This window comes from Alloprevotella rava, from assembly GCF_014195585.1.
Taxonomy (GTDB): domain Bacteria; phylum Bacteroidota; class Bacteroidia; order Bacteroidales; family Bacteroidaceae; genus Alloprevotella; species Alloprevotella rava.
In genome coordinates, this window is record NZ_JACICA010000011.1 from 1 (window position 1) to 57,142 (window position 57,142).

The 57,142-nt window shown below is 44.6% G+C and carries 61 protein-coding genes and 6 tRNA genes (1 of these 67 cut by a window edge); 4 read left to right on the top strand and 63 right to left on the bottom strand.

The window, feature by feature from the left end; genetic code table 11:
- Window positions 1–256: 256 nt before the first annotated feature.
- From FHS60_RS08410 to rsmI, 4 genes are all read right to left on the bottom strand, one after another.
- Entirely contained in the window at window positions 257–1,579 is a 1,323-nt protein-coding gene (locus tag FHS60_RS08410; RefSeq protein WP_183697619.1) for an MATE family efflux transporter, read from the bottom strand.
- A 134-nt stretch (window positions 1,580–1,713) separates the two neighbouring features.
- Window positions 1,714–2,304, bottom strand: a complete 591-nt coding sequence (locus FHS60_RS08415) for a hypothetical protein (RefSeq protein ID WP_183697622.1) — start codon at window positions 2,302–2,304, stop codon at window positions 1,714–1,716.
- Window positions 2,305–2,311: 7 nt separating this feature from the next.
- Window positions 2,312–3,190 (bottom strand): Cbp1 family collagen-binding glycoprotein adhesin, encoded by an 879-nt coding sequence (locus FHS60_RS08420; protein ID WP_183697626.1) that lies wholly within the window; start codon window positions 3,188–3,190, stop codon window positions 2,312–2,314.
- A gap of 70 nt (window positions 3,191–3,260) precedes the next feature.
- A complete protein-coding gene (rsmI, locus tag FHS60_RS08425; protein WP_221189661.1) occupies window positions 3,261–3,968 on the bottom strand; it encodes a 16S rRNA (cytidine(1402)-2'-O)-methyltransferase in 708 nt (235 codons plus the stop codon).
- Between the two features lie 209 nt (window positions 3,969–4,177).
- Here rsmI and FHS60_RS08430 point away from each other — a divergent pair, with 209 nt between their 5' ends.
- Together FHS60_RS08430 and FHS60_RS08435 are read left to right on the top strand one after the other, a co-directional pair.
- Window positions 4,178–5,320: an AI-2E family transporter gene (locus FHS60_RS08430; protein ID WP_183697629.1), complete on the top strand. Its 1,143-nt coding sequence runs from the start codon at window positions 4,178–4,180 to the stop codon at window positions 5,318–5,320.
- A gap of 98 nt (window positions 5,321–5,418) precedes the next feature.
- Window positions 5,419–5,491: transfer RNA gene (locus tag FHS60_RS08435), tRNA-Lys, on the top strand.
- Between the two features lie 259 nt (window positions 5,492–5,750).
- On the opposite strand, the gene FHS60_RS08440 is transcribed toward FHS60_RS08435, so the two are convergent.
- From FHS60_RS08440 to rpsL, 39 genes are all read right to left on the bottom strand, one after another.
- Window positions 5,751–7,142, bottom strand: coding sequence for a DUF5723 family protein (locus tag FHS60_RS08440; RefSeq protein ID WP_183697632.1), 1,392 nt, complete (start codon window positions 7,140–7,142; stop codon window positions 5,751–5,753).
- A 50-nt stretch (window positions 7,143–7,192) separates the two neighbouring features.
- Complete coding sequence (locus FHS60_RS08445) at window positions 7,193–9,007, bottom strand: hypothetical protein (protein WP_183697635.1); 1,815 nt, start codon at window positions 9,005–9,007, stop codon at window positions 7,193–7,195.
- A gap of 588 nt (window positions 9,008–9,595) precedes the next feature.
- Window positions 9,596–12,295: a calcium-translocating P-type ATPase, PMCA-type gene (locus tag FHS60_RS08450; RefSeq protein ID WP_183697638.1), complete on the bottom strand. Its 2,700-nt coding sequence runs from the start codon at window positions 12,293–12,295 to the stop codon at window positions 9,596–9,598.
- A 435-nt stretch (window positions 12,296–12,730) separates the two neighbouring features.
- On the bottom strand, window positions 12,731–13,216 hold the full coding sequence (rplQ, locus tag FHS60_RS08455; RefSeq protein ID WP_183697641.1) for a 50S ribosomal protein L17: 486 nt from the start codon (window positions 13,214–13,216) through the stop codon (window positions 12,731–12,733).
- A 108-nt stretch (window positions 13,217–13,324) separates the two neighbouring features.
- A complete protein-coding gene (locus tag FHS60_RS08460; RefSeq protein WP_183697644.1) occupies window positions 13,325–14,311 on the bottom strand; it encodes a DNA-directed RNA polymerase subunit alpha in 987 nt (328 codons plus the stop codon).
- 124 nt (window positions 14,312–14,435) lie between these two features.
- Entirely contained in the window at window positions 14,436–15,044 is a 609-nt protein-coding gene (rpsD, locus tag FHS60_RS08465; protein ID WP_183697647.1) for a 30S ribosomal protein S4, read from the bottom strand.
- A 48-nt stretch (window positions 15,045–15,092) separates the two neighbouring features.
- Window positions 15,093–15,482, bottom strand: a complete 390-nt coding sequence (rpsK, locus tag FHS60_RS08470) for a 30S ribosomal protein S11 (protein ID WP_009348431.1) — start codon at window positions 15,480–15,482, stop codon at window positions 15,093–15,095.
- A 9-nt stretch (window positions 15,483–15,491) separates the two neighbouring features.
- Complete coding sequence (gene rpsM / locus FHS60_RS08475) at window positions 15,492–15,872, bottom strand: 30S ribosomal protein S13 (RefSeq protein WP_009348430.1); 381 nt, start codon at window positions 15,870–15,872, stop codon at window positions 15,492–15,494.
- A 30-nt stretch (window positions 15,873–15,902) separates the two neighbouring features.
- On the bottom strand, window positions 15,903–16,019 hold the full coding sequence (rpmJ, locus tag FHS60_RS08480) for a 50S ribosomal protein L36 (protein WP_083823602.1): 117 nt from the start codon (window positions 16,017–16,019) through the stop codon (window positions 15,903–15,905).
- Between the two features lie 15 nt (window positions 16,020–16,034).
- The gene (gene infA, locus FHS60_RS08485) at window positions 16,035–16,253 is read right to left on the bottom strand and encodes a translation initiation factor IF-1 (protein WP_009348429.1); all 219 of its coding nucleotides are present in this window, start codon (window positions 16,251–16,253) and stop codon (window positions 16,035–16,037) included.
- 1 nt (window position 16,254) lies between these two features.
- A complete protein-coding gene (map, locus tag FHS60_RS08490; RefSeq protein ID WP_183697650.1) occupies window positions 16,255–17,049 on the bottom strand; it encodes a type I methionyl aminopeptidase in 795 nt (264 codons plus the stop codon).
- A 26-nt stretch (window positions 17,050–17,075) separates the two neighbouring features.
- Window positions 17,076–18,422, bottom strand: coding sequence for a preprotein translocase subunit SecY (secY, locus tag FHS60_RS08495; protein WP_183697653.1), 1,347 nt, complete (start codon window positions 18,420–18,422; stop codon window positions 17,076–17,078).
- A 2-nt stretch (window positions 18,423–18,424) separates the two neighbouring features.
- Window positions 18,425–18,871, bottom strand: a complete 447-nt coding sequence (gene rplO, locus FHS60_RS08500) for a 50S ribosomal protein L15 (protein ID WP_183697656.1) — start codon at window positions 18,869–18,871, stop codon at window positions 18,425–18,427.
- A 16-nt stretch (window positions 18,872–18,887) separates the two neighbouring features.
- Window positions 18,888–19,067: a 50S ribosomal protein L30 gene (gene rpmD / locus FHS60_RS08505; protein WP_009348425.1), complete on the bottom strand. Its 180-nt coding sequence runs from the start codon at window positions 19,065–19,067 to the stop codon at window positions 18,888–18,890.
- Window positions 19,068–19,074: 7 nt separating this feature from the next.
- Complete coding sequence (gene rpsE / locus FHS60_RS08510; protein ID WP_009348424.1) at window positions 19,075–19,581, bottom strand: 30S ribosomal protein S5; 507 nt, start codon at window positions 19,579–19,581, stop codon at window positions 19,075–19,077.
- 5 nt (window positions 19,582–19,586) lie between these two features.
- Entirely contained in the window at window positions 19,587–19,931 is a 345-nt protein-coding gene (gene rplR / locus FHS60_RS08515; protein ID WP_009348423.1) for a 50S ribosomal protein L18, read from the bottom strand.
- An 18-nt stretch (window positions 19,932–19,949) separates the two neighbouring features.
- Window positions 19,950–20,516, bottom strand: coding sequence for a 50S ribosomal protein L6 (gene rplF / locus FHS60_RS08520; protein WP_183697659.1), 567 nt, complete (start codon window positions 20,514–20,516; stop codon window positions 19,950–19,952).
- Window positions 20,517–20,529: 13 nt separating this feature from the next.
- Window positions 20,530–20,925, bottom strand: coding sequence for a 30S ribosomal protein S8 (gene rpsH, locus FHS60_RS08525; RefSeq protein ID WP_009348421.1), 396 nt, complete (start codon window positions 20,923–20,925; stop codon window positions 20,530–20,532).
- A gap of 59 nt (window positions 20,926–20,984) precedes the next feature.
- A complete protein-coding gene (rpsN, locus tag FHS60_RS08530) occupies window positions 20,985–21,287 on the bottom strand; it encodes a 30S ribosomal protein S14 (protein WP_009348420.1) in 303 nt (100 codons plus the stop codon).
- Between the two features lie 8 nt (window positions 21,288–21,295).
- A complete protein-coding gene (rplE, locus tag FHS60_RS08535) occupies window positions 21,296–21,853 on the bottom strand; it encodes a 50S ribosomal protein L5 (protein ID WP_009348419.1) in 558 nt (185 codons plus the stop codon).
- The gene (gene rplX, locus FHS60_RS08540; protein ID WP_009348418.1) at window positions 21,853–22,176 is read right to left on the bottom strand and encodes a 50S ribosomal protein L24; all 324 of its coding nucleotides are present in this window, start codon (window positions 22,174–22,176) and stop codon (window positions 21,853–21,855) included. The genes rplE and rplX overlap by 1 nt, the downstream gene beginning before the upstream one ends.
- 22 nt (window positions 22,177–22,198) lie before the next feature.
- A complete protein-coding gene (gene rplN, locus FHS60_RS08545; RefSeq protein ID WP_009348417.1) occupies window positions 22,199–22,564 on the bottom strand; it encodes a 50S ribosomal protein L14 in 366 nt (121 codons plus the stop codon).
- A 2-nt stretch (window positions 22,565–22,566) separates the two neighbouring features.
- Entirely contained in the window at window positions 22,567–22,824 is a 258-nt protein-coding gene (rpsQ, locus tag FHS60_RS08550) for a 30S ribosomal protein S17 (RefSeq protein ID WP_009348416.1), read from the bottom strand.
- A 9-nt stretch (window positions 22,825–22,833) separates the two neighbouring features.
- On the bottom strand, window positions 22,834–23,031 hold the full coding sequence (rpmC, locus tag FHS60_RS08555) for a 50S ribosomal protein L29 (protein WP_009348415.1): 198 nt from the start codon (window positions 23,029–23,031) through the stop codon (window positions 22,834–22,836).
- A 2-nt stretch (window positions 23,032–23,033) separates the two neighbouring features.
- Entirely contained in the window at window positions 23,034–23,459 is a 426-nt protein-coding gene (gene rplP / locus FHS60_RS08560; protein WP_009348414.1) for a 50S ribosomal protein L16, read from the bottom strand.
- Between the two features lie 15 nt (window positions 23,460–23,474).
- The gene (rpsC, locus tag FHS60_RS08565) at window positions 23,475–24,209 is read right to left on the bottom strand and encodes a 30S ribosomal protein S3 (protein WP_009348413.1); all 735 of its coding nucleotides are present in this window, start codon (window positions 24,207–24,209) and stop codon (window positions 23,475–23,477) included.
- A 12-nt stretch (window positions 24,210–24,221) separates the two neighbouring features.
- Window positions 24,222–24,620 carry a 50S ribosomal protein L22 gene (gene rplV / locus FHS60_RS08570; protein ID WP_183697662.1) on the bottom strand — a complete coding sequence of 133 codons (399 nt, stop codon included), beginning with the start codon at window positions 24,618–24,620 and terminating at the stop codon, window positions 24,222–24,224.
- A 34-nt stretch (window positions 24,621–24,654) separates the two neighbouring features.
- Window positions 24,655–24,921 (bottom strand): 30S ribosomal protein S19, encoded by a 267-nt coding sequence (gene rpsS, locus FHS60_RS08575; protein ID WP_009348411.1) that lies wholly within the window; start codon window positions 24,919–24,921, stop codon window positions 24,655–24,657.
- Between the two features lie 15 nt (window positions 24,922–24,936).
- Window positions 24,937–25,761, bottom strand: a complete 825-nt coding sequence (gene rplB, locus FHS60_RS08580) for a 50S ribosomal protein L2 (RefSeq protein WP_009348410.1) — start codon at window positions 25,759–25,761, stop codon at window positions 24,937–24,939.
- Window positions 25,762–25,768: 7 nt separating this feature from the next.
- A complete protein-coding gene (rplW, locus tag FHS60_RS08585; RefSeq protein WP_183697665.1) occupies window positions 25,769–26,059 on the bottom strand; it encodes a 50S ribosomal protein L23 in 291 nt (96 codons plus the stop codon).
- Window positions 26,060–26,074: 15 nt separating this feature from the next.
- On the bottom strand, window positions 26,075–26,704 hold the full coding sequence (rplD, locus tag FHS60_RS08590; RefSeq protein WP_183697668.1) for a 50S ribosomal protein L4: 630 nt from the start codon (window positions 26,702–26,704) through the stop codon (window positions 26,075–26,077).
- Complete coding sequence (gene rplC, locus FHS60_RS08595) at window positions 26,704–27,324, bottom strand: 50S ribosomal protein L3 (protein ID WP_183697670.1); 621 nt, start codon at window positions 27,322–27,324, stop codon at window positions 26,704–26,706. The genes rplD and rplC overlap by 1 nt, the downstream gene beginning before the upstream one ends.
- Before the next feature lie 1,093 nt (window positions 27,325–28,417).
- Window positions 28,418–28,615: a hypothetical protein gene (locus FHS60_RS08600; protein ID WP_183697673.1), complete on the bottom strand. Its 198-nt coding sequence runs from the start codon at window positions 28,613–28,615 to the stop codon at window positions 28,418–28,420.
- Window positions 28,616–28,636: 21 nt separating this feature from the next.
- Window positions 28,637–28,834 carry a hypothetical protein gene (locus FHS60_RS10480; RefSeq protein ID WP_338081928.1) on the bottom strand — a complete coding sequence of 66 codons (198 nt, stop codon included), beginning with the start codon at window positions 28,832–28,834 and terminating at the stop codon, window positions 28,637–28,639.
- Window positions 28,835–28,877: 43 nt separating this feature from the next.
- A complete protein-coding gene (locus FHS60_RS08605; RefSeq protein WP_338081929.1) occupies window positions 28,878–32,048 on the bottom strand; it encodes a leucine-rich repeat domain-containing protein in 3,171 nt (1,056 codons plus the stop codon).
- A 381-nt stretch (window positions 32,049–32,429) separates the two neighbouring features.
- Window positions 32,430–32,735 (bottom strand): 30S ribosomal protein S10, encoded by a 306-nt coding sequence (gene rpsJ, locus FHS60_RS08610; protein ID WP_009348403.1) that lies wholly within the window; start codon window positions 32,733–32,735, stop codon window positions 32,430–32,432.
- 84 nt (window positions 32,736–32,819) lie between these two features.
- Entirely contained in the window at window positions 32,820–34,940 is a 2,121-nt protein-coding gene (gene fusA, locus FHS60_RS08615) for an elongation factor G (protein ID WP_183697676.1), read from the bottom strand.
- 23 nt (window positions 34,941–34,963) lie between these two features.
- Window positions 34,964–35,440, bottom strand: a complete 477-nt coding sequence (rpsG, locus tag FHS60_RS08620; protein WP_183697680.1) for a 30S ribosomal protein S7 — start codon at window positions 35,438–35,440, stop codon at window positions 34,964–34,966.
- 94 nt (window positions 35,441–35,534) lie between these two features.
- Complete coding sequence (rpsL, locus tag FHS60_RS08625; protein ID WP_009348400.1) at window positions 35,535–35,918, bottom strand: 30S ribosomal protein S12; 384 nt, start codon at window positions 35,916–35,918, stop codon at window positions 35,535–35,537.
- Window positions 35,919–36,933: 1,015 nt separating this feature from the next.
- Between rpsL and FHS60_RS08630 the strand changes: the two genes are divergently transcribed.
- A complete protein-coding gene (locus FHS60_RS08630; protein WP_338081930.1) occupies window positions 36,934–38,502 on the top strand; it encodes a sulfatase in 1,569 nt (522 codons plus the stop codon).
- 59 nt (window positions 38,503–38,561) lie between these two features.
- Here FHS60_RS08630 and FHS60_RS08635 read toward each other — a convergent pair whose 3' ends face one another.
- Window positions 38,562–39,461, bottom strand: coding sequence for a diaminopimelate dehydrogenase (locus tag FHS60_RS08635; RefSeq protein WP_183697683.1), 900 nt, complete (start codon window positions 39,459–39,461; stop codon window positions 38,562–38,564).
- Window positions 39,462–39,682: 221 nt separating this feature from the next.
- Complete coding sequence (locus FHS60_RS08640; RefSeq protein ID WP_244957477.1) at window positions 39,683–40,912, bottom strand: OmpA family protein; 1,230 nt, start codon at window positions 40,910–40,912, stop codon at window positions 39,683–39,685.
- 276 nt (window positions 40,913–41,188) lie between these two features.
- Between FHS60_RS08640 and FHS60_RS08645 the strand changes: the two genes are divergently transcribed.
- Window positions 41,189–41,518 (top strand): DUF3467 domain-containing protein, encoded by a 330-nt coding sequence (locus FHS60_RS08645; protein WP_183697686.1) that lies wholly within the window; start codon window positions 41,189–41,191, stop codon window positions 41,516–41,518.
- Window positions 41,519–41,712: 194 nt separating this feature from the next.
- Here FHS60_RS08645 and rpoC read toward each other — a convergent pair whose 3' ends face one another.
- The 18 genes from rpoC to FHS60_RS08735 all read right to left on the bottom strand — a co-directional run.
- Window positions 41,713–45,981, bottom strand: coding sequence for a DNA-directed RNA polymerase subunit beta' (gene rpoC, locus FHS60_RS08650; protein WP_183697689.1), 4,269 nt, complete (start codon window positions 45,979–45,981; stop codon window positions 41,713–41,715).
- A gap of 39 nt (window positions 45,982–46,020) precedes the next feature.
- On the bottom strand, window positions 46,021–49,830 hold the full coding sequence (rpoB, locus tag FHS60_RS08655) for a DNA-directed RNA polymerase subunit beta (protein WP_009348393.1): 3,810 nt from the start codon (window positions 49,828–49,830) through the stop codon (window positions 46,021–46,023).
- 120 nt (window positions 49,831–49,950) lie between these two features.
- Window positions 49,951–50,328, bottom strand: a complete 378-nt coding sequence (gene rplL, locus FHS60_RS08660; protein WP_183697692.1) for a 50S ribosomal protein L7/L12 — start codon at window positions 50,326–50,328, stop codon at window positions 49,951–49,953.
- Between the two features lie 58 nt (window positions 50,329–50,386).
- Entirely contained in the window at window positions 50,387–50,908 is a 522-nt protein-coding gene (gene rplJ, locus FHS60_RS08665) for a 50S ribosomal protein L10 (RefSeq protein WP_009348391.1), read from the bottom strand.
- Window positions 50,909–50,922: 14 nt separating this feature from the next.
- Window positions 50,923–51,621 carry a 50S ribosomal protein L1 gene (gene rplA, locus FHS60_RS08670; RefSeq protein WP_009348389.1) on the bottom strand — a complete coding sequence of 233 codons (699 nt, stop codon included), beginning with the start codon at window positions 51,619–51,621 and terminating at the stop codon, window positions 50,923–50,925.
- A 20-nt stretch (window positions 51,622–51,641) separates the two neighbouring features.
- Complete coding sequence (gene rplK / locus FHS60_RS08675) at window positions 51,642–52,085, bottom strand: 50S ribosomal protein L11 (protein WP_009348388.1); 444 nt, start codon at window positions 52,083–52,085, stop codon at window positions 51,642–51,644.
- Between the two features lie 48 nt (window positions 52,086–52,133).
- Complete coding sequence (gene nusG, locus FHS60_RS08680; protein WP_183697695.1) at window positions 52,134–52,688, bottom strand: transcription termination/antitermination protein NusG; 555 nt, start codon at window positions 52,686–52,688, stop codon at window positions 52,134–52,136.
- Window positions 52,689–52,709: 21 nt separating this feature from the next.
- A complete protein-coding gene (secE, locus tag FHS60_RS08685) occupies window positions 52,710–52,901 on the bottom strand; it encodes a preprotein translocase subunit SecE (RefSeq protein ID WP_183697698.1) in 192 nt (63 codons plus the stop codon).
- A gap of 16 nt (window positions 52,902–52,917) precedes the next feature.
- Window positions 52,918–52,990 (bottom strand) — tRNA-Trp (locus tag FHS60_RS08690).
- A gap of 49 nt (window positions 52,991–53,039) precedes the next feature.
- On the bottom strand, window positions 53,040–54,230 hold the full coding sequence (gene tuf / locus FHS60_RS08695; protein ID WP_183697701.1) for an elongation factor Tu: 1,191 nt from the start codon (window positions 54,228–54,230) through the stop codon (window positions 53,040–53,042).
- Between the two features lie 63 nt (window positions 54,231–54,293).
- Window positions 54,294–54,365 (bottom strand) — tRNA-Thr (locus FHS60_RS08700).
- Window positions 54,366–54,372: 7 nt separating this feature from the next.
- A tRNA-Gly gene (locus FHS60_RS08705) sits at window positions 54,373–54,445 on the bottom strand.
- 6 nt (window positions 54,446–54,451) lie between these two features.
- A tRNA-Gly gene (locus FHS60_RS08710) sits at window positions 54,452–54,524 on the bottom strand.
- A 21-nt stretch (window positions 54,525–54,545) separates the two neighbouring features.
- Window positions 54,546–54,628 (bottom strand) — tRNA-Tyr (locus FHS60_RS08715).
- Window positions 54,629–54,766: 138 nt separating this feature from the next.
- On the bottom strand, window positions 54,767–55,066 hold the full coding sequence (hpf, locus tag FHS60_RS08720) for a ribosome hibernation-promoting factor, HPF/YfiA family (protein WP_183697703.1): 300 nt from the start codon (window positions 55,064–55,066) through the stop codon (window positions 54,767–54,769).
- A gap of 22 nt (window positions 55,067–55,088) precedes the next feature.
- Window positions 55,089–55,973, bottom strand: coding sequence for a site-specific tyrosine recombinase/integron integrase (xerA, locus tag FHS60_RS08725; protein ID WP_183697705.1), 885 nt, complete (start codon window positions 55,971–55,973; stop codon window positions 55,089–55,091).
- Window positions 55,974–56,074: 101 nt separating this feature from the next.
- Complete coding sequence (locus FHS60_RS08730; protein ID WP_183697707.1) at window positions 56,075–56,953, bottom strand: DNA-methyltransferase; 879 nt, start codon at window positions 56,951–56,953, stop codon at window positions 56,075–56,077.
- Window positions 56,950–57,142: the 3' end of a type II restriction endonuclease gene (locus FHS60_RS08735; RefSeq protein WP_183697709.1), read on the bottom strand. Its footprint extends 632 nt past the window's final position; 193 of the gene's 825 nt are visible here — the last part of the coding sequence; its start codon lies off the right edge, out of view; the stop codon is at window positions 56,950–56,952. The genes FHS60_RS08730 and FHS60_RS08735 overlap by 4 nt, the downstream gene beginning before the upstream one ends.

Consider the following 57,142-nt stretch of genomic DNA (forward strand, 5'->3'; position numbering starts at 1 on the left):
CCCACAGCTCTATATATGTATCTTTAGCGGATAAAGAAAGATGATGCAAATTCTTATAATTCTCTAATACGTTCATTCAATGGTAGTTATAGCCAACCGCAAAAATACAGAAAGTTTTTCGGAAAGGCCAAATAAAAACACAAAAATATAAAACGAGAGTATATACGAATACAGATTCATCCCCGAATTGCACTGGTATTTATGAGTAAAGAAAAATACCAACGCAGTTCGGAGATTATCACATGAGGTTAGCTTGCTATGCTTGCTTCTTTAGAATCTTTGCAAACAGATAGACGAAAAAGAAAGAGGCGGTGAAGAGACCTACGGGGAGACCAAGGAAGACGCCTTGAATGCCCCAATCAAGCCAGAAACCCATAGCATAGCCTGCGGGAAGACCTATGAGCAGATAGCTCACACCTGCCACTCCCATCATGGCCATTACGTTTCCCGTACCGCGAAGGGCGTTGGCGTAGCAAATCTGCACGGCATCGCCCAACTGATAAACCATGAGCGGAATGAGTAGGCTCATAGCAGCCACAGTCACCTTGGCGTCGGGCGTAAAGAAATGGACGAGCGGCTCGGTGAAAAAGAAAAACACAAAGTTCGCTACTACGACAAGTCCCAACAAAATGTTGCGCCCTGCTCGAGCTGCCATGCGCAACTGTACCCAGTCGCCAGTGCCATGGAAAGTAGCAATGCGGATGGACATACCTGCTGCAAAACTGTAGTAGAAAAGGAAGCCGAGCGTACTAATAGTCATGATGACCTGATAAGCTGCGAGAGGGATTTCGCCGAGCCAGCCAGCCATGAAAGCACTACCTGTGAAAGCAAATGTCTCCATTCCCATCTGCAACGAAACGGGGAGCGAAATGGCGTTGATACTCTTGAGCTCCTTGAAGAGTATTCGCTGCGCGCGGTAGCCCGTCCGATAAATGGCATAGCGCTTGGTGTACATAATTACACCTGCTAAAGCCACGGCCATATATATACGAGAAATCAGTGTTGATGCACCCGCACCAATAAGTCCCCATTCGGGGAATGGGCCAACGCCAAAGATGAGCAACCAGTTGCCGAGAATGTTTAGGAGGTTACCACTCACCAGAATCCACATCCCTGCTTTCGTGTCCGTTGTGCCGTCGGTGAATTGGCGCAACGTGTTGAAAACAATCACAAAGAGCATCGAAAAGAGGATGATAAGGTAGTAAGGACGAATGAGGGGTAACAAATCAGCCGGTTGCCCCATGCAATTGAGGAAGAAATATAGAAATCCCATGATGCCCACCAGCAAACCACCATAGATGCCGTTTGCTACAAGGGCGTTCTTCAGCGTAGCACCCGCTTCTTGCAGTTTCTGCTGTCCGTAGAGAGAACTGATGAGCGGCGTGAGGCCGTAAGAATAGCCCATGATAAGGAAAGTGATGAGATTGAAAAAGTTGTTGACAAATGAAGCAGCAGCCAATGACGGGGTATTGTATTGCCCCACCATCATCGTATCTGCAAAACTAAGAATGATAACGCCAATTTGTCCGATGGCTATAGGAAAGCCAAGTTTGAGAGTTTGAAGGTAATGAGATTTCAAAAGAATAAAATTAAATTAGTGCTTCGGATAAGTTTTTATAATCGTTTCAAGCAGCGAGAGCTTTATTTCTCTTTTTTGCCGCAAGAAGCCCAAGACATCCGCCTTGGGCTTTCTCTATGTATAGAATTCGGTCGTTACCGAGAGGTGGCAACACTGAATTTCCGTACAGTTATTCCTTTGAAGCCGATGCTGAAGATGGCTTCTTGATATTTCAACTTGCGAGGGGCTGTGATAACAGCGCGATAACGCACACCACATCCCGGCTCTAAATTCATGATAGTGGCTGGAGCAGAGATGCGCACACGCTTGTTGTTACAAGCTATTTGCGGCGTGATGTTATAGAGCATCTTGTCAGTCTCATTATAGATCTCCATCACCAGAGTGGCCGTTTCACCAGCATCTAAGGTTTGGTTGTTGTTGGCATCATAGAACTGAATATTTCTCACCTCCACGCCATAGCTTTCGTCATCGCGATTGGAACAAGAACCTTTATCGCTACGATGAGAATCCTTGGGCGCTGTCGCAGCAGCTCCAACAGCTCCGCCACCAATAACACCTACCACAGTGCCTATATCTGCACCGCGAGGACCTCCCAGAATACCACCAATAGCAGAACCCAGCACACCGCCCAAATTGGCGCCGGTCATTGCGCCTCCAATTCGACTAGAAGCACAGCTGCTTAGCAGCAAAACAGATGCTAAGATAAGAACACCGGACTTCTTCATGCTGATGTTATTTTACGATAATAACCAGATACTTACTTACGCTCCAGAAGCGGTCGGAATCTGTGATGCGCAGCGTGTACTGCTTGTTGGCATCACGATCAAGACGATAAGTTCCGGCGGGGTGATTGGTTAAGATTTTCGCACTCTTAGAGTAGAGCGGAATCACTTTCTTCACACGATAGTCTACTTTGGCGAAGTAGTCGCGGTTGAAATCGTTAGACTTCAGCACATCGCCGTCCTGCAGAATCTTCTGAGCTTTGAGTTCTTTCTTCGTACCGAAGACATAGTAGACTGTGTGAGCTGCCTTATCTTGTTCAGCAATCTGGTTGGCTTGCGCCTCATTGTCTTGCGAAAGGTTGCTAACGTTCTGATTCAGCGTGCTGATTTGCTTATCTTGCTCTTGGATCTTGATGTTCTTTGCATTGAGTTCTTCGCGAAGCTCATCGATCTGTGCCTGCTTCTCTTGGAGTTGTTTCTGGAAATCGGCCACCATTTGCTCCAAGGTACTCTTCATCTTCGCATTGCTAGATTTGCTAGTCCGTAATTGGTCTTGCAAGTTCTTGATGAGTTCGCGGTTGAGATTCATTTTCTTCTGAATCAGAGCCATATTACTGAGAATGACCTGACGGTTGGAACTCTCGCCTTTTGCACTCTGCGTGGTGATGATATTCTCAGCTTGATTGATGGCCGTGAATCCATCGCGAATTTGCTCAACAGTACCCATCAAATCATTGGTCTCGTTCTGAGCTTGCGCCAAAGCATTCTCCAGCGAGTCGATACGCTGTGCCGTGATGTCCACTTGAGCGTCTTCTTTCTGTTTCTTCGTATCACAGCTCCACAACATAACGGTGAGAGCTGCAAAAAGGCATATAGCAATCTTTTTCATATTTTCCGTTTTCTTTATGGGAGCAAAACTCCCGCGTTTATAATTATGAGACGAATCCCGCGCGTTTTTGTTACGCTTCGTCGTCTTTCTCTTTTCTCTTTGAACGTTTCGGAGCATTGTAGCCTTCAACGATGATGACAAACTCTCCGCGCGGCTCTGTCTCCTCGAAATGCGCCAATACCTCCGCCAAAGTGCCTCGCACGCTTTCTTCGTGGATTTTTGAAATCTCTCTGCAAGCGGAACAACGGCGTTCGGCACCGAATGTCTCAACGAACTGCCCCAATGTCTTTACCACGCGGTAGGGCGATTCGTAGAATATCATGGTGCGTGGCTCTTCTGCCAATTCTTTCAAGCGGGTTTGCCGTCCTTTTTTCTGCGGCAAAAATCCCTCAAAGGTGAATCGCTCACAAGGAAGTCCGGAAGCAACGAGGGCTGGAACAAATGCCGTTGGGCCAGGAAGGCATTGCACTGTTGCGCCTTTCTCCACACAGGCTCTAACAAGCATGAACCCAGGATCTGAAATACCTGGTGTACCTGCGTCCGTCACCAATGCCATATTTTCGCCCGCAGCGATGCGCGCAGCAAAAGCCTCAGCGGTTTGGTGTTCGTTGAACTTGTGGTGGGCACAGAGTCGGGTGTGTATGTCAAAATGTTTGAGTAACATTCCGCTGGTGCGAGTGTCTTCTGCCAACACAAGATCCACTTCTTTGAGCAGCCGCAAAGCGCGCAGCGTTATGTCTTCTAAATTTCCAACCGGAGTCGGGATGAGATACAGCATTCTTATTGTGCTTAGCTTCTGTAGTATTCTGTTTGCCAGAACACTCAGTACATTTTACTACGCAAATGTATGGAAAATGCCTTAATTCGGCAAACAAAACAAATGGACTTTGCGCTTTTTGAGATAAATTCTCTAATTTTGGCACAAACAACCCTAACTTTTCAGAATAGTTGACAAGAGTTGTTGACAAACGTATTTCATTTCAGACTATGTATAAAGAGATAAATTTCGATCGTTTCGTGCGCGGATTGCTTGCTGTGGTAGGCATCGTTGCTGTCTATTTTATTCTCAGTTATCTGAGTGCTGTGCTCATTCCGTTCTTTGTGGCGTGGATGTTTGCTTATATGCTCTACCCCATTGTCATTTTTTTAGAAAAAAAATGCCACCTCAAAAGTCGCATTCTCTGCATCTTTCTTACGCTTCTTCTTATAGGCGGCGTAATTACAACCATCGGCCTCATCATTGTGCCGCCTTTTGTGGACGAAGTGAGCAACTTCAAAGATATTGCAATGCGATATATCACAAACGAAAGCCGCCATGCTGATTCTTTACCCAACACTATACAGAATTTTGTGCGACAGCACGCAGAGGAACTGCAACTAGAGAATCTCCTCAAGCAGCAAGACATTCAATCGGCCATAAAAAACGTACTGCCCAAGGCGTGGGACGTTCTATGGTCTACCGCAAGCGTAGTGGTTAGCATATTGTCGTCGCTCATCGGTATTCTCTATTTCTTCTTCCTCCTACTCGATTATGAGAAATACGCTGATGGGTGGATCAATCTCATCCCCAAAGGGAAGCGTACGATTGCTGCGCAAATCGTGGGCGATATCGAACACGGCATGAATGGCTACTTCCGCGGTCAGGCTCTTGTGGCATTGTCAAATTGCGTTATGTTTTCTGTGGGCTTCTTGATCATCGGTTTCCCCATGCCCATTGCCTTGGGCTGCTTCATCGGGCTGATTAGTTTTGTGCCCTATCTGCAGGTGGTGGGCATTGTCCCTGCCTTGATTTTGGCACTCCTGCGCTGTGCCGACACAGGACAAAACTTCTGGTTGCTTATCGGCGGTGTCGCTTTGGTTTACATTGTGGTTCAAGTGCTGCAAGACACCATCGTCACGCCCCATGTCATGGGAAAAATCATGGGATTGTCCCCCGCCATCATTCTCCTCTCGCTCACCGTCTGGGGATATATGCTCGGCATCATAGGCCTCATCATCGCTTTACCCATCACAACTTTGGGCATCTCCTACTACCATCGCTACATCATAGGCAACGTGGAAAATTCCTCCGAAGAAACGGGAGAAAGCATAACTGAAAATTCACTTTCCACGGAATCTAAAAGCGAATAAAAGCCTATTTTCGCTTCAAAAGCTAAAAAAAATGCGCAAAGGCTTGGTCGTGTCAAAAACATGCCTTACTTTTGCACTCGCTTAACGGCACTTAGGTCGATCCGCTAGCTCAGTTGGTAGAGCACAACACTTTTAATGTTGGGGTCTTGGGTTCGAGCCCCAAGCGGATCACTTAGAGGACTTCTCAAAAGGAAGTCCTCTTTTTTGTATTTCTTTGTTGGTGAAAACAATGTATCACGCAGACTCCTATTCTCACGCTATTTTCTCTCGAACAGCATCCACCTGTTTAACACTTTGACTTTTGTGCGCGACAATGCAATGGTGCGAAGAAACAAGAAGAGGACTTTAACAGCAAATCGAGCAGAAAGAAAAGCAATTACTTTTCCTCCTACTCGATTCTTTTTTTGATGAATCAATCAGCAGAACCTGCTTAGAATGGAATGGTCATACCAAACGTGATGTTTGAATTGAAATTCGAGAGCGGGATATACTGTTTTGAAAGTTTTCCAAGGAATCGGTCAGCACCCACATAGAAATTGAAGTGGGGAGCTTTGAAGCTAACGGCAGCACCTGCCATCCAGCCCGAAGAACTTACGGTTGTATTGAGCGAAGCCTCAATGGCTTTCACGGGGCGGATATTCACAGAGAACATTCCCTGATGGTAGGAATAAGCTCCATGAATCCTACTGGTGAAGAGGAAACCAAAACGAAGGGGGCGATAGGACGGAAGCGTGTATTCAGCCCCCAGATTGAGCGTTGCAGCAAGGGCCTGCGTTTTGCCCTTTTCTCCATCGTCGTAGAGAGCAAACATATCGCCGAGATCATCGCCCAAATCCTCAAACTGATCCCCGAGTTTCTTGCTGCCTGCTTCAGAACCTTCCACCTTTATCTTGTTGAAACCAGCAAAGGTATAGTCGCCCGCAGAGGTTGCACGTTTTGTTTTGCTCCAACTAATAAAACCCAAATCGGTAAGACCAGCACTTACCGTCCAGTCTTCATTGATTTTATAGACAGCACCTAAATCGAACGCCATACCAAAGCCTGGCAGACTAAAAGAAACATCGTCCAAGCCCTCTACACGCTTGCGCCCTGTTTTGGGATCGTTCTTTCCTTCTTTGTATGAAAACTGGCTCTTCAGCACAGCAGTATTCAGTTCGGCCTGTCCCTGTATGCGCCACATGTCGCCATTCATTGTCACATCGAGCTGCTCAACATTGAGATCGGCATAAGCAGCTCCGAGGAGGAATTTCATCTTTCCGCCCACGGTCAGTTGCTTGTTCACTTTGCGCGTATGCCCCAAAGCAAACTCTAGGTAGGTCTGGCTACGCAGGCCGATATCTTTCAGCTGATAGTGCTCCTTTGCACCTGTTGTTTTCATGAATTCAAACAATTCATAAGGTAGGCGCACATTAGTATTGGAGCGCGCGTTCAACTCCACGAGATTGAGACCTTGGAAAGCCTTAAAGCCTACTGAGAAGAGGTTATAATTGACATAAACATCAGCTCTATTCTTACTCTTGAGCTTTCCAAGAAATTCGGAGCTACTCACCGTTGGGCTCATAAAAGTCGTTTGGTCGTATTTGGGATTTCCTGAAAGTTTGTAAACAAACTTTTCGAGGCCCATATTACCCGTAGTCCCCACATTGAATTGTCCGAAGAAAGGCAGCGACATATAGGCTGAATCCAACAAGGCTGGGTTCATCTGGTGGCGAAAGTTACTGGTCTGCATAAAATAAGAAGAGCGAAACTCCTGCGCCAGTACGGGGCTTGTGGCCAGAGCCATTGTTAGAACGACCACGGTATTTTGAATGATTTTTTTCATAATGCAATAGTTTTGAAAATAAATGGAATGATTGTACAGGATAAGCAATATCAGTTGAAGTTGCCTTCAATCTGGCCTTTCAACTTGAAGCGAATATCTTTCACCACAAGATATTCCGTAGACATCAGATTGCCTGTTTTTGTAGCATCCCCCACAAAGCGGAAGCGCAGTTTGTCCAAACGCGCCAAATCGTTGCGATTGTCCAAACGAATAAGGAGTTCCACCTCTGTCGCCTTTTCTTGTCCTGCTGCCTCTGCTGCCTTCACTACGGCATTATTGATATGAATAGATTTGATAACTTTTCCGTATTTATCAACAGGAGTAACAACCAACTGGAGTTCAAGCGGAATAGTATTAACAATGGTTGCCGAAATAGCAGCACTATCCGCGCGATACTTTTGCAGTTCCTTTCCCATACCATCTATGGAGTCGTTGTAAACTATTCGTAATCCTTTATCGAAACTGAACGGTATGATGAAATTATAGTCCATAGCCGCCGAATAGGTTTGTCCCATCTTCAGCGTGCAGTCTTCGTCCTTCAGTGTCAGACGACCGTCCTTCATGTTGACAGAAATATAATCGGGCAATTTCTTTACTAAACTTAAAAGATTGCTCACTTGATACTGCTTGCTTTCTTTTACCACTCCTGCAGGATCATAAGGACCTGCCTCTGCATTTTGATAGAAATAGAGCGTGTTTTGCTGTGCTTTAACAAGTTCAGCTTTCCCACTGGCAGGAAGGTCTACTGTATTTTCTGCCACTCCTGCTGTCATGCTCTGAAGACGCGCGGTAAGATTGAGAGAAGCAGGAATTTTTGTGAAATTCGTAGTAAACTTCAACGTAGGGTTCTTTACCTCTATATTGACCTCCTTATCCTGGAGGAAATTAGGCAGATTACCCGCAATTTGGATATTATTAACGTTGGGATTGATCATAGGGGCGAAGCGTCCCATCACACTGCTCACATGAACAGAATTATCCCCTTTATCACCCATCACAAGATCCAGCACCACATCGGCCTTATCTTCTGGTGTCATTTTAAACATCTTTGTAGCTTGGAGTATCACATCACCATTCATGGATACATCGCCAGACAGCAACAGTTGGTTTTGCTTGTTCACCTTTCCTTTGTCGCCCTTCAGCGTCACGCTGCGCACGGTGGCCTCACCAATGTAGAGCGAAGTTTTCCCGATGTTGTCGCGATTAGTTAAAGTAAATACATTTCCACTTATGGTACCGCCCTGAGGATTCGTTAGTTCGAGAAAATCTGGCAAAACCACTTTGAAATTCTTCAGGCTCTTAAAAACAAGCGCCATAGATGTTGCCTGCGTTAGGCGCAAAGAGAGTGACACTTTCGTACCATCCACGGGATAAATTTTCTTGACCTGTACGATGTCGCTCGAAAGATTCTTCACCGTATATTTGAGGGAGGCTTTGCCCTTTGTAGACAAAGTTGGCAGTACGGAAGTAGCAGGAATGGTCACACTACCACCTATGGGCGAAAAGAAATTAGTTGCTGTGGCATAGTCCAGCAATGTTTTCTCAGGAAGCAAATGCAGAGCGTTGAAAGAAGAACTAACATTCTTTATTTGAAAGTTTGTCTGCGTCGTTCCACCTTGTACATAGTAATACATACGGGTAGCATCCGTCTTTAGGTGGCTATCCACCTCGAGAATGTCATTCAACATAATTTTCTCTGTTGAGCCCAATTTAAGTTGCAACCCGTTAGTTCCCAAAGCCATCGTCATATCTACGTTCTTAGAAAGATCGTAGCTATCATCTACACAGGCTGTTAGTGCAGCACATAATAACAAACAAGGGAAAAGTCCTCTCGGACTCTTACACCTTAAAGAGTTTTGTTTCATAAAGTTTATTCTGTTTGGTTTATACTCTTAGATAAAAGTTAATTAGATGAGTTGTTTTGGCAAAGATATACTCTTTAATTCAATGTTGCAACTTTTCACAGTTTTTTTGGTTTAATCTTTTTAACTTTCTTCAGTATTGCTTTTTTAGTGGTAAGATATGCTGCAAAAATTAGTGCGATACCGCTCAGAATAAAATATAGGGAACAGAAAAAGCGGTCTTTTGTTGACAATACAGATTGGAGAAATAGAACGGAAGAAAAGAGGGAACGATGCGATTCATAAGAACTCAGAAGGATGGAATAAGGAAAAAGATGCGTTCCCGGGAGAAAATGAGGAGAACAAGGAGTTTTTTGAGGCGATTTGTGCAGTTTTATCGATTTTCACGCCCTGCTTTGGTCGTCAATATCCTTATTGCGTCAGCCAGCATCCTTATTGCGTCGGCGGATACAATAAGGATGTCCGCCGATAGCCTTATTGTATCGACGGACACCCTTAGGAAAGGCACTTTTCCAGAGTGCTACAAAAACGAGCGGTGGGAGAAGCGATGACTTTCGCGCGATTCTCGCACCGTTATATTTACGGAATTATTTACGACTTCCGAACGGCGCGCAGAGCGACTCCCACCCAGAGAACGACAGAAGTGGCAGCGAGAAGCAACAACCAATCGGAGAGCGAAAGCCGTGCAACAGAGAACAGTGAGCCGCCAAAGCTCACGATGAGCACCTGCCCCAGCAGAATGAAACTGGCAATGAGGAAGAAACCGCGGCAACCACGGAGGCGCGGCCACACTTGAGAGGTGGCGAAGCTGCGGGCGTTGAACAAATTCCAGAATTGGAGCAGAACAAAGAAGGTGAAGAAGAGGCTCAACTCATAGTCAGATAGCAGATTGCCGCCCGTAGCTCTCACTAAAGAGAAAGATTCGGGCAAGGAGCACAAACTGTAGACATAAAAATGTTTCAGCACATAGAGGGCTACGAGTAGGATACCTGTGAAGGCAAATCCCGTGAGCAGAATATTCCACCGCATGGCGGGCGTGATGATAAAGGTTTCGCGAGCGCGCGGACGTTCTTTCATGACATCAGCAGAAGGCGGAAGAGAAGCCAAAGCCACAGCGGCAAAGGAATCCATAATGAGATTAACCCACAGCATCTGCGTGACGGTGAGCGGACTTTGTGTGCCCATAAACGAGCCTATGAGAACAATGAGGCAGGCGGCCACATTGACGGTGAGCTGGAAGAGAATGAAACGCTGGATATTTTTATAGAGCGAGCGTCCCCACATGACGGCGTTAACAATGGAGCTAAACGAATTGTCGATAATCGTGATGTCGCTCGCTTCCTTAGCCACACTCGTACCGTCGCCCATGGAGAGACCCACATGAGCCGCTTTCAGAGCAGGAGCATCATTGGTACCATCGCCCGTAACGGCCACTACCTCGCCGCGCTTTTGCAGCGCTTCAACCAATCGCTTCTTATCCATCGGGCGAGCGCGAGCAATGACTTTCAGATGGGCTACGCGTTCTATCAACTCTTCATCACTGAGAGCGGCAAACTCTGGACCGGTGATGAAAGCCTGCGCAGAATCGGCATTGGAGCAGATACCCACTTGTCGGCCTATCTCGCGTGCGGTGCCGAGGGTGTCGCCCGTGACTATCTTCACGCCAATGCCGGCGTCGAGGCAGCAACGAATGGCGGCGGGCACTTCGGCGCGAACGGGATCGGAGATGGCCACATAGCCCTGAAAGGTGCTGGTGAGCACGGCTGTATCGGCCGTTATGAGCGTGCCGCTGTGGCGAAGAGCAGAGAGTTCGGTTTCAGCAGTCTCTTGGGAGGAGAAAGCAATATCTACAAAGCCGAGCGTGCGGAAAGCACGCTGCTGATAAGAAAGGAGAGTCTGGAGGATGGATTGTTGGCGGAAACTATCGAGCAGGGGGCAGAAGCGGAAGAGAATTTCCGTTGCTCCTTTCAGATAGATATGCCACTGATGGTCAACTGAGGACTGGACGAGCGTGGCCATATATTTGCGCTCAGTGGAGAAAGGTATCTGATCGACGACAGCTGCCGCAGAACGCAGGGCTTCATAGTTGTGATGCTGCTCGGAAAGCCAGAGTAGAAGCGCGCCTTCGGTGGGGTTGCCGAGCACTTGGATATGGTCGGCATCGGTATCATCGAGCGTGGCGGTGGAATTGACAGCGAGGGCTTCGGCAAAGCAAGCTTCTGCTAGCACCTCGGCATGAGCCACGCGCATACGGTTCTCGGTGAGCGTTCCGGTTTTGTCGGTACAAATCACAGTGGTGGCGCCCATCGTTTCGCAGGCGTGGAGACGGCGCACGAGGTTGTTGGCCTTGAGCAGGCGGCGCATACTATAGGCCAGACTCAGCGTGACGGCCATGGGGAGGCCTTCGGGAACAGCCACTACGATGATGGTGACGGCTATCATGATGCTGGAAAGGAGATACCCTGCAAAGAAAATCCAATTGAACGTGGGAGGAGCGGAGAGGAAGTACTCCACCGTGCGTCCCACCAGGATGAGGGCGGCCAAGACATAACTGGCGCGGGAAACGAAGATGCTGAGTTTGTCGAGCTGCCTACTGAGGGGTGTTTGCTCCCCATTGTCGATTTGGGCAGCACGGAAAACGCGGCCGTTCTCCGTATGGTCGCCAACGGCTTCTACGAGAAAACTACCGTTGCCCTCCATCACCTTCGTACCGCGCAGCACGCGATTGGAGGGAAACGTTGCCTCGGCATCGAAAAGTTCGGTGTGAGTGGTTTTGGAACAGATGGGTTCGCCCGTCAGCGTACTTTCGTCGACTTTCAAACTATTGGCTGACAGCAGAGTTCCATCGGCGGGGATGTCATCGCCCGTATCGAGCAGTACAAAGTCGCCCACGACGATATCGCGACGGGGCACGGAATGGTTATGTCCGTTGCGCACTACGCGCACAGGGATGTTGTCGTTGACCTGCGTGAGTACGGCAAACTCACGTTCTGCGCGCACCTCAAAATAAAAGGCCAAGCCTGTGGCCAAAAGAATGGCTATGACAATGCCTAACGGCTCGAAAAAAATGGAAACGCCAAAGTCGAATACAAAAAACTCATAGCACGCAACAAGTATGGACAAGGAGGCTGCTACGAGCAAGATAATGATGAGTTGGTCCTGAAACTTATGAAGAAACTTACGGAAGAGTGATTCCCTGGCTGCTGGCGTTAAGACATTATCGCCATGTACGCGCCTGCTTTCCAGCACTTGCTCATCGGTAAGTCCCGCAGAAAATGATTTTGTAGTCATTATAAAATCGTATAGAAAAAGGCAAAGTTACGGAACTTTCATCCGAAAAGTGAAGAGCCCTCAAAAAAGTTACAACAGTGAAATGTTATTTATGATTTTAAGCCTCAGAATGTGCGACAGGTAGCAAGTTTTTTTTAAGAGGAGCAGGAAGAGCAAAAGACTTGTTTTGGAGAAAAATTGTACACATCCGTTGAAGGCGCGTAAACTATCCTACTTCTTCGGTGTCGCACAGCTTTTAAGGAAAAGAGGATAATAAAAGGTAATGTCCGAAAAAGTGTGTAAACTTTTACCGGACAGCAATAATTCTAAATAAAATCCGCAAACCTTTACAAAAGAAAAATGGAGAATTTGAGAATTACTCAAAAAGTTTATAGAAATAAAAAGCCCCGCACATCACTGTGCAGGGCTAAAATATGCAATAGAGAATTGTGTCGATTATTTAGCGGCTGCTTCTTCAGCAGGAGCTTCAGTTGCAGGTGCTTCAGCTGCGGGAGCTTCAGCGGCTGCAGCCTTACGGCTACGACGTGTGCGCTTTGCCTTCTTCTCTTCCTTAGCCATGTTCTCATCGTAGTCAACAAGTTCGATGAAAGCCATGTCTGCACCATCACTCTGGCGGAAGCCAAGTTTGATGATACGAGTGTAGCCACCAGGACGGTTAGCCACTTTCTCAGAGATATTCTTGAACAATTCTGTAACTGCGAATTTGTCCTTCAAATAGCTGAAGACAACGCGGCGAGAGTTCGTTGTGTCGTTCTTGCTCTTGGTGATGAGCGGCTCAACGTACTTCTTCAGAGCCTTAGCCTTGGCAAGAGTCGTAGTGATTCTTTTGTGCTGGATCAGAGAAACTGCCATATTGGCAAGCATAGCGCTTCTGTGGGATGCAGTACGACTCAGATGGTTGAATTTTTTATTATGTCTCATTTTTTTGAATGTTGGTTGTTGCTTCGAGTCGAGGGCTTCGGCCTTAGCTAATGCCACTCAGCAGGCTGCGAACAACTGTGGAGTTTACGGACAACTTTTGTCGTTCAATTAGTCGTTGTCCAATTTGTAAAGGGTTGTATCCATCCCGAACGACAGATTCTTGCTCTCGAGCAAATCATCAAGCTCGGTGAGTGATTTCTTACCGAAGTTGCGGAACTTGAGGAGGTCAGACTTGTTGAACTGAACGAGATCGCCCAATGTTTCAACATCGGCAGCCTTGAGACAGTTGAGCGCACGAACTGAAAGATTCAGATCGGCGAGCTTCTGCTTGAGGAGCTGACGCATCTTGAGGGTATTCTCATCAATCGGTGGATTGTCTATACTTGTTGAGTTGCCCGCGGTGATACTCTCATCGGAGAACAGAGCGAAGTGATAGATCAAAATTTTAGCTGCTTCCTTCAGCGCGTCTTTCGGCTGGATGGAACCATCCGTAGTGATTTCAAGCACGAGCTTGTCGTAGTCGGTCTTTTGCTCAACACGATACGGCTCAACGCTGTACTTAACATTGCGGATGGGAGTGTAGATGGAGTCGATGGCTATCTGATGGATGTCAGAGCAATAGTCGCGATTTTCATCTGCGGGGATATAACCACGGCCTTTGTTAACAGTCAGTTCGATGGTCATCGAGGCTTTCGAATCTAAATGACAAATCACTAAATCAGGATTTAACACTTCAAATCCGTTGAGATGGATATCACCAGCCTTGAACTCCGTATAGTTGGAGATGGTTAGCTGGGTCTTCTCAGTGTCGTACTCTTCTACCAGTTTCTTGAAACGTACTTGCTTCAAGTTAAGGATGATGTTGGTTACATCCTCGCTGACTCCAGGTACGGTAGCAAACTCATGCTCAACACCTTCAATCTTGATGGTATTGATGGCATAGCCTTCGAGAGAGGAGAGCAGGATGCGACGGAGGGCATTTCCGACAGTGGTACCGAAGCCCGTTTCCAAAGGACGAAGTTCGAATTTTCCGTACTTATCGTCGCTTTCCAACATGATCACTTTGTCAGGTTTTTGAAATGCTAATATCGCCATTAATTCTTTTTATTTAGGATTTTTGGGTAAAGCCTTTTCAGGCTATGAGACAAGTCGGGAAAGACTTGCCAAAAGTTTCCTCCTCTCCTCCCCTCCAAAAAAGAGGGGAAGGGAGAAAGGCTTTTTAGTTCTTAGAGTACAACTCGACAATCAGCTGCTCCTTGATGTTCTCAGGGATGTCAGCACGTTCGGGCATATGCAGAAGCTTGCCACCCTTAACGCTTTCGTCCCATTCGATCCAAGGATACTTGCTGTGGTTGAAGCCTGCCAAAGAGTCAGCAACTACTTCGAGACTCTTAGACTTCTCACGTACAGCAACGATCTGACCAGGTTTTACACTGTAAGAAGCAATGTTCACTACTTGACCATCAACAGTAATATGCTTGTGGTTTACAAGCTGACGAGCTGCTGCGCGAGTAGGAGCGATACCCAGGCGATATACAACATTGTCAAGACGGCATTCGAGATACTGAAGGAGAATCTCACCGGTAATGCCGCTGGTTGCTGCTGCCTTATCAAACATGTTACGGAACTGACGTTCAAGAACACCATAAGTGTACTTAGCTTTCTGCTTCTCAGCAAGCATGACACCGTACTCAGAGCTCTTACGACGGCGACCATTGCCGTGCTGGCCAGGAGGGAAATTACGCTTTGCGAGAACTTTATCAGCACCGAAGATAGCCTCGCCGAAACGACGTGCGATGCGAGACTTAGGACCTGTATATTTTGCCATTGTTTTTAATTTTAGCTTTTAATATAACAATTCAACTTGCTACTGAAATTATACCTTTCTTCTCTTCGGAGGACGGCAGCCATTGTGGGGCAGCGGAGTAACATCGATGATCTCGGTAACTTCAATACCTGCACCATGGATGGCACGGATAGCGGACTCACGACCATTGCCGGGACCCTTAACGTAAGCTTTCACCTTACGAAGACCGAGGTCGAAAGCTACCTTGGCGCAATCCTGTGCTGCCATTTGAGCAGCGTACGGAGTGTTCTTCTTGGAACCACGGAAGCCCATCTTACCAGAACTTGACCAGCTGATAATCTGACCCTCACTGTTCGACAAGGAAACGATAATATTATTGAAAGAGCTGTGAACGTGAAGCTGACCCATTGCGTCAACCTTAACGTTACGCTTCTTAGCTGCAACTGTTTTCTTTGCCATAATCAATTATTATTTAGTAGCCTTTTTCTTGTTTGCAACGGTCTTTTTGCGACCTTTACGAGTACGAGCGTTGTTCTTCGTGCTCTGGCCGCGTACAGGAAGACCTGCACGGTGACGGATACCACGGTAGCAACCGATGTCCATGAGACGCTTAATATTCATCTGAATCTCGCTGCGGAGGTCACCCTCTACTTTGTATTCAGCACCAATAACCTCACGAATCTTTGCTGCTTGGTCATCAGTCCAATCCTTTACTTTAATGTCTCTGTCAATACCGGCTTTATCCAAGATTTTAGCCGCGCTACTACGACCTAATCCGTAGATATAGGTCAGGGCGATTTCGCCTCGCTTGTTCTGAGGCAGATCGACACCAACAATTCTTATTGCCATATACTTGTTTTATTACTTTGCGAAAACTGATTAACCCTGACGTAATTTCATCTTAGGGTTCTTCTTGTTAATCACATACAGACGACCCTTACGACGTACAATCTTGCAATCGGCGGATCGTTTCTTCAAGGATGCTCTTGTTTTCATTATTATTTTGCTTTTTTATTTATATCGGAAAACGATTCTACCTTTTGAAAGGTCGTAGGGACTCATCTCCACTTTTACCTTATCTCCGGGAAGGATCTTGATGTAATGCATACGCATCTTTCCTGAGATGTGGGCAGTTATCTCATGCCCATTCTCCAACTCTACGCGGAACATTGCATTGCTCAATGCTTCAACAATTGTTCCATCTTGTTCTATCGCTAACTGCTTAGACATATTAATGTTTTGTTCTTTCTATTTGTTCAACGTCTTCGAATGATGAGAGGATTTCAGCTTTACCATGGTGAACAGCTATAGTGTGCTCAAAATGTGCAGCATATTTACCATCGCGCGTTTTTACTCCCCAACGGTCGGGCAATAGATATAATGAAGGACCACCTTCTGTTATCATTGGCTCTATGGCGATGCAAAGCCCATTGGAGATTGCTATGCCTGTGCCTGCCGTCCCGTAATTAGGAACCATGGGGGCTTCATGCATTTGCTTTCCTATACCATGACCGGCATATTGTCGGACTACACCGTATCCATATTGCTGGACGTGATGCTGCACTGCATGCCCTATATCCCCTAAACGGTTTCCAACAATGGCTTGTTCAATTCCTTTATAAAGGCTTTCTTTCGTTACTGAAAGTAATTTCTTGATTTCTGCTTTCACTTCACCTACACAAAAAGTGTAACATGAATCTCCACAGAAGCCTTCAAGGAGAACTCCGCAATCCACTGAGACTATATCACCATTCTTCAACGGTTTGTCGTCTGGTATACCATGAACGATTGTGTCGTTAACTGAGGTACAAATGGATGCTGGAAAGGCGGGACCAAAAGGATTATGACATCCCTTAAGAGTTGAGACCGCACCATTGTCGCGAATGAAATGTTCAGCCAGGGTGTCCATCTTGCGGGTAGTTACACCCGGCTGAACAATTTTTGCGATTTCCGCAAGAGTTGCTGCTACAAGCAGATTTGCTTTTCGCAGCGCCTCTATCTCATCTTCCGTTTTCAGACATATCATCCGAATCGGTTTAAATGGAAATTTTCTTAATATGCTGCTACGCCTGAACGATTGCGCGTGTGCCCAGCGTTGAGCAAGCCGTCGTAATGACGAACAAGCATGTAACTCTCAATCTGCTGAAGAGTGTCGATAACAACACCGACAAGGATCAACAGAGAGGTACCACCAAAGAACTGAGCGAAACCTTGCTTAACACCGAAGAGTACAGCAAATGCAGGAAGAACTGCTATCAACGCAATGAAAAGAGAACCTGGGAAGGTAATTCTTGTCATAACTGTGTCGATATAATCTGCCGTAGCTTTACCGGGTTTTACACCAGGGATGAAACCACTGTTGCGCTTCATATCTTCAGCCATCTGCACGGGGTTCATAGTGATAGCCGTGTAGAAATAGGTGAAGAGAACAATCAAGATAACGTAGATGATATTGTAAGGAAGGCTAAATTGATCAGAGAGAAGATGCCCTACTGGATTTGAACCATCCTTAGAGAACGCCATAATCATGGTGGCGGGGATAAACATAATGGCTTGAGCGAAGATAATCGGCATTACGTTGGCAGCGAAAAGCTTCAACGGAATGTACTGACGTGCTCCGCCAAACTGACGGTTACCCTCGATACGCTTTGCATATTGAACCGGAACCTTGCGAGTAGCCTTTACAAGCAGGATTGACAGTGCCATAACGAAGAGCAGTGCAATAAGTTCGAAAAGGAACATTATCAAGCCACCACCTTCTGCCCCAGAGAGAGAAGAAGTGAACTGCTCAACAATAGCACTAGGGAAGCGTGCGATAATACCAATCATAATGATGAGAGAAACACCGTTTCCTACACCTTTATCGGTTATACGCTCACCCAACCATAGGATGAACATGCTGCCTGCAGCAAGGATAATCGTAGACGAGAACATAAACCAGAACGTATCACCAACCATGAATGCACCACTCTGGCCTACTTGTGAACGAAGATTTATCATATAGGTAGGAGCCTGGAACAGAAGAATGGCAATTGTCAGCCAACGAGTGTACTGATTGATTTTTCTGTGTCCGCTCTCACCCTCGCGTTGCATCTTTTGGAAATACGGTACGGCTACAGCCAAAATCTGAATGATAATAGATGCAGAGATGTAGGGCATAATACCAAGGCCAAATACAGAGGCATTAGAGAATGCACCACCTGAGAACATATTCAACAGGGACATCAAACCGTTTTCCGTTTGGCTCTGCAGAGCTGCAAGACGAGTAGGATCAATGCCTGGCAGTACTACAAAAGAGCCAAAACGATAGATGGCAATGAACAGGAGAGTAATGAGGAGTCGCGTGCGCAAATCCTCAATTCTCCAGATGTTCTTTAGAGTCTCGATTATTTTCTTCATAATTAGATCTTAGTTGCGATTCCACCAACTGCCTGAATAGCAGCTTCTGCAGTCTTGGAGAAGGCGTTAGCCTCTACTGCTAACTTAGCCTTGAGTTCGCCATTACCAAGAATCTTCACTAACTGCTTAGAGGAGATGAAACCTGCTGCAATCAGTTCCTCACGACCAATCTTCTCAAAGTTCTTCTGCTCAGCAAGAGCCTGCAGAACACTGAGGTTGATGGCCTTGTATTCAACACGGTTGATATTCTTGAAGCCGAACTTCGGCAAGCGACGCTGCAACGGCATCTGACCACCTTCGAAGCCAATCTTCTTGTGGTAACCAGAACGCGACTTAGCACCCTTGTGACCACGAGTAGAAGTGCCTCCCATGCCAGAGCCGGGACCACGACCTACTCGTTTATCATGATGCGTAGAGCCATTCGCGGGTTTTAAAGTATGTAATTTCATGACTTTCTGTTTGTTTTTACTGTTCAACAATCTCAACCAGGTGGCTTACCTTGCGAATCATACCGCGCATTATGGGGTTGTCCTCAACCTCTACTGTGCGATACAATTTCTTCAGGCCCAGTGCATCAAGTGTACTCTTCTGGTCTTTGGGAGCATGAATTCTGCTCTTAATTTGCTTTACTTTTATTGTTGCCATAGTCGAATTATCCTCTGAATACTTTATCCAATGAAACACCGCGCTGCTTAGCAACCGTACGTGCATCACGCATATTGCTCAAGGCAGCGATTGTTGCCTTCACAAGGTTGTGAGGGTTTGAAGAACCCTTCGACTTTGCCAGAACGTCTTTGATACCTACGCTGTCGAGCACGGCACGCATAGCGCCACCTGCTACAACACCAGTACCTTCAGATGCAGGAAGGATGATAACTTCAGCACCACCATAGTGAGCCGTCATCTCGTGAGGTACCGTACCCTTGAGTACAGGAACCTGAACAAGGTTCTTCTTTGCAGCTTCAACGCCCTTAGCGATGGCAGCAGAAACTTCACCAGCCTTGCCGAGGCCCAGACCGATAACGCCCTTACCATCACCAACTACTACGATAGCAGCAAATGTGAACGTACGACCACCCTTAGTTACCTTCGTTGTACGATTGATAGCAACCAGTCTATCCTTTAATTCTTCGCTATTAACATTTACTCTGTTTGCCATAATCTTTAGAATTTAAGTCCACCTTTGCGGGCACCATCTGCCACCTGTTTTACACGACCGTGATAGAGGTAACCATTACGATCAAAAACAACCGTAGTGATACCTGCTGCGATGGCCTTTGCTGCTACAGCTTCACCTACTTTCTCAGCCTGTTCCTGTTTGGGCATGGCTTCAAAACCGAGAGAAGAAGCGCTAGCAAGCGTCTTCTGAGCTTCATCATCGATGATCTGTGCGTAAATCTGCTTATTGCTGCGGAACACGCTCAGACGGGGACGAGCAGCAGAACCAGAGATCTTATTGCGTACCCGATATTTAATTTTAATGCGACGTTGTTCTTTTCTTGTAGTCATAATCTTATTCTATTAAAATTACTTAGCACCGGCAGCCTTACCACTCTTGCGGCGGATCTGCTCACCGATATACAGAATACCCTTTCCTTTATAAGGTTCAGGCATACGGAAAGAACGAATCTTGGCGCAAACCATGCCGAGCAACTGCTTATCGCAGGACTCAAGGCTAATATACGGGTTCTTGTTTCTTTCGCTCTTAGTCTCAACCTTGATTTCAGCAGGAACTTGGAGGAAGATGCTGTGAGTAAAACCGAGGGAGAATTCAATCAAGTTGCCTTGATTGGATACACGGTAACCAACACCTACGAGCTCCATCTCTTTCTTGTAGCCTTCGCTAACACCAACAACCATATTGTTAACCAAAGAGCGGTAGAGGCCATGAAAAGCCTGCTTCTGCTTTTGGTCTACATCGCTGTTCTCGTTGATAGCGAAAGTGATTTGACCTTCTTCAAGGGAAACTGAGATAGCGGGATTAACCGTCTGAGACAGCTCACCCTTCGGACCCTTAACGGTCACTACATTATCCTTGACGTCAACTGTAACGCCAGCAGGAATGTTAATCGGCAATTTACCTATTCTAGACATGTTAACCTCCTAATTAATATACATAGCAAAGAACTTCGCCGCCAATCTTCTCAACGGATGCTTCCTTGTTTGTCATTACACCTTTGGAAGTGGATACGATTGCGATACCCAATCCGTTGATAACTCTCGGCATTTCGCGGTAGCCAGTATACTTACGCATACCAGGGCGAGAAACTCGCTGCAAGCTCTGAATAGCACTTGCCTTTGTTTCAGGCTCATACTTGAGAGCGATTTTGATTGTTCCCTGAGGACCATCTTCAACGAACTTGTAGTTGAGGATGTAACCTTTCTCGAAGAGAATCTTCGTAATGTCCTTCTTCAGGTTTGATGCGGGCACTTCAACCACACGATGCTTAGCCTGGATGGCGTTGCGCAACCGCGTCAGAAAATCTGCTATTGGATCTGTCATTTGTTTGGTTGTTTAATTAATCGGGACTATCCCGACAATATTAAATAATAAAAAGGAATTTACCAGCTTGCTTTCTTTACGCCAGGAATGAGACCGCTAGAGGCCATCTCGCGAAATTGAATACGAGATAAGCCGAAGAGACGGATATAGCCTTTGGGGCGACCCGTCAGCTTGCAACGGTTGTGCAGGCGGATAGGATTAGCATTGCGGGGGATAGCCTGCAGCTTACGAGCAGCCTCGTAAGCTTCTACAGGATCCTGCGATTTGTTAACAATCTCCTTCAACGCTGCACGCTTCTTTGCGTATTTGGCTACCAGTTTGGCACGTTTTACCTCACGTGCCTTCATTGATTCTTTTGCCATATTTTAATTTAGTTGTTTTTAGCGTTATTAAAGGGAAGACCGAACTCTTTGAGCAGAGCGAAACCTTCTTCATCGGTAGCAGCAGTAGTAACGAACGTGATGTTCATACCTGTCATGCGCTCAATAGTGTCGATATTGATTTCGGGGAAGATAATCTGCTCCTGGATACCGAGCGTATAGTTGCCACGGCCATCGAGCTTACTTGCGATACCCTTGAAGTCGCGGATACGAGGCAGAGCCACGCGAACCAGACGCTCGAGGAATTCGTACATACGCTCACCACGGAGAGTAACCATAACACCGATAGGCATCTTCTTACGAAGCTTGAAGTTTGCAACGTCCTTCTTGGAAACTGTTGCAACAGCCTTCTGACCAGTGATTGTTGACAATTCGTTCAAAGCTACGTCAATGACTTTTTTGTCGGCAGTTGCCAAACCAAGACCCTCGTTGATGACGATTTTAGTCAGACGGGGAATCTGCATCGTTGACTTATAGTTAAACTTGTTCATCAGAGCCGGTGCAATGCGCTCTGCATATTCTTTTTTAAGACTTGCTGTATTGCTCATTACTTGATCTCCTCTCCTGATTTTTTAGCGAAGCGAACCAACTTACCAGCCTCATTCAGGCGGCGGCCGATACGAGTCGGAGTCTTTCCGTCTTTCGGGTCAACCACGTTGAGGTTCGAAATATGAATTGGGGCTTCCATCTTAACGATGCCACCCTGCGGATTTTTGGCACTCGGTTTCTGGCTTTTAGAAACCATATTGAGACCTTCCACGATAGCACGCTGCTTGTCAATGAGTACGCGGACAACCTTGCCCGTCTTACCCTTTTCTGTGCCAGCGTTTACGTAAACGGTATCGCCTTTTTTAATATGTAACTTAGTCATTACTGTTTCAGTTTACTTTGAATTAAAGAACTTCAGGTGCCAAAGAAACGACTTTCATGTTCGTTGCACGGAGTTCACGAGCAACAGGACCGAAGATACGACTACCGCGGATTTCGCCAGCATTATTCAGAAGAACGCAAGCGTTGTCATCGAAACGGATGTATGAACCATCGGGACGACGAATTTCCTTCTTAGTGCGTACAATCAAAGCCTTGGAAACAGCACCTTTTTTCAGGTCACTTGAAGGGATGATGTTGTGAACAGCCACAACAATAACATCACCTACAGAAGCATAGCGACGGCGAGTACCGCCCAGTACACGGATGCAGACAGCCTCACGAGCACCGCTATTGTCGGCTATGTTCAATTTACTTTCAACTTGGATCATAATTACTTAGCTCTTTCTACGATTTTAACAACTCTCCAACGCTTTGACTTGCTCAGAGGGCGAGTTTCCATGATCAGGACAATATCGCCTACATTGCAATCGTTCTCCTCGCTATGAGCATAGAACTTCTTCGTTTTAGAGATAAACTTACCATAAATCGGGTGTTTCTCCTTAAACTTTGCTGCAACAACAATTGTCTTGTCCATCTTGTTGCTGACAACAACACCCTGTCTTGTCTTTCTTAAATTTCTAGCTTCCATTCTGGACTATTATTTATTGTTGAGTTCGTTTTCGCGCAACACCGTTTTGATCTTGGCAATCGTACGACGAGCCTCTTTAATCTGCGCGGGATTTTCCAGAGGAGAAACGCTGTGATTGAGCAGCATCTGGTTGTATTTTTCAACCTCTGCGTCAAGGCGCTCCTGGAGCTCATTGGCTGCAATTTTACGGATTTCTGCTATTTTCATAATCAAGCGTTTTTATCGTAATCGTGTCTTACAACAAATTTAGTAGTAACGGGAAGCTTCTGTGCTGCAAGGCGAAGAGCTTCTTTAGCTACTTCGAAGGGAACACCTTCGATTTCGAAGATAATGCGACCTGGTGTGATGGGGAAAACGTATCCAACGGGATCACCTTTACCCTTACCCATACGTACGTCAGCAGGCTTCTTAGTGATAGGTTTGTCAGGGAAGATACGAATCCAGCTCTGACCTTCACGCTGCATGTAACGCGTCATAGCGATACGAGCAGCTTCGATTTGGCGACCGGTGAGCCAGTGTGTATCGAGGCTCTTGATGCCGAAGCTACCAAATGCCAGCTGGTTACCACGCTGTGCATTACCTTTGCAACGGCCTTTTTGCGGTCTTCTGTATTTTGTTCTTTTCGGTTGTAACATAATACTCTAAACAAATTAACGGTTGTTGTTTCTGTTGCCACGGAAACGACGACGATCGCGACGATCGCCACCTTCGCGACGGCCGGTCTCCTTCTCAGGAGTAAAGTTTGGCTGGAGGTCACGTTTGCCATAAACGATGCCACGGCAAATCCAAACCTTGATACCAATCAGACCAACCTTCGTAAGAGCTGCTGTCTGGCAGTAGTCGATGTCAGCGCGGAGGGTATGCAACGGAGTGCGACCTTCCTTGAACATTTCCTTACGTGCCATTTCTGCGCCATTCAGACGGCCAGAAACTTGTACCTTAATACCTTCGGCGCCCATGCGCATAGCATTAGCAACGGCCATTTTGATAGCGCGACGATATGCTACTTTACCTTCAATCTGGCGAGCGATGCTTTGGCCAACGATGTTTGCATCGAGATCCGGCTTGCGCACTTCGAAGATGTTAATCTGTACGTCCTTATCAGTGATTTTCTTAAGTTCTTCCTTGAGCTTGTCAACTTCCTGACCACCCTTACCAATGATGATGCCCGGACGAGCGGTGCATACAGTAATCGTAATGAGTTTTGGGGTACGCTCGATCACGATGCGTGAAACGCTGGCTTTAGCAAGACGTGCATCGAGATACTTACGGAGTTTGCTATCTTCGAGAATACGATCGCCGAAGTTAGAACCGCCGAACCAGTTAGAATCCCAACCACGAACAATTCCAAGTCGGTTACTTATCGGATTTACTTTTTGTCCCATACTTCTTTTCGATTAATCATTAGTTTTAGTTCCTACGTGAAGAGTCACGTGGTTTGAACGTTTGCGAATTCTGTAACCGCGACCTTGAGGTGCAGGGCGCATACGCTTCAGCGTTACGCCTTCGTCAACAAAAATCTTGGTGATAAACAATTCGCCATCCTCAGCCTTGCGGTCATTCTTCTGCTCCCAGTTAGCGATAGCACTGCGAAGAAGTTTTTCAACATCCATGCTTGCTGCTTTCTTAGAGAAGCGGAGAGTTGCCAATGCGCGGTTTACTTCCATGCCGCGAACCATATCAACGACATAGCGCATTTTGCGGGGAGAGGAGGGAACATTTCGCAATGAAGCGAAATATTGGGTCTTCAGGGCTTCTTTTCTAGCGTTAGCCGCTAATCTTTTTCTTGCTCCCATTTATCTATTTACTTTTTATTACTGGATTGAAAGCCTATCGTTTGTTACCAGCGTGACCACCAAACTTACGTGTCGGTGCAAATTCACCGAACTTGTGGCCTACCATGTTCTCGGTAACATAGACGGGGATGAATTTATTGCCGTTATGAACTGCTACAGTGTGACCGACGAAGTCGGGAGAAATCACTGATGCGCGAGCCCATGTTTTAACAACGCTCTTCTTGCCACTTTCGTTCATGGCAAGAATCTTTTTCTCGAGAGAAACTGCGATGTACGGACCTTTTTTAAGTGAACGACTCATACTTTAATCTTTAGGTTACTTTTTACGTCTTTCGATAATGTACTTGTTCGATTGCTTCTTCGGAGCTCTTGTCTTCAAGCCCTTAGCATACAAACCTGTACGTGAACGCGGGTGTCCACCACTCTGGCGACCTTCACCACCACCCATCGGGTGATCAACAGGGTTCATAACAACACCACGGTTGTGAGGACGACGACCCAACCAGCGTGAACGACCTGCCTTACCGGAGGATTCAAGAGCGTGATCAGAGTTGCCGACGCTACCAATCGTAGCCTTGCAAGCACCTAAAATTCTACGAGTTTCACCGCTAGGCAACTTGATAACACAATAGTCACCTTCGCGTGATGTTAGCTGTGCGAAGTTACCTGCACTACGAACGAGCAATGCGCCCTGACCGGGACGGAGCTCAATGTTGTGAACAACGGTACCTACGGGAATATTCTTCAAAGGAAGAGCATTACCAACTTCGGGAGCTGCTTCAGCGCCAGACATAAGCTGGTCGCCTACTTTCAATCCATTAGGAGCGATAATGTAACGCTTTTCACCGTCTGCGTAGAACAGAAGAGCGATACGAGCTGAACGGTTCGGATCGTACTCGATTGTTTTAACGACTGCGGGTACACCATCTTTCTCACGTTGGAAGTCGATAAAGCGATATTTTCTTTTGTGACCACCGCCGAGGTAACGCATAGTTTCCTTACCGACGTTATTGCGACCACCGCTTACACGCTTACCGTAAACGAGAGATTTTTCTGGTACGGATGCAGTAATTTCTTCGAACGTACCAATAACTTTGTGTCTCTGGCCCGGTGTAGTGGGCTTAAATTTACGTACTGCCATCAGTTATTTAGATATTGCTGTAAAAATCGATAGTTTCGCCCTCTTTCAGGGTTACGATTGCCTTCTTAAAGGCATTGCTACGACCACGTACAAGACCAGCACGAGTATAACGTGACTTGTTCTTACCAGCATAAATCATAGTGTTTACTGCTGTTACGTGAACATTGTAGCGAGCTTCAATCTCCGACTTAATCTGGACCTTGTTTGCTTCGGGCTTTACAATAAAACCGAACTTATTTTCCTTCTCTGTCAGAGCCGTCATCTTCTCAGTGACGATAGGTTTGATAATGAATGCCATATCTTACTTCGTAGCTTACTTGGTTAAGACAGCCTCAATACCTTTCAGAGCATTCTCCGTTACAACCATTACGCTAGCATCCAAAACACGATAAGTGTTGAGTTCAGCAGCGTTGGCAACGCGAACATTCTGCAAGTTGCGAGCTGACAAATATACATTTTTGTTTGATTCTGGCAAAACTACGAGCACCTTCTTATCGGCAACGTTGAGATTTTTAGTAAACTCAACACAGCTCTTCGTCTTGGGAGCTTCCAGAGTGAAGTCTTCAACAACAACAATTGCATTCTCCTGTGCCTTGTAGCTAAGAGCGCTACGACGAGCAAGAGCTTTCACCTTCTTGTTGAGCTTGAAGCTATAGTTGCGGGGCTTCGGACCGAACACGCGAGCACCACCAACGAGCACCGGTGAGTTGATATCACCACGGCGTGCACCGCCACCGCCTTTCTGACGACCGAGCTTCTTAGTAGAACCGCTCAGTTCGCTTCTCTCTTTAGACTTTGCCGTACCCTGGCGCTGAGCAGCCATGTAGTGTTTCACGTCGAGGTAGATGGCGTGGTCATTCGGCTCTATGCCGAAAACAGAATCGTTCAGAGTAACTTTTCTGCCGGTATCTTCACCTTTGATATTAAATACGCTAACTTCCATTACTTTTCAACAATTACGATTGAACCTTTACATCCTGCAACTGAACCCTTGATCAAGAGTAAGTTGTGCTCAGGGATAACTTTTAAAACTTTCAAGTTTTGAGTAGTGACGCGCTTTCCGCCCATCTGGCCACCCATGCGCATACCCTTGAAAACCTTTGCGGGGTAAGAGCAAGCACCGATAGCACCCGGCTTACGCAAACGGTCATCCTGACCATGAGTCACCTGACCAACACCACCGAAACCGTGACGTTTAACAACGCCCTGGAAGCCACGACCCTTAGAAGTTCCTGCTACGTCAACGAAATCTTCGTCTGCAAATACATCAGAAACACTGAGGGTGTCGCCCAAATTCAGTTCCTTGTCAAAACCTGTGAACTCAGCCAAGTGGCGCTTGGGAGTGGTACCAGCCTTCTTGAAGTGACCGAGAAGAGGAGCAGAAGTATTCTTTTCTTTTGCCTCCTGGAAACCTACCTGAACGGCAGCGTAACCATCTTTCTCAACGTTCTTCACCTGAGTTACCACGCAAGGACCTACTTCGATAACAGTGCACGGCACGTTTTTGCCGTCGGCACTGAAAACGGATGTCATTCCGATTTTCTTTCCTAATAATCCTGGCATTTCAGTTTGATTAATTTATGTAAATAAAAATATTAAAATCTATTTGTGCGTAGCCCAAATCCCATCGCGACTGAGAAGTGGGGCGCATGTTGCTCTCGCAACTATCGGACTTAACGCCCTTATAATAAAGCAGGTATCCAACGTTTCCTACTTTTCGCGGGTGCAAAATTACAAAACTTATTTTATATCACAAAGAATTTCCCGCAAATATTTTTATTCATACTTTTTAGCGCCCGTTTTCACATCTTCATATTGCAGTTTTCCTTTATTTACAATACTTTCCCAACTATATAAGGTTCACCCCCGAATTGCGTGGGTATTTTTCTGTACTCATAAACACCAGTACAATTTTGGGATGAACCCCTTATTTTTCTCTTTGCAAGCGTTGAGGGAGTAAAGATATGCGTGAGCAGAAGTGGATGCTGTGCGATACAGCTGAGGGTAGTGGATAGAAATTGTTGCTTCTATTATCACTCCTACCAGTAAAAACTTGATTTTTGTTGTCACGTTGTCACCGCAGAGTAAATGCGCTGATAAACAGTAGGTTGCAGGCGTGACAACGAATTATTTGTTGTCACGCATTGTCACGTTGTTGTCACGCGCTCAATCCATAGATTTTCAGTCAGTTATACTCAAAGTGTGACGACGTGACAGCGTGACAACAAAAAAACAAACTCGGGAGAGGAGTGTGTTTTCTCTTAGTTGCGGCCTTATTTGTCGCGCTCACAAATACAATAAGGGCGTCGGCTGACGCAATAAGGCTGTGAGCTGACAGGCTTATTGTATTCGCAAACACAATAAGGATATTTGACCCTTAAGCCGGGTATTTACGACTCGCTGCACCACTTTGCTACTCCTCCGCTAAGAAACATTTGGAAAAAGCGCAATAGAGATTCCTCATTTAAGAGAGCAGAAGAAGAAGCTACGCAACACAAATCCAATTGTGGAGATTGAGATAAAGCTAGAGAGTAAATCTAAAAAATGAGGGAGCACTTATATAGTGCTCCCTCAATCAGTTATAAATCTTGAACTCACAACAATCATGATGCCCATAAAAGGCCTTCACGACTATTGAAGAGAGAAATTGCGATTATCACTCTTCCCAAAGAGATTTCTTGTCGCCCCAAATGTGCAAACCTCCATCTTCTTCAGTAGGATCTTGCTTTCTGGTATCAATCTCTTCTCCGGGATTATAACCCCCACCTACACCAGGACTGGCAACAAGCATCAAACTTTCAGCAGCCCAGGTGATGGGACTTGCTTTAGGAGCTACATAATATTTCTTTTCCATTGTATAGAGTCTTCTGTATTTTTATTTGACAATAACTTTTGCACCATTGAGGATGTAAAGACCTGCCTGCTGCGGCTTATTGATGCGCTGACCTTGCAGGTTGTAGTAAGTGCCAGTACCACGGTTTGTATTTTCTACCTCAACACTCTCAATACCAGTTGTTGTATCGTCAAAATCGAAGAAGACACGTGCACCAGCAGGAAGAGCGCTAAATTTCATATACGCCTTGTGGATGGGGAACTTAGCAATATTGTTCTCGGCCTTACAGAAAATACCCTTCTGTACCAAGTAGACAGGATCGGCAGAAGTAACCCACAAGAGGAGTCACAGGATTCACCGTTACACCTGTCATAACATTGTCCACAACTGTGTAAGTTTGGTTATCTTGTTCACCAATCGTGTAATAGAAGTCAGCATCTGTAGCTTCCTTATCAATTACTTTAAGAAGCACGCCAGTCTTGGCTGGTACGTAAGAATAAGAATTAGCATAACCACCCTTCTTGTCAACACTCGTCATCTGAACATGCTTATCAGTTGTGCCATAGTCACCAATGCCATTCAAAATCTTAGTACTAGCAACAAAAGCTGCGATTGCAGAATGATGTTTCTGGTTGTAGTAATCGCTAAAATCCACATCGAACTCACGAGCGAAAGTACCATATTTCTTACTGATCTTTACGTCCTTGATTTTGAACTCAAGCTGTGAAGTGAAATCAAAAGGACTCGTTTCTTCAGTATCGGTCTCTTTCTTATAAACCGTCTTAGCCCATACTCTCTTATAGGTGGGAAGAGCTGTTTTCTTCACGTAGATAGTAGTTGTCTTAGCAAACTCGTTGTAGTTCTTGCTCGTATCATCGAGGTCAAAACGAGTGGTACTCAACATTTCCTCAGTCGGGTTACTTTCAATAAAGAAAACACTTTGAATGGTACTCTTATCATGAGCTTTATCGGTCATGAAAGCCTTAGCACCAACGTACGTAACATCTTTCGTTACAACAACTTCCTTCACCTTGTCACTAACACCATCAAAAGCATAGTCACCAACTAAGCTCACCACATAGTTCTTACTCTTATGAGTTACTTTTGCTGGGAAAACAAACGTTTCATCTTCACGCTTTGTTTTGAGCATATCCACAGCCATATCTGATACAGCGATGTATTCTTCAGTACCATTCTCAAAAGAAGGGCTGATGGACTTGAACTTTTGGTAGAAAGTATCACCAGTGTAATCGCTAAGTTTCTCCTTACGCACATGGATGTCAATATTCTGCATCAAATTAGGAGCTTCTACGCCATCATCAAAAGACCTTTCACTTTTCTTTTGGTTGATATTGGCAGAATTAATTTTATTATCGCAGAGGAAAGTGATTGTATTGAGATTCGAACAAAGGCCGAAAGAACGCTTACCAATAGATTCTACCAAGTTAGGAATAACCACATTCTTCAACTCTTTGCAGTCGAAGAAAGCATAGTCGCCAATCTTCTTAATAGAAGGAGGCAGTAGTGTAAAGCGAACATTAGCTTTACCTGGAGGGAAGATTATCAATGTTTCTTTATTCTTAGACAAGAGGTAACCATCAACACTGGAATAGACAGAGTGTTTCCGGCTTACGTTGAGCGCTATAAGCTTAGAGCAACCTTTGAATGCCTCAGGACTAATATCTGTAGTTTTCTCTGAGATGTCGACAACTGTTAGAGCCGTACACTTGTTAAATGCTTCACGGTCGATTTTCGTTACGTTCTTAGGGACGGAAAATTTCGTCAAACCGCAATCTGCAAAAGCACCCTGACCAATAACTTCAATATCGGCATCAGAAGGAAATTCCGCTGTTTTCATACCCGAACAGCCTCTGAAAGCATTGGTTTCAATTTCTTTTACTGTCTTGGGGAATGTAAAAGACTCAAGATTTTTCAAGTAAGCAAAAGCATTTTTTTCAATTTTTTCAAGCTGACAAGTTCCTTGAAATTTGAAATGTTTCAAATTTTTGTTAGAAGAAAAAGAGTTAGAACGGAGCGTTTTCAGTTTGGAACCATCCGGAACATTAATTGTCTCTAATTTGCCACAATCAGCAAAAGGAATATCAAGCGATGTCACTTGTGAAGGCAATGTTACCTCTTTTAATTCCGAACACGCTCTAAAAACAGCTTTACCAAGATGCTTAATATTTGAAGGTTCCTCAAATGTCACTTTTTCAAGCTTTGGCAGCTGACGAAAAGCCTCATCTTTAATAGAGTCCAATCCTGCAGGAAAGGTCATTTTCTTAAGATTCTGTACAGACCAAAAAGCCAGGGCCTCAATCACTTTCGTTGTTGGAAGAATATTGTAGGTATCTCCAGATTTTCCTGCTGGATAGAGATAGAGAACATCTCTTTTTGTCTTAGAATAAACCACACCTTCCACAGCTTCAAAGTCTGTATTATCAGTAGGAACTATATACTGAGCAAGTTTTGAACAAGAACCAATACAACCAGGCTCCATACCCGTCTTTGTAGTAGGATTATATTTCTTTAGATCCTTAGGAAGGGTGACTTCAGTGAGTTTGTAAGCAGCTAGAAGCGAAGATTTGGCCATAGTGGTAACCTGATTCAAATCTATTTTTTCCATATCCTTGGGATAAGCAATAGAGAAGGTTGCAAGAGAGGTTATACCATTAGGTACTGTATAATTAACTTCATGCTTAGCGCGAGGATAGAACATAAGTACATCATCTTTGCAAAGTACCCCATCTATAGTTTTAAATGTCCCCCCTTCGGGTATTTCAAACTTCTCAAGCGTTTCAATTGGAGCAATAGAAGGATAACCAACAGAAATGTATTTCAGATTAAGCGGAAGATTTATTTTTTTTAAATCCGCAATCTTACTAAAACACGATTTTGTAATACTATCTACGGAGGACTTAACTGTATAAGCCCCATTATTAAGAGATATAGATGAAGGGACAGCACGCAGCGTCTTTCCACTCTTTGAGTAGAGGGCACCATCGCTGTCTGCCATAAAATAAGGATTATCAGAAGCCACCTTGTACTTTGGTACCTTCGCTAACTGAGTGTTTGCATTTTCTTCGATGTATTGTACATTCTTTGGAATGGTGATAGACTCCAACTTCGCATCCTTAAAAACCCCCACATCTAAGTGAGTAACAGTTTCAGGCAACTTAACCGAAGTGATGTTTTTACAATGATAAGGATTAACAAAAGATACGCGAGTAACAGTAAAAGTAGTACCTTTATTATCTTTAACCGTTCCAGGTATCTCCAATAAGCCAACAATTGTTTCATCAGGACCCAAAAATGCAAGCTTGCGCAGAGTTGACGACGTCACTTTATAAGTCATGTGATTGAACGTAACAATCTGCCCATCAGTATAGGCATAAAGCTCAGTTGGTATTACCGACAAGAGCAACATCAACAAAAGGAGTTTGATTTTTTTCATTTCATTATTTTTTATATGAATGTATTCATTTATACATCAAAATTATTTTATACAGAAAGATGTTTTTAGGAAAAAATTATGCACCCTATATCTCTATATACATTGTTCTAAGTTTTACATTGAATCACATGATCCAAAAAACTGCTTTTATATAAATTGGTGCAAAGATATGCACATATACAGAAATACACAAGTTTTTTATACATTTTATTTAAAACGTGCAATAAAAACACAGAAATACTTCATCCTATGATCTGTCAGAAAAAAACGCTATAAAGCTCAAGAAACTCCGATGATAAGAAGAAAGAGAAATATAAAAAAGCTCCTCTTTCTCACAAAGAGAAAAAGGAGCTATACTGTGTTGAATAGTGAATCTAACGACTACACTTTGATTTCAACTTCAACACCACACGGAAGTTCGAGCTTCATCAAAGCATCTACCGTTTTGGGAGTTGCGCTGTAAATATCAATAAGACGCTTGTAAGTAGAAACCTGGAACTGTTCACGAGATTTCTTGTTTACGAACGTACTGCGGTTTACAGTGATGATACGCTTGCGCGTGGGGAGAGGAATCGGGCCACTTACGATAGCACCGGTTGCCTTTACGTTCTTAACGATCTTCTCTGCTGATTTCTCAACGAGAGTGTGGTCGTAGCTTTTCAGCTTGATACGAATTTTTTGACTCATTGTTTTATTTGTTTTGAATAATCTGCCAAAGACATGCAGGCTAAGAGTCATTCGTTAGCCTGCCGTCTGGGCAGTAGTGATTTTTTACTTGATAAGGTCTACGCGGCCGTTAATTTCTTCAAGTACCGTGCGAGCGATAGAAGAAGAAAGAGGTGCGTGGTGGTGGTACGTCATAGAAGAAGTAGCACGACCTGAAGTAATAGTACGCAAAGCTGTTACGTAACCGAACATTTCTGCGAGAGGCACCTTAGCCTTTACTACACGAGCACCGCTGCGGCTGCTCTCCATACCTTCAACCTGACCACGACGCTTGTTCAAGTCGCCGATAACGTCACCCATGTTCTCTTCTGGAGTTACAACTTCGAGAGCCATGATTGGTTCCATCAGAACAGGACCTGCTTGAGAGCAAGAGTTCTTGTAAGCCTGGAGGGCTGCAACTTCGAATGACAACTGGTCAGAGTCAACGGGATGGAAAGAACCATCGAGCAACTCAACCTTGAGACTATCCAGAGGGAAGCCACCGAGCACACCGGCTTTCATTGCACTTTCAAAACCCTTCTGTACGCTAGGAATGAATTCCTTAGGAATGTTACCACCAGTAACCTTGTTGACAAACTGGAGTCCGCCTTCCGTGAAGTCTTCATCCACTGGACCAACGTTAACGATGATATCTGCGAACTTACCGCGACCACCACTCTGCTTCTTATAAACTTCGCGGAGGTTAACAGTCTTCGTGATAGCTTCCTTGTAGTTAACCTGAGGCTTACCTTGGTTACATTCTACCTTGAACTCACGCTTCAGACGGTCGATAATGATATCGAGGTGGAGCTCACCCATACCAGAGATAATGGTCTGACCGCTCTGCTCGTCAGTACGAACGGTGAAAGTAGGATCTTCTTCAGCGAGCTTCTGCAAACCGAGAGAGAGCTTATCCATATCCTTCTGAGTCTTAGGCTCAACAGCGATACCGATAACGGGATCGGGGAAGTCCATAGATTCGAGAACGATAGGGTGTGCTTCGTCGCAAAGAGTATCACCTGTATGAATATCCTTGAAGCCTACACCTGCACCAATATCACCAGCGTCGATGCTCTCCATAGGAATTTCCTTATTGGAGTTCATCTGGAAGAGGCGGCTGATGCGCTCCTTCTTGCCTGAACGGCTATTGTAGATATAAGAACCTGCAACAATCTTACCAGAATAAACGCGGAAGAATACGAGACGGCCCATGTATGGATCAGTAGCAATCTTAAACGCGAGAGCTGAAGTAGGTTCGTCTTCGCTAGGCTTACGATCTTCCTCTTCGCCTGTTTCAGGATTAGTACCAACAATGTTGACTGCATCCACAGGGCTGGGAAGGAATGCACAAACGTAGTCGAGCAAAGGCTGTACACCCTTATTCTTGTAAGAAGAACCGAGGAGCATAGGAGTAATCTCCATAGCTACAGTACCCTTGCGAAGAGCTGCGATAATTTCTTCTTCTGTGATAGTAGCAGGATCGTCGAAGTACTTCGTCATGAGATCCTCGTCGAAATTAGAAGCCTCTTCGAGCATCTTATCACGCCACTCTTGAGCTTCGTCAACGAGTTCTGCGGGAATTTCTTCTACATCGTAGTCTGCACCCATTGCCTCATCGTGCCAAAGGATAGCCTTCATCTTGATGAGGTCGACAACGCCCTTGAAGTTTTCTTCTGCACCGATAGGAATCTGAACAGGAACAGGGTTTGCACCGAGAAGGTCCTTCATCTGGCGTACAGTCTCAAAGAAGTCTGCACCAGAACGGTCCATCTTGTTCACGTAACCGATACGGGGAACGTTGTATTTGTCTGCCTGGCGCCAAACAGTTTCAGACTGAGGCTGAACACCATCGGCAGCAGAGTAAGTAGCTACAGCACCATCAAGAACACGGAGAGAACGCTCAACCTCAGCAGTGAAGTCAACGTGTCCCGGAGTGTCAATCAGGTTGATCTTATAAGAATTATTATTCCAGTTCCAAGAGCAAGTTGTAGCAGCGGAAGTAATAGTGATACCGCGCTCCTGCTCCTGAGCCATCCAGTCCATCGTTGCTGCACCATCGTGAACCTCACCGATCTTGTGAGTCTTACCAGTGTAGAAGAGGATACGTTCGGATGTAGTCGTTTTACCAGCATCAATGTGAGCCATGATACCGATATTACGCGTCAAATGAAGATCTTGTTTTGCCATTGTTATTTTATGCTACTTTCTGTTTAGAATCTGAAGTGAGCGAATGCACGGTTAGCCTCAGCCATGCGGTGCATATCTTCCTTACGCTTGAATGCGCCACCCTGCTCGTTGAATGCGTCCATAATTTCGGCAGCGAGCTTGTCGGCCATAGTCTTACCACCACGCTTACGAGCGAAAGCAATCATATTCTTCATAGAGACGCTCTCTTTGCGGTCGGGACGAATTTCTGTAGGCACCTGGAAAGTAGCACCACCAATACGGCGGCTCTTCACCTCTACCTGCGGAGTGATCTTATCGAGGGCAGCCTTCCAAATCTCCAGCGGAGACTTTTCATTGTCCTTCATTTTCTCACCTACGAGATTCAAAGCATTGTAGAAAATCTCATAAGAGATATTCTTCTTACCATCGTACATCAGGTGATTCACAAACTTGGAAACCTTCTGGTCTCCGAAAACGGGATCCGGAAGGATCAGTCGTTTTTTTGGTTTAGCTTTTCTCATTTTTCTTATTGGTTTTAATGGGCTGCATCTTTGTTCTTCAACTCGCCGTTGCGATGTTTACTCAACCTTTCTGCAAACCAAATTTTATTTCTAATTACTTCTTAGCTGCTTTGGGACGCTTAGCACCGTACTTAGAACGACGCTGCGTACGATTAGCAACACCGGCAGTATCCAATGTACCACGAACGATGTGATAACGAACACCAGGAAGGTCTTTTACACGACCACCACGAACAAGCACAATGCTGTGTTCCTGCAGGTTGTGGCCTTCTCCGGGGATGTAAGAGTTGACTTCCTTAGAGTTCGTCAAACGAACACGAGCCACCTTACGCATTGCTGAATTAGGCTTCTTCGGCGTTGTGGTATAAACACGAACGCACACGCCTCTACGCTGCGGGCAAGAATCAAGAGCAGGTGACTTTGAATTAGCCGTCTCTGCTGTTCTACCCTTTCTTACTAATTGTTGAATAGTAGGCATTTTGTTGATTTTTAATTGTTTATATATTTGTTTTATTTTTTTCTTACTCGAGATGTAGGCATACAATATGCCTTAGCGGCTGCAAAATTATGAAAAACAATCTGAACGAACAAGATTTCAACAACTTATATTTAGCATCTTTTTCTCTTTCGTCTATTCAGCGGAAACTTCTTCCGAGCGTTGCATTCTTTATTTTATCAAAATAGGCTACGATAATTCTTGATTTCACACACTCTCATAGAACAACGATACTACCATACTCTCTCCCATTTTTATGATTCATCCTCGAATTGCATTGGTGTTATCCTTGAGTCCCACTAACCTCAACCCTCCCGCAAATATCCTTAGTGCGTTTGAAAATACAATAAGGCTGTCAGCTGACATCCTTATTGCGTCAGCTCGCACCCTTATTGTATTTGTGAGCGCGACAAATAAGGCCGCAACTAAGAGAAAACACACACCTCTCCCGAGTTTGTTTTTTTGTTGTCACGCTGTCACGTCGTCACACTTTGAGTATAACTAACTGAAAATCTATGGATTGAGCGCGTGACAACAACGTGACAACGCGTGACAACAAATAATTCGTTATCACACCCGCAACCTATTGTTTATCAGCGTATTTACTCCGCGGTGACAACGTGACAACAAAAATCAAGTTTTTACTGGTAGGAGTGATAATAGAAGCAACAATTTCTATCCATCGTCCTCAGCTGTATCGCACAGCATCCACTTCTGCTCACGCATATCTTTACTCCCTCAACGCTTGCAATGAGAAAAATAAGGTTCATCCCAAAATTGTACTGGTGTTTATGAGTACAGAAAAGTACCCACGCAATTCGGGGATGAACCATTTTTATTAGATGTACTTCGAAACATAGAATTAAACAACTCGCACAAAAGGGGATGAACCATGATTCTTAAGATTTTCGCGCATTTTATGAGAGCGCAGAACAAGTTGTCCTACAAAAATGTATATTTGCAACCATAACATCTAACGCATTTCATAGACACAGTCATGAAGAACTTTCATCCGTATTTCGGAATGGCCTTAACAGGTTTTGCACTAAGCCTTCCCTTGCAAGCTCGGCAACGCCCGAACATTGTTTTCTTTCTTGTAGACGATATGGGATGGCAAGAAACATCTGTTCCATTTTGGGACCGTTCCACTCCGCTCAATAATCGCTACCATACACCAAATATGGAACGACTTGCCAATATGGGCGTGAAATTCACTCAAGCTTATGCATGCGCTATTTCCTCCCCATCGCGTTGTTCGCTCCTATCGGGAATGAACGCAGCCCGCCATCGTGTGACAAACTGGACGATTCATTTCAATCGGACCACGGACTCTCCCAGCGACTCTGTGGATTTGCCCGAATGGAACTGTAATGGCATTCAACCAGAAAAGGCACAGAGCAATGCTAATTTCGGGCGGGCCACTTTTATCACTCCCCTACCACAACTGCTACACGACCACGGATATTATACCATACTTTGCGGCAAAGCCCACTTTGGTGCGCAGCAAACGCCTGGAGAAAATCCATTAGAAATGGGATTTGACATAAACATTGCGGGAGCTGCTAATGGAGGTCCTGGCAGCTACTTGGCTGCGGAAAATTATGGACATGGAGATTTTCATGTGGGTGGTTTAGAAAAATACTATGAAAAAGGAACGTTCCTCACTGAGGCTTTAACGCTGGAGGCGATAGAACATCTGAAAAAGCCTATTGCAGAAAAGAAACCATTCTTTCTCTATATGTCGCATTACGCTATCCACATCCCCTACCAACCTGACACACGCTTCACAAGCAACTACCAAGATCGTGACGGACAGGGCGTTTATGACGAGCAACTAAAAGCGCGCCTCAATAAAAGCGAAATCAACCACGCTGCGCTAGTGGAGGGAATGGACAAGAGTTTGGGCGACTTGATGAATTTTCTCGAACAACACCCCAAGACTGCTCAAAACACGATCATTATTTTCATGTCTGACAATGGCGGGCAAGGCGTAGCCGTCAGACAAGGAAGAGAAGACTATGATCAGAATTGGCCTGCGCGGGCAGGTAAAGGCTCAGCTTACCTTGGCGGAATAAAAGAGCCTATGATTGTTTATTGGCCCAAAGTGACAAAAGCGGGAACGGTTAATGACAATCGCGTTATGATAGAGGATTTCTTTCCGTCGCTTCTGGAGATGGCAGGTGTAAAAAGTTATAAGACGCTGCAAAATGTGGATGGAATCAGCTTTGTAGACTTATTAAAACAACCGAACAAACGGCGCGAACGCACATTTATTTGGCATTTCCCTAACATTTGGACAACAGGCGTTTCACGCGAAGAGGGATACGGAGCTTACTCGGCGATTATGAAAGGCGATTATCACCTTGTTTATTTCTGGGAAACACGTGAAAAGCGTTTGTTTAATATCAAGGAAGACATTGGCGAACGAAATGATATTTCAACTGCTCAGCCCATCTTGACACAACAACTTGCGCAGGAACTTTCCGATTCTCTACGTACCTACAACGCGCAACGGCCTACATGGAAACGGAACAAACAACAAGTGCCGTGGCCTGACGAACCATAGAAAACGCTATTGGGGCGAAGTGAATCACTTCGCCCCAATAGTATCATTCATTTTTAGTACTAAACTAATTCTGCGATGAGCTGGTCGCGATCTCCAGGCAAGAGGTCGATGACAGGAACTTCAGGCATAGTATAGCAACCAGGTTGCTGACGCATGGTTGCACGAGCAGCACAAACAAGGATCTGAGCGGTGAGTGCGGGATTATTGATGTGCATCTTAAATTCGAAAAGCTGATTTTGAGTTGTTCCACTAACGCCTTTTCGCGTAAGATTCACACCATGTCCCATATCAATAACATCATTCACACAAGAAACTTGCTGAACGTGCGTTTCATCATGCACAAAATAAGGATCGTTCTTAATTGCCGTTTCCACCTCTTTAAAATCAGTCCCTTCTTCCAATTCGATATAAACCATACGACGATGAATACTTGTACCAAGAGGAATCGTCATAGAAAGCGCAGCTTTCACACCTTTAATCGCTTTCACAGCCACAGTGTGCCCCATACTCATACCTGGACCGAAGTTTGTATATGTCAAGCCCTTTGGAGCAACGGCTTGCAACATTGTGCGGACAATTGAATCTGTACCGGGATCCCAACCAGCAGAGATGATGCTTACAGCATTATTTGCTAAAGCAGAAGTAGAAAGTTCTGAACGAAGCCTCAGTATCTCTGTATGAATATCGAAACTATCAACGGTATTGATACCCAAAGCCAAAATAAGTTTGGCAGTTTCTTCGACCTTACGTGAGGGAGTAGCAAGAATCGCCACATCTACCTGACCAAGTTCTGCTATATTCTTCACTACCTTGTAAGGAGCAAGTTCTTGCGGTTGTTCTTCTTCAGGATTACGACGAACAATACCCACAATTTCAAAATCGGGTGCAGCCTCAAGAGCCTGCAATGTATAGTGGCCGATATTACCATAGCCAACTATTGCTACCTTTATTTTTTTCATTGTTATATATAATCTATTCGTCCGCGAAATTACTGATTCCTCCAATCTGCGACAATGCTTTTAATATAAATTATACCTTTTTGAAGTATAGATAAAAAGAATAGCTCAATTGTTTCCCTCTTCAGCTATTTCTATTTATCAAAAGATCAACTTAGTAAAAAAACGAAAAGAGCTGGAAGAAACTTCCAGCTCTCATATAAAAAGTCATGTAAGTCTAAATCTTACTTCTCGATGATAGTGCTGATAGCAACACGATTCCACTCAGGTTCAGAGAACATATTACCGATACCCTGACCTTCAGCGTTCAGACGATTAGCAGCAATCTTGTACTTATTAACGAGCATAGTCTTAACAGCGTTAGCACGAGCAACAGCAAGACGCTTATTCAAATCCAGAGGACCTTCAGGAGAAGCATATCCCTTGATAGATGCAGTAGCTTCAGGATGGTTCTTGAGGTAAATTGCTACACGCTCTACATTTGGCATCTGAGAAGCATCAATAATACTCTTACCTTGACGGAATGTTACAGCAGATTCCATCAAACGCTTAGTGTCTTCCTTCACCTTAACAACTGGTTTCTGGTTGCGGCAGTCGTTGAGCTGGTTCTGGAGATCAGCGATCTGACGGTTAGCAGCGTCGAGCTGAGCGTCCTTATCAGCGAGCTGACCACGGAGATCGTTGATACGTGCATTCAGACCATCGATTTCAGCCTGGTCGCGTGGAGTAACAATAGTGAAGTGGTGAGCACCATTAGAGCTCTTGAAGTGGTAAGTAAGACCTGCCATAATTTCAACGTTGCTATGGTGCATATTAAAACGAGCTCCATTATAAGGATCATTACCACGATAAGAGAAATAGTCAAGATCCCAAACGATAGCGGGCTTAACAGCAATAGTCCAAGCCTTCTTCTCGCCGAGATTAAACAACAGATTCAAACCAGCCTTTGCAATAAAATCATTACGGCCAGTACCATCTGTCTTCTCGTACTTGTTAACCCAAGAGTTATTAATATAGTTAGCGTTCTTGTTGAAATAGTAGCGCCAGCCACCACCAAATACACCTTCAAGTTCAAAAGTACGTGGAGTACCCGTGTAACCACCGAAGAAGTTCATGAAGTTCAACTTTGCCAAAAGTACCAAGTCGTTGTAGTCAACAACCGTTTTAGAGTCTGTCCAGTTAAAAGCTGCGCGATCCTGAACTGCGATACCGAAAGCAGGAGCGATCTGCTTCGTCAATTCAACACCTGCAATAGCACGCATACCACCAAAGAAAGCACCTTGCTTCCAAGCCTTATTAGAGCCGCTTACTTGATGAAGAGCAGTAGTAGCTGTATTAACACCACCTTCTACACCAAAAGACCAATTATCGAAGAACTTATTGCCTTCGTAGCCCTGTGCGTTTGCACCAAGTACCATTGCACTTGCTGCAATCAATGTAAATAATTTACGCATAGTTAAATAAAAAATTAGTGACTTTATATTTCTATATTATTAGTATCTTAAGTTGTCCATCGTTCCAATGAGTTCTTTTAAGTGCCTAAAATAGACGTCGCAAAATTCCATATAAATTTTGATATATGCAAACCTTTCAGCAAAAAACTATATCTTTTCGTTGAATATTCAATAAAATTAGTTTTTTTACTTGGCTCTTCGACATTTATAGGCTACTTTTGTCGTATAGGAATAGCAAAAACAGACAAATCTTTAATAATAAACACTTTGACTAAAATGGAAGATAAAAACAATCCCCAAGATGGTCAGCTTCAGATTGAACTGACTCCAGAAGTTGCAATGGGCAACTATGCAAACCTCGCAATTCTGTCGCACTCTCATGCTGAGTTCATTGCTGACTTTGTTCGTGTACTCCCGGGTATGCCCAAGGCTCCAGTAGTAGCTCGCATCATGTTAGCTCCTGAAAATGCTAAGCGTTTGCTGGCTGCTTTGCAAGATAATGTTCAGAAATATGAGGCTCAGTTTGGCTCTATCGAACTTCCCGAGTTAGCTCAAGCTGGTAGCAAGACGGCAAATCCCTTCGGTGTTCCCCAAGGCAATGCTTAAAACTGGCCATCCATAAATTTAAGCGGGCAATCTGAAGAGATTGTCCGCTTTTTATTTGTCTCAAAATTAGATATAGGAAACCTATAGCTTTGATACTGTCCTCTAAAACTACATTTAGTATAGAAGAATCAATGCAACAAAAAAGTGTCGCTCTAGTTTTAAAAGCGACACTTTTTATATAGCAAGAAGTAAGTTTATGCTTCTGCAGCTTCGGCTTCTTCTTTTTGCATGCGTCTATAATCGTCCATATCGCCTACAACGAGGTGAGTAAACTCACGCATACCTGTACCTGCAGGAATGAGGTGACCGCAGATAACGTTCTCCTTCATACCGTCGAGCTGGTCGGTCTTGCCACTGATGGCTGCTTCGTTGAGCACCTTAGTTGTTTCCTGGAAGGAAGCGGCAGACATGAAGCTCTTAGTCTGCAATGCTGCGCGCGTGATACCTTGAAGAACCTGAGTGGACGTTGCAGCAACAGCATCACGAGTCTTAACAAGCTTGAGGTCGCGGCGTTTCAACTGAGAGTTCTCATCGCGGAGCTTACGAGCCGTTACAATCATACCCTTCTTCATTGTTTCACTATCGCCAGAGTCAACAACAACTTTCTTACCCCAAATGCGATCGTTCTCGTCTGCGAAATCGAGTTTGTCGATCATCTGGAGTTCGAGGAAGCGAGTATCACCTGGATCATTGATCTGTACCTTGCGCATCATCTGACGAACGATAACCTCAAAGTGCTTATCATTGATCTTCACACCCTGAAGACGGTAAACGTCTTGCACTTGATTCACAATATATTCTTGTACTGCCGTTGGACCCATGATTGAGAGGATGTCAGACGGAGTGATAGAACCATCAGAGAGGGCTTCACCTGCACGAACATAGTCGTTTTCCTGCACCAGAATCTGCTTTGACAGAGGAACGAGGTACTTTTTGATTTCGCCAAGCTTAGAAGTCACAATGACTTCGCGATTACCACGCTTCAGTGAACCCATTGTTACCTCACCGTCAATTTCACTAACAACAGCGGGATTGCTCGGGTTGCGAGCTTCGAAGAGCTCAGTAACACGGGGAAGACCACCAGTGATATCACCAGCCTTACCAACAGCACGTGGAATCTTCACGAGAATTTCACCCGCTGTGAGAGTTTCGCCATTCTCAACAACGATGTGACCATTGATGGGGAAGTTGTAGCTATGGAGGATTTCACCCTTTTCGTTGAGAATGTCAACTGTTGGGATCTTATTTTTCTCTTTGGACTCTATCACGATGCGTTCTCGCAAACCTGTAGCTTCATCTTGTTCTACACGATAAGTTACACCTTCAATGATATCATTGAAACGAAGCTTACCAGAGAACTCTGTTACGATTACAGCATTGAAAGGGTCCCACTTAGCAATCACAGTTCCCTTTTCAACATGATCTTTGTCCTTGATGTAGAGTTGAGCTCCATAAGGTACATTCTGGGTAGAGAGCACGATGCCCGTATTTTCATCAACAAAGCGAACTTCGGCCAAACGACCCACAACAACTTTACCCGCACTTCCGTCTTCATTGGTAATTTCAACCGTACGAAGTTCTTCAAATTCTACGCGACAATCTTGCTTAGCAATAATGGTTGCTTTTGCAGCATCATTAGAAGCAATACCACCTGCGTGGAACGTACGAAGAGTAAGCTGTGTACCAGGCTCACCGATAGACTGTGCTGCAATCACACCAACAGGTTCACCCATCTGCACTAAGCGATGAGTAGCCAAGTTGCGACCATAACACTTCTGGCAAACACCGTGCTTGCTCTCACAAGTGAGAACTGAACGAATTTCAACACTTTCTATTGGACTTGCTTCAATTTCGTCAGCAACAGATTCTGTGATTTCTTCACCTGCTGCAATGATGAGCTTACCCGTTGTAGGATGAATAATATCGTGAACACTGACACGGCCGAGAATACGCTCACCCAAAGAAGAGATGGTTTCATCGCCATCCTTCAAAGCTGTACATACGAGACCACGGAGTGTGCCACAGTCAAGTTCGTTAATAATTACGTCGTGGCTAACATCCACCAAACGGCGAGTCAGATAACCAGCATCCGCAGTCTTCAAAGCGGTATCGGCCAAACCCTTACGAGCACCGTGAGTAGAGATAAAGTACTCCAACACACTCATACCTTCCTTGAAGTTAGAAAGAATCGGGTTCTCAATAATTTGCGCGCCTTCGGCACCGGCTTTCTGCGGCTTAGCCATCAAACCACGCATACCTGCCAACTGAGCAATCTGATCTGCAGAACCACGAGCACCAGAATCCAACATCATGAACACAGCATTGAAACCTTGGTCGGCTTCTGTCATCTGCTTCATCAACGTCTTCTTCAAGTCCGTATTAACGTGAGTCCACGTATCAATCACTTGATTGTAACGCTCCTTGTCGGTAATGAAACCCATGTTATAGTTGGATGTAATCTGATCGATTTCATCATTACCGCGCTGTACGATATCTTTCTTCTCAACTGGGATGATAATATCATCAAGGTTGAACGAAAGACCACCTTCGTATGACTTACGATAGCCCAGATTCTTAATGCCATCAAGGAATTCGCAAGCACGAGCCATATTCACAGTCTTAATTACACGTGCAATAATATCGCGTAAAGACTTCTTTGAAATGATACCATTGAAGAAACCAACCTCTTGAGGTATTATTTCATTAACAATGACACGACCTACAGAAGTTTCAACCATGTGACGGAGCGGGAAACCTTTCTCGTCAACATCGTCAACGATAACTTTCACTGGAGCATGAACATCTACCTTACCTTCATTGTAAGCAATGATAGCTTCTTCTGCACCATAGAAAGTAAGGCCTTCTCCCTTGGCTCCCTTACGCAGTTTTGTGATATAATACAAACCGAGAACCATATCCTGTGAGGGTACTGTAATAGGAGCACCGTTGGCAGGATTCAAAATATTATGGCTCTGAAGCATCAATACTTCTGCCTCCATAATAGCTTCGTTGCTCAAGGGGAGGTGAACAGCCATCTGGTCACCGTCGAAGTCGGCATTGAAAGCCGTACATGCTAACGGGTGGAGCTGAATTGCTTTACCTTCAATGAGCTTCGGTTGGAAGGCCTGGATACCTAAACGGTGAAGGGTCGGTGCACGGTTAAGGAGCACAGGGTGACCTTTCATCACGTATTCAAGGATGTCCCAAATCACGGGATCGCGACGGTCTACAATCTTCTTTGCACTTTTTACCGTTTTAACAATACCGCGCTCAATGAGCTTACGAATGATAAACGGCTTATAGAGTTCTGCTGCCATCAATTTTGGCAGACCGCATTCGCCCATCTTCAACTCAGGACCAACAACGATTACAGAACGTGCAGAGTAGTCAACACGCTTACCAAGTAGGTTCTGACGGAAACGACCTTGCTTACCCTTAAGAGCATCTGAGAGAGATTTCAACGGACGGTTACTGTCGCTCTTAACGGCACTACTCTTGCGAGAGTTGTCAAAAAGACTATCAACAGCTTCCTGCAGCATACGTTTCTCATTACGAAGAATCACTTCAGGGGCTTTGATTTCGATGAGTCGTTTCAAACGATTGTTACGAATCAAGACACGACGATAGAGGTCGTTCAAATCGGACGTTGCAAAACGACCACCATCAAGAGGAACGAGTGGGCGGAGATCGGGCGGTGTAACAGGCAGAATCTTCATAATCATCCATTCGGGACGATTAGTTTCTTTGCTTGCGCGGAAAGATTCAACAACCTGAAGACGCTTCAATGCCTCATTCTTACGCTGCTGTGAAGAGTCGCTATTCGCACGGTCACGAAGCTCATAACTCATTTGGTCAAGGTCAAGACGGCTCAAAAGGTCATAAATAGCCTCTGCACCCATCTTAGCAATGAACTTATTGGGATCTGTATCTTCAAGATACTGATTTTCTTTCGGGAGTTTGCGAAGGAGTTCGAGGTATTCAGATTCCTCAAGCAACTGCATATACTCTACATCATCTACCAAGACACCTGGCTGAATCACGATATAGCGCTCGTAATAGATAACGGAGTCGAGCTTCTTCGTGGGCATACCAAGGAGGTAGCCCATCTTATTGGGAAGTGAACGGAAATACCAAATATGAGCCACGGGGACTACAAGCGCAATGTGGCCTGCGCGCTCACGACGTACCTTTTTCTCTGTTACCTCAACACCGCAGCGGTCACAAACGATGCCTTTATAGCGAATGCGCTTGTACTTACCACAATGGCACTCATAGTCCTTTGTCGGACCAAAAATGCGCTCGCAGAAGAGGCCATCGCGCTCTGGTTTATAAGTGCGATAGTTGATGGTTTCAGGTTTCAGAACCTCACCATAGGAGTTTGCCAGAATTTCTTCTGGAGATGCCAAACCAATGGTAATCTTCGTGAAGTTACTCTTTATCTTATTGTCTCTTTTAAAAGCCATGATATTCTATATATATAATTGTGTAAAGAGTTTTTGGGATTAGTCGAGCTTGATGCTGAGACCCAAACCGCGAAGCTCGTGGAGCAGAACATTGAGAGATTCAGGAATACCTGGAGTAGGCATCTGTTCACCTTTAACGATTGCTTCATAAGCCTTGGCACGACCTGTTACATCATCGGACTTAATAGTGAGAACTTCTTGCAACACATGAGAAGCACCAAAAGCTTCAAGTGCCCAAACCTCCATCTCACCAAAACGCTGACCACCAAATTGTGCTTTACCACCAAGGGGTTGCTGAGTAATGAGAGAGTACGGACCGATAGAGCGTGCGTGCATCTTATCTTCAACCATGTGACCGAGTTTCAGCATATAGGTCATACCTACAGTTGCCTTCTGGTCGAAAGCCTCTCCTGTTGCACCATCATAAAGCTGCATGGAGCAATAGCGCGGTAAGCCGGCCTTATCTGTCCATTCGCAAAGGTCTTCGAGATGTGCACCATCAAAGATAGGCGTAGCAAACTTAACACCGAGGCGATAACCTGCAGCACCGAGCACAGCTTCAAAAATCTGACCGAGGTTCATACGCGAAGGTACGCCCAGCGGGTTCAAGACAATATCAACAGGACGGCCATCGGGCAAGAAAGGCATATCTTCTTGGCGTACGACCTTGGAAACAATACCCTTGTTACCATGTCGACCTGCCATCTTATCACCCACACCAATCTTACGCTTCTTAGCAATATAAACCTTTGCCATCTGAATGATACCAGAGGGAAGCTCATCACCTATTGTAATAGAGAACTTCTTTCGCTTAAGCTCTGCATCTTTTTGGTTATATTTATGGAGATAATTCAGAATAAGACGACCAATAAGATTGTTTATACGATTATCCGTAGTCCAGTTATTAAGCTGCAATGAGGTAAAGTCAAGGGTTTCTAAAACAGATTTTGTCAATTTAGCCCCCTTTGCAATTACTTCTGTACCAATTGTATCCTTTACACCAAGAATCTTCTGATTTTCCACTAAAGCAAGAAGTTTAGTTATCATAAGATTCTTTAGTTCTTCAGTTTCCTGTTGGAACTTATCATCAAGTTTCTGAAGCGTAATCTTATCTGCGGCCTTAGAAGCACGTGTTTTGATTGCCTTACTAAAGAGTTTGCGATCAATAACAACGCCCGTTAAAGAAGGATTCGCCTTCAAAGAAGCATCTTTAACATCGCCTGCCTTATCACCAAAGATTGCACGGAGCAATTTTTCTTCCGGAGTAGGATCGCTTTCGCCCTTCGGCGTAATCTTACCAATCATTATGTCACCAGGTACAACGCGAGCACCGACACGGATAATACCGTTCTCGTCAAGGTCTTTCGTTGCATCTTCACTAACATTTGGAATATCGTTAGTCAACTCTTCCATTCCTCGCTTCGTCTCACGGACTTCGAGAGAGAATTCATCAACATGAATAGAAGTAAGAATATCTTCGCGAACCATGCGCTCGTTGAGTACAATAGCGTCCTCGTAGTTGTATCCCTTCCAAGGCATATATGCAACGAGGAGGTTACGACCTAGAGCCAACTCACCATTTTCCGTAGCATAACCTTCTGTTAGGATTTCACCTTTTGTTACGCGCTGGCCAACAGTACAGGTTGGACGAAGGTCAAAGACCATATTTTGGTTCGTGCGACGGAACTTTGGAATACGGTATTCCTTTACTGCTGAATCAAAGCTAACAAAATCGTCATCTTCTGAACGATCGTACTTGATACGGATAGTAGTTGCATCCACAAACTCGACAACGCCATCACCCTCTGCAGAAATCATGGTGCGAGAATCAACACAAACTTGACGTTCGATACCTGTACCTACAATAGGAGCTTCGGAATGAATCAAAGGAACTGCCTGACGCATCATGTTTGAACCCATCAATGCACGGTGAGCATCATCGTGCTCAAGGAAAGGTATCAAAGAAGCAGCAATAGAAGCAATCTGCTGCGGTGCAACGTCCATCAAGTCAACTTGTGCAGGCGGAACAACAGGATAATCTGCATCCTGACGACACTTTACCTTCGAACGAATAAAAGTACCATCTGGGTTCAGCGGAGCATTACCCTGGCCAATAATCTTATCTTCCTCTTCCTCTGCACTGAGGTAGACAACGTTGTTGTTATTCAAATCGACAATTGAATCTTTCACTTGACGATACGGAGTCTCAATAAACCCGAGATCGTCAATCTTTGCATAAACACAAAGAGAAGAAATTAAACCGATGTTTGGACCTTCAGGAGACTCAATCGGGCAAAGACGGCCATAGTGAGTATAGTGTACGTCTCGAACCTCAAAACCAGCACGCTCACGAGAAAGACCACCAGGACCAAGAGCAGAAAGACGTCGCTTATGAGTAACCTCTGCAAGCGGGTTTGTTTGGTCCATAAATTGAGAAAGAGCGTTTGTTCCGAAGAAGGAATTGATAACGGAAGAAATTGTCTTAGCGTTAATCAAATCCATCGGAGTAAACACCTCATTGTCGCGAACATTCATACGCTCGCGAATGGTACGACTCATACGAGCCAGACCTATATTGAATTGGTTTGCCAATTGTTCACCAACCGTGCGAACACGACGATTACTTAAGTGGTCAATATCATCAACAGTAGCCTTAGAGTTTATAAGCTCAACAAGGTACTTGATAATTTCTATAATGTCTTCACGAGTCAAGACGCGAGTATCATTATCTGTCGTCAAACCAAGTTTCTTATTCATACGATAGCGACCAACCTCTCCAAGGTCATAACGCTTATCAGAAAAGAAAAGGTTATTGATAACTTCACGCGCACTTGCATCATCCGCAGGATCAGCATTACGCAACTGACGATAGATATAAGTAACAGCCTCTGACTCGGAATTACATGGATCCTTCTGAAGAGTGTTGAAGATAATACTGTAATCCGTTGAAGAAGTATCAGCATGGTGTACTTCAATAGTCTGTGCACCAGAATCTATGATCTTTTCGATATCTTCTGCTTCAATAACGCTCTCACGCTCGAGAATGATTTCACTACGATCAATAGAAACAACTTCACCTGTATCTTCATCAACAAAGTCTTCTACCCACGTTTTCATAACACGTGCAGCCAACTTGCGACCAACGGCCTTCTTCAAATTGGTTTTATTGACCTTGATCTCATCAGAAAGATTAAAAATCTTAAGAATGTCTTTATCACTTTCAAAACCGATAGCACGAAGAAGAGTTGTTACGGGCAGCTTTTTCTTACGATCGATGTAAGCATACATCACGCTGTTAATATCCGTAGCAAACTCAATCCAAGAACCCTTGAAAGGAATGATACGCGCACTATAAAGTTGAGTACCATTGGCGTGCACACTTGAACCAAAGAATACACCCGGAGAACGGTGCAACTGAGACACAACAACACGCTCAGCACCATTGATAACAAAGGTACCATTTTCCGTCATATAAGGAATGGGGCCCAAGAAAACATCTTGAACAACCGTATCGAAATCCTCATGATCTGGATCCGTGCAGTACAATTTAAGTTTTGCTTTCAGAGGCACACTATACGTAAGACCTCTTTCGAGGCATTCCTCTATCGTGTAACGTGGAGCATCGATATAATAGTCGAGGAATTCAAGCACAAAGTTATTGCGAGTATCTGCGATAGGGAAATTCTCAGCAAAAACTTTGTACAGACCATCGTTTTTACGCTTTTCTGCCGGAGTGTCGAGTTGGAGGAAATCCCGATAGGATTTCAGCTGCACGTCGAGGAAATCCGGATAAGGCATCGGATTTTGCACTGACGCGAAGTTTACGCGACCATCAATAATTTTGGACATTCTATTGAATTTGTTGATTGGACTTTACCTTGACGAAAGAGTCAAAGTAGTTTATAGACACAAAAAGGTTAAGAACCCTCTACCAGAGGATCCTTAACCGAATGCTTATCAGAAATTGACTTAGGCGATTTCTACAACAGCACCTTCAGTTTCGAGAGCCTTCTTCAGTGCTTCTGCTTCTTCCTTAGCAACGCCTTCTTTCAGCTTGCTAGGAACACCGTCTACGAGGTCCTTAGCTTCCTTCAGACCGAGGCCGCACTGTTCTTTTACAGCCTTAACAACCTTCAGCTTACCAGCACCTGCATCTTTCAGGATAACGTCGAAAGCAGTTTTTTCTTCTGCTGCTGCAGCACCACCTGCTGCAGGACCAGCAGCAACTGCAACAGCTGCAGCTGCGGGTTCGATGCCATACTCATCCTTGAGGACCTGTGCCAACTCGTTAACTTCTTTTACTGTCAAATTTACCAATTCTTCAGCAATAGCTTTGATATCTGCCATTTTCTTTAATGTATTTATTTGTTTTTAAAATCTATGTTATATAGCGGGTCTCAATCGCTTACTCAGGGCGCTCGCCCAAAGTTTTAAGCACACCGTGAATAGTCTGTGAACCAGACTGAAGAGCTGAGATAACGTTCTTCGCTGGAGATTGCAGCAAAGCCACAACTTCTGCGATAACTTCGTTCTTGCTCTTAATTGCAACGAGTGCGTCGAGGTTTTCAGCACCTACGTAGATTTCTTCTTCTGCGTAAGCAGCTTTCAGAGCGGGAATACCTGTTGCTTTACCTTCTTCTTTGATAAGCTTTGCAGGAACATTAGCTGTGTTACAGAAGAACACGGCTGTTGTACCCTTCAAAGTATCATAAAGAGGAGTAAAGTCAGTTTCAGATTGTTCAAGTGCCTTGTGAAGAAGGTTATTCTTAACAACAACCATCTTAACTTCTGACTTGAAGCACTTTCTTCTCAATGCACTGGTAGTTTCAGCATTTAAACCTGTAACATCTACCAGATAAAAGTGAGCATATTCTTTGAGTTTCTCACCGAGTTTCTCGATGATGATAGCTTTATCTTCCTTTCTCATGATTCTTATTCCTATTAAGCTTCGTCAACAGATTTGGGATCTACTTTTACACCCTGACTCATAGTTGAGGAAAGATAAATACTCTTAATATACGTACCCTTTGCAGCAGAAGGCTTCAACTTGATAATAGTATCGATGAATTCCTTTGCATTTCCGAAAATTTGTTCGGGAGTGAAAGAAACCTTACCGATAGAGGCGTGTACGATACCTGCCTTATCAACCTTAAAGTCAATCTTACCCTGTTTTACATCACGGACAGCTTTTTCAACGTCCATGGTAACAGTACCACTCTTAGGGTTAGGCATCAAGCCACGCGGACCGAGTACACGACCCAGCGCACCAATCTTACCCATGATGGCAGGCATAGTGATGATAACATCAATATCAGTCCAACCACCCTTAATTTTCTCGATATATTCGTCGAGACCTACATAGTCAGCACCGGCAGCCTTAGCAGCTTCTTCCTTGTCAGGAGTGCAGAGGCAGAGCACGCGGACAGTCTTACCCGTACCATTCGGAAGAGAAACCACGCCACGAACCATCTGGTTTGCCTTGCGAGGATCTACACCGAGGCGTACGTCGATATCCAATGAAGCATCAAACTTCGTTGTAGTAATTTCCTTAACGAGTTGTGCGGCTTCTTTCAGCGTGTAAGCTTTCCCTGCTTCAACTTTACCAGCGACGGCTTTCTGATTTTTTGTCAGTTTACTCATTCTTGTTTTAAAATTGAAGTTTATTTATTTTCGGGGAATTCACCTGAAACCGTGATACCCATGCTACGAGCCGTGCCGGCGATCAAACGCATTGCGGCCTCTATAGTGAAGCAGTTCAAGTCTGCCATCTTGTCTTCAGCGATTGCCTTAACCTGTTCCCAAGTAACGCTTCCCACTTTTTGACGATTGGGCTGTGCAGAACCACTCTTCTTCTTTGCTGCTTCAAGCAATTGCACTGCTGCAGGAGGAGTCTTGATGATGAAGGAGAAAGTCTTATCTGCGTAATACGTAATTACAACAGGAAGAACCTTTCCAGCCTTATCCTGCGTTCTGGCATTGAACTGCTTGCAGAAATCCATAATATTAATACCCTTAGAACCTAAAGCAGGACCTACGGGAGGAGCAGGATTTGCAGCGCCGCCTTTAATCTGTAATTTGATTAATCCAGCAACTTCTTTAGCCATTGTTATTTTTATTATTTAATTTATAAAGGAATCTGAGATTACGTAACATTAACCCAATTCCTTCTCAACTTGCATAAAACCAAGGTCGAGACCTGTACTGCGGCCGAAAACCTTTACGGTAACCGTCACTTTCTTCTTCTCTTCGTCTACCTTTTCGATAGCGCCAGTAAAGCCAGCGAACGGACCTTCCGTAACCTTTACCACTTCGCCAACGATATAAGGAATTTCCATGTCTTTGACATCGTCCTCAATCTCGTCAACCTTTCCAAGGATTCGGTTTACCTCTGCTTCACGTAACGGTTCCGGGTTTTTCATATCCGGAAGAAAACCTAATACATTAGGCGTACTACGCAAAATATGTGCAATCTCACCTACCAGTCTAGCTTCCACCAAAACATAGCCAGGAAGATAGCTTCTTTCTTTTACAACTCGTTTGTTCCCGCGCATCTGTACGACTTTCTCAGTGGGAATGAGAACCTGAGCGACATTTCCATTGAGGCTACCGTTTTTTATTTCGGCGTCAATGTACTCTTTCACCTTAGTCTCTTTGCCACTGATTGCGCGAAGGACATACCAAGCCATTGAAACTGATGCTTCAGCCATTTTACTTGAAGGAATTAAAATTTAGACAGAATAGATAAGCTCCATAATAGTACGGAAAACCCAATCCATGCCAGCCACTAAGAGCGCAAGTACAAGGGAAGCAACCAGTACAATAATTGCACTATGCGTCAATTCCTGGCGGGTTGGCCACGTGGTCTTATGAGCTAGTTCGTCGTAAGAATTCTTGCAATATGTAACTATGTTATTTAACATGAGTTCTTATAATTAGCACGGGAAGAGAGGCTCGAACTCCCGACACCTGGTTTTGGAGACCAGTGCTCTACCAACTGAGCTATTCCCGTAGAAAACAGGCTCTTCAATTAAGAAGAGGCCTGTTTATATAATTTTCGATTAATCGTCGAGAATTGCAGTAATCTGACCAGAACCTACCGTACGGCCACCTTCACGGATTGCAAAACGAAGACCTTCGTTGATAGCAACGGCATAGATAAGTTCTACAGAGATCTCTACGTTATCACCCGGCATTACCATTTCGATGCCTTCAGGGAGATGGATCTCACCTGTACAGTCCATAGTACGGAGATAGAACTGAGGACGATACTTATTACCGAATGAAGTGTGACGACCACCTTCCTTCTCAGTAAGAACATAGATAGAAGCCTTAAACTTCTTGTGAGGTTTGATAACACCCGGATGGGTAACTACCATACCACGCTTGATTTCTTCCTTGTCGATACCGCGGAGCAACAAACCAACGTTGTCACCAGCCTCACCAGTAGGAAGAGTCTTACGGAACATCTCAACACCAGTTACAACAGACTTCTTGTCTTCGCCAAGACCGAGCAACTGAACTTCGTCACCCACCTTAACGATACCAGTCTCGATACGACCAGTTGCAACAGTACCACGACCAGTGATAGAGAACACGTCCTCAACAGGCATCAAGAAAGGCTTATCAGTATCACGAACAGGATCCAAAATCCATTCGTCAACTGCATCCATCAACTTCTTAACGCTGTCTACCCACTTCTCAACGCCGTTCAAAGCACCGAGGGCAGAACCACGAATGATAGGAGTATCCTCTTCGTAGCCATATTCCTGAAGAAGCTCTTGCATATCCATTTCTACGAGTTCGAGCATCTCCTCATCCTCAACCATATCGCACTTGTTCAGGAACACAACCAAACGAGGAACGTTCACCTGACGAGCGAGCAGGATGTGCTCACGAGTCTGAGGCATAGGACCATCAGTTGCAGCAACTACGATGATTGCACCGTCCATCTGAGCAGCACCAGTTACCATGTTCTTCACATAGTCGGCGTGACCCGGACAGTCAACGTGAGCGTAGTGACGCTTTGCAGTTTCATACTCGATGTGAGAGGTATTAATAGTAATACCACGCTCCTTCTCTTCAGGAGCATTGTCAATCTGATCAAAAGACTTAACATCTTCGCCACCGAAGCCTTCATCATGAAGAACCTTAGAAATAGCAGCAGTCAGAGTGGTCTTACCGTGATCGACGTGACCAATAGTACCGATATTAACATGCGGCTTGGTACGCTCAAATACTTCTTTAGCCATAGCTTTATTTAATTTATATGAATGAATATCTTATTCCGAATCCTCGTTTTTTAGAGGAGGTAGAGCTGTTAACGAGACTTGAACTCGTGACCTCTTCCTTACCAAGGAAGTGCTCTACCACTGAGCTATAACAGCAAACACGAGCGGAAAACGGGGCTCAAACCCGCGACCCCCAGCTTGGAAGGCTAGTGCTCTATCAACTGAGCTATTTCCGCAAAACGAGCGGAAAACGGGGCTCAAACCCGCGACCCCCAGCTTGGAAGGCTAGTGCTCTATCAACTGAGCTATTTCCGCAAGTAGCTTAATAAGCTTAGGTGGGCAAAGATGGATTCGAACCACCGAAGGCGTAAGCCAGCAGATTTACAGTCTGCCCCATTTGGCCACTCTGGTATTTGCCCATGTTTCTGAGATTGGAAAACTTTGCAGTCGTCAGGACCTTTCCCGAAACGGCTGCAAAGTTAGTGATTAAATTTTATCCGCAAAACATTTTCAAAGAATTTTTCATACGGACAACTTTTTATTTATCTCGCAAGACTTCACTTACCCGATTTCTTTTCCTTTTGTTTTTCCAATTGGCGTTTGAGGATATCTACACAAAGATCTACGCCTTCTTCAAATGTATCGCAAGTTTTCTCTGCGTGTAGTTCTGCACCAGGAACAAAGAGGTGGAAAGCTGTTTCCTTATTGTTCGCTGCTTCAGGTTTTACAACATTAAGTGTTACTTCTACTTTGGTGATATTCTCTTCGAGTTTTTCGAGTTTTGCAACTTTCTTCTCGATGAAGTCTTGAAGCTTGTCAGTAGCATTGAAATGGATAGCTTTAACTTTGATTTCCATAAAAACCTCCTTTTTTTAATGGTTAAGCCCGAGGATGGGCATTTTCATATTCTTTTTTGAGTTCGGCAAACGTTGTGTGCGTATAAATTTCTGTTGTTGCTAAACTCTCGTGTCCGAGAAGCTCCTTAACGGCTTCTAAGTCGGCCCCATTATTAAGCATAACAGTAGCAAATGTATGACGCAACACATGCGGACTCTTTTTTTTCTGTAACGTAACCTTCGACAGATGCCTTCCCACGATGCAGCGTACCTGCGCCGTACTGAGACGCTGTCCTTTATTGTCAACAAAGAGTGGACCATCGTTCTGCCCCGTCAGTGACAGCAATTCTTCTTCGTAGAGTTTCATGTCATAAAGCAACTCCTCACCAAAAGGAATGATACGCTGCTTATTTCTCTTTCCCGTCACCTTTAGTTGACTTTGCGAGAAATCAACAGCCGATCGATCTAACCCAACTAATTCACTGACACGAATACCAGTGGAATAAAACGTGAGCAGAATCAGATGATCGCGACGCCCCTCAAAATCTTGAGTAAAATTCACCTCATCGAGCAGACGGTCCATTTCGCTCTGCTTCAGAAAAGTAGGAAGTTGTTTCCCCACTTTCGGATTACTAACGAGATGTGAAGGATCTTTTTCAACGACCTTAGTCAGCAACAGGAAGCGATAGAAAGAACGGACGGCACTTAAATGTTGTTTCATAGAACGCTCTGAAAGCCCATTTTCCAAACGCTCCACCACCCAGTTTCGAATAACATCGGAATCCAGAGTTTCCCACTCTAGATCTGTATCGACATTCCGAAAAAAGTTCTCAAACTTCTCCAATGCGTTGCGATAGGCTTCTATCGTCCGTAGCGAGTACCCTTTATCAGCGGCTAAATAGTCCAAAAACTTTTCTACAAGTGACATTTCGCGTTGTATATCTTTCTATCTGCGAATATAAAGATATTATTCTATTATCACAAAATTTTTGTGCTGAAAAAATAATCTGGATAGACAAAGGGGAGAAATCACAACCAAGGAGCACAATAGCTGCTTTCAGATTCTTCGGCAAATGATAAAAAAGAAGATGAAAGAATATGATTCCCTTTTTGTAATCGCTCGATATAACTCTGACGGATAGAAACATTCTCCAAATCCTCTCTTCGAGCTTTGCTCATACTTAAAAAGTTTTCTTCCATTTCAAGCCCCAGATAACGCCGACCAAGAAGATTTGCTGCTATTCCCGTAGTTGCACTACCACTAAAAGGATCAAGAATCCAAGCATTGGGTTTTGTGCTAGCTTGAATCAACCTAGACAGTACGGCTATCGGTTTTTGCGTAGGATGCTTCCCGCAGGATTTTTCCCATTTCCCTATTGCTGGTATTTGCCACACATCGGTCATTTGCTTACCAGCGTTCAATGCTTTCATCAAATCATAGTTATAAAAATGAGGCGTTTTTGAGTTTTTGCGAGCCCAAATAATAAACTCTGTACTATGCGTAAAATATCGACAAGAAATATTTGGTGGAGGGTTTGTCTTGGCCCATGTTATTACATTCAATATCTTGAACCCTAGTTTCAAAAGCTGTTGCTGAACACTAAAAATATTATGATGTGTACCAGAAATCCAAATGGTGGCATTATCACGCATATGTTCACGGCAAGCCGTAAGCCAACGCAAATTAAAAGCATCCATTTCCTCGGGCGTCAGAACTTTATCCCAATCGCCCTTATCAACACAGACCACTTTCCCACTTTGGCAACTTATCCCCCCACTTGACAAGAAATAAGGTGGGTCTGCAAAGATCATATCAAAACAAAATTGAAACTTTGATAATGTCTCTACACAGTCACCTTTTATCAGCGTGAAATCATTATTAGGAGATTTATAATAGGATGACATCATCGCTTAACAATAGATATAAAGTCGTCTATGTTCGTTAGATTATAAATACTCGGAATTTTCGAAAAAGCCTCTTGAAGTTTATTCCTTGCACTCTGCCATCCTACGCCATCTGTTATCCAAACAAACTCAAATCCTGGAACAGAATTTATCTTAGGGGCAATATCTGAATAAGACCGAGCCACTTCGTTT

Excerpts from the sequence above, each read along its gene's own strand:
- FHS60_RS08605 (WP_338081929.1), bottom strand. The coding sequence starts at position 32,048 with ATGAAAAAAATCAAACTCCTTTTGTTGATGTTGCTCTTGTCGGTAATA.
- FHS60_RS08630 (WP_338081930.1), top strand. The coding sequence starts at position 36,934 with ATGAAGAACTTTCATCCGTATTTCGGAATGGCCTTAACAGGTTTTGCA.
- rplE (WP_009348419.1), bottom strand. The coding sequence starts at position 21,853 with ATGAGCAATACAGCAAGTCTTAAAAAAGAATATGCAGAGCGCATTGCA.
- rplL (WP_183697692.1), bottom strand. The coding sequence starts at position 50,328 with ATGGCAGATATCAAAGCTATTGCTGAAGAATTGGTAAATTTGACAGTA.
- FHS60_RS08415 (WP_183697622.1), bottom strand. The coding sequence starts at position 2,304 with ATGAAGAAGTCCGGTGTTCTTATCTTAGCATCTGTTTTGCTGCTAAGC.
- rplW (WP_183697665.1), bottom strand. The coding sequence starts at position 26,059 with ATGGCATTCATTATCAAACCTATCGTCACTGAGAAGATGACGGCTCTG.
- rpsH (WP_009348421.1), bottom strand. The coding sequence starts at position 20,925 with ATGACAGATCCAATAGCAGATTTTCTGACGCGGTTGCGCAACGCCATC.
- rplB (WP_009348410.1), bottom strand. The coding sequence starts at position 25,761 with ATGGCAGTACGTAAATTTAAGCCCACTACACCGGGCCAGAGACACAAA.
- rplF (WP_183697659.1), bottom strand. The coding sequence starts at position 20,516 with ATGTCTAGAATAGGTAAATTGCCGATTAACATTCCTGCTGGCGTTACA.
- nusG (WP_183697695.1), bottom strand. The coding sequence starts at position 52,688 with ATGGCTGAAGCATCAGTTTCAATGGCTTGGTATGTCCTTCGCGCAATC.
- rplA (WP_009348389.1), bottom strand. The coding sequence starts at position 51,621 with ATGAGTAAACTGACAAAAAATCAGAAAGCCGTCGCTGGTAAAGTTGAA.
- hpf (WP_183697703.1), bottom strand. The coding sequence starts at position 55,066 with ATGGAAATCAAAGTTAAAGCTATCCATTTCAATGCTACTGACAAGCTT.
- FHS60_RS08440 (WP_183697632.1), bottom strand. The coding sequence starts at position 7,142 with ATGAAAAAAATCATTCAAAATACCGTGGTCGTTCTAACAATGGCTCTG.
- rpsL (WP_009348400.1), bottom strand. The coding sequence starts at position 35,918 with ATGCCTACTATTCAACAATTAGTAAGAAAGGGTAGAACAGCAGAGACG.
- rpsE (WP_009348424.1), bottom strand. The coding sequence starts at position 19,581 with ATGGCAAACAGAGTAAATGTTAATAGCGAAGAATTAAAGGATAGACTG.
- rplP (WP_009348414.1), bottom strand. The coding sequence starts at position 23,459 with ATGTTACAACCGAAAAGAACAAAATACAGAAGACCGCAAAAAGGCCGT.
- rplX (WP_009348418.1), bottom strand. The coding sequence starts at position 22,176 with ATGACTAAGTTACATATTAAAAAAGGCGATACCGTTTACGTAAACGCT.
- secE (WP_183697698.1), bottom strand. The coding sequence starts at position 52,901 with ATGTTAAATAACATAGTTACATATTGCAAGAATTCTTACGACGAACTA.
- rpsK (WP_009348431.1), bottom strand. The coding sequence starts at position 15,482 with ATGGCAAAGAAAACAGTTGCAGCTAAGAAGCGTAACGTTAAGGTTGAC.
- rpsD (WP_183697647.1), bottom strand. The coding sequence starts at position 15,044 with ATGGCAAAATATACAGGTCCTAAGTCTCGCATCGCACGTCGTTTCGGC.
- FHS60_RS08420 (WP_183697626.1), bottom strand. The coding sequence starts at position 3,190 with ATGAAAAAGATTGCTATATGCCTTTTTGCAGCTCTCACCGTTATGTTG.
- rpsM (WP_009348430.1), bottom strand. The coding sequence starts at position 15,872 with ATGGCAATAAGAATTGTTGGTGTCGATCTGCCTCAGAACAAGCGAGGC.
- rplV (WP_183697662.1), bottom strand. The coding sequence starts at position 24,620 with ATGGGAGCAAGAAAAAGATTAGCGGCTAACGCTAGAAAAGAAGCCCTG.
- FHS60_RS08600 (WP_183697673.1), bottom strand. The coding sequence starts at position 28,615 with ATGGAAAAGAAATATTATGTAGCTCCTAAAGCAAGTCCCATCACCTGG.
- rpsS (WP_009348411.1), bottom strand. The coding sequence starts at position 24,921 with ATGAGTCGTTCACTTAAAAAAGGTCCGTACATCGCAGTTTCTCTCGAG.
- rplQ (WP_183697641.1), bottom strand. The coding sequence starts at position 13,216 with ATGAGACATAATAAAAAATTCAACCATCTGAGTCGTACTGCATCCCAC.
- rplK (WP_009348388.1), bottom strand. The coding sequence starts at position 52,085 with ATGGCTAAAGAAGTTGCTGGATTAATCAAATTACAGATTAAAGGCGGC.
- rpmD (WP_009348425.1), bottom strand. The coding sequence starts at position 19,067 with ATGGCAACAATAAAAGTAAAGCAAATTAAGAGCAGAATTCATGCTCCC.
- rpmC (WP_009348415.1), bottom strand. The coding sequence starts at position 23,031 with ATGAAAATAGCAGAAATCCGTAAAATTGCAGCCAATGAGCTCCAGGAG.
- rpmJ (WP_083823602.1), bottom strand. The coding sequence starts at position 16,019 with ATGAAAACAAGAGCATCCTTGAAGAAACGATCCGCCGATTGCAAGATT.
- rpsN (WP_009348420.1), bottom strand. The coding sequence starts at position 21,287 with ATGGCAAAAGAATCAATGAAGGCACGTGAGGTAAAACGTGCCAAACTG.
- tuf (WP_183697701.1), bottom strand. The coding sequence starts at position 54,230 with ATGGCTAAAGAAGTATTTGAGCGTACCAAGCCGCATGTTAATATCGGT.
- rpsJ (WP_009348403.1), bottom strand. The coding sequence starts at position 32,735 with ATGAGTCAAAAAATTCGTATCAAGCTGAAAAGCTACGACCACACTCTC.
- xerA (WP_183697705.1), bottom strand. The coding sequence starts at position 55,973 with ATGTCACTTGTAGAAAAGTTTTTGGACTATTTAGCCGCTGATAAAGGG.
- FHS60_RS08640 (WP_244957477.1), bottom strand. The coding sequence starts at position 40,912 with ATGCGTAAATTATTTACATTGATTGCAGCAAGTGCAATGGTACTTGGT.
- FHS60_RS08460 (WP_183697644.1), bottom strand. The coding sequence starts at position 14,311 with ATGGCGATATTAGCATTTCAAAAACCTGACAAAGTGATCATGTTGGAA.
- FHS60_RS10480 (WP_338081928.1), bottom strand. The coding sequence starts at position 28,834 with ATGAAATTTAGCGCTCTTCCTGCTGGTGCACGTGTCTTCTTCGATTTT.
- FHS60_RS08645 (WP_183697686.1), top strand. The coding sequence starts at position 41,189 with ATGGAAGATAAAAACAATCCCCAAGATGGTCAGCTTCAGATTGAACTG.
- FHS60_RS08430 (WP_183697629.1), top strand. The coding sequence starts at position 4,178 with ATGTATAAAGAGATAAATTTCGATCGTTTCGTGCGCGGATTGCTTGCT.
- FHS60_RS08730 (WP_183697707.1), bottom strand. The coding sequence starts at position 56,953 with ATGATGTCATCCTATTATAAATCTCCTAATAATGATTTCACGCTGATA.
- rpoC (WP_183697689.1), bottom strand. The coding sequence starts at position 45,981 with ATGGCTTTTAAAAGAGACAATAAGATAAAGAGTAACTTCACGAAGATT.
- rplC (WP_183697670.1), bottom strand. The coding sequence starts at position 27,324 with ATGCCAGGATTATTAGGAAAGAAAATCGGAATGACATCCGTTTTCAGT.
- FHS60_RS08635 (WP_183697683.1), bottom strand. The coding sequence starts at position 39,461 with ATGAAAAAAATAAAGGTAGCAATAGTTGGCTATGGTAATATCGGCCAC.
- secY (WP_183697653.1), bottom strand. The coding sequence starts at position 18,422 with ATGAAGAAAATAATCGAGACTCTAAAGAACATCTGGAGAATTGAGGAT.
- rpoB (WP_009348393.1), bottom strand. The coding sequence starts at position 49,830 with ATGTCCAAAATTATTGATGGTCGCGTAAACTTCGCGTCAGTGCAAAAT.
- fusA (WP_183697676.1), bottom strand. The coding sequence starts at position 34,940 with ATGGCAAAACAAGATCTTCATTTGACGCGTAATATCGGTATCATGGCT.
- rplJ (WP_009348391.1), bottom strand. The coding sequence starts at position 50,908 with ATGAGAAAGGAAGATAAAGCTATCATCATCGAGAAACTCGGTGAGAAA.
- rpsG (WP_183697680.1), bottom strand. The coding sequence starts at position 35,440 with ATGAGAAAAGCTAAACCAAAAAAACGACTGATCCTTCCGGATCCCGTT.
- rsmI (WP_221189661.1), bottom strand. The coding sequence starts at position 3,968 with ATGCTGTATCTCATCCCGACTCCGGTTGGAAATTTAGAAGACATAACG.
- rplR (WP_009348423.1), bottom strand. The coding sequence starts at position 19,931 with ATGACTACAAGAAAAGAACAACGTCGCATTAAAATTAAATATCGGGTA.
- FHS60_RS08445 (WP_183697635.1), bottom strand. The coding sequence starts at position 9,007 with ATGAAACAAAACTCTTTAAGGTGTAAGAGTCCGAGAGGACTTTTCCCT.
- rplN (WP_009348417.1), bottom strand. The coding sequence starts at position 22,564 with ATGATCCAAGTTGAAAGTAAATTGAACATAGCCGACAATAGCGGTGCT.
- FHS60_RS08450 (WP_183697638.1), bottom strand. The coding sequence starts at position 12,295 with ATGACTACAAAATCATTTTCTGCGGGACTTACCGATGAGCAAGTGCTG.
- rplO (WP_183697656.1), bottom strand. The coding sequence starts at position 18,871 with ATGAAATTACATACTTTAAAACCCGCGAATGGCTCTACGCATCATGAT.
- rpsC (WP_009348413.1), bottom strand. The coding sequence starts at position 24,209 with ATGGGACAAAAAGTAAATCCGATAAGTAACCGACTTGGAATTGTTCGT.
- infA (WP_009348429.1), bottom strand. The coding sequence starts at position 16,253 with ATGTCTAAGCAGTTAGCGATAGAACAAGATGGAACAATTGTTGAAGCA.
- rpsQ (WP_009348416.1), bottom strand. The coding sequence starts at position 22,824 with ATGGAAGCTAGAAATTTAAGAAAGACAAGACAGGGTGTTGTTGTCAGC.
- map (WP_183697650.1), bottom strand. The coding sequence starts at position 17,049 with ATGATATGTCTGAAAACGGAAGATGAGATAGAGGCGCTGCGAAAAGCA.
- rplD (WP_183697668.1), bottom strand. The coding sequence starts at position 26,704 with ATGGAAGTTAGCGTATTTAATATCAAAGGTGAAGATACCGGCAGAAAA.